Origin of the sequence: Algibacter sp., from assembly GCF_039977455.1 — a bacterium.
Classification (GTDB): domain Bacteria; phylum Bacteroidota; class Bacteroidia; order Flavobacteriales; family Flavobacteriaceae; genus Algibacter_B.
The window spans coordinates 115,343-173,013 of sequence record NZ_JBDWDG010000031.1; the positions used below are offsets into that span (position 1 = coordinate 115,343).

51 protein-coding genes and 1 tRNA gene (2 of these 52 running past the window's edge) are annotated in these 57,671 nt (G+C 33.1%); 26 read left to right on the forward strand and 26 right to left on the reverse strand.

Features of this window, described 5'->3' with window-relative positions; genetic code table 11:
- The 3 genes in view from ABJM36_RS15360 to ABJM36_RS15370 are tightly spaced (at most 43 nt apart) and all read left to right on the forward strand, a layout consistent with a single transcriptional unit that may run on beyond the window.
- Window positions 1-456 carry the 3' portion of a 3-hydroxyanthranilate 3,4-dioxygenase gene (locus ABJM36_RS15360; RefSeq protein ID WP_348452373.1) on the forward strand. Its footprint begins 78 nt before the window's first position, so the window shows 456 of its 534 coding nt (coding positions 79-534); the start codon falls outside the window, past its left edge; it ends in the stop codon at window positions 454-456.
- Window positions 457-499: 43 nt separating this feature from the next.
- Window positions 500-1,582 (forward strand): amidohydrolase family protein, encoded by a 1,083-nt coding sequence (locus ABJM36_RS15365; RefSeq protein WP_348452374.1) that lies wholly within the window; start codon window positions 500-502, stop codon window positions 1,580-1,582.
- Window positions 1,582-2,226, forward strand: coding sequence for an O-methyltransferase (locus ABJM36_RS15370; RefSeq protein ID WP_348452375.1), 645 nt, complete (start codon window positions 1,582-1,584; stop codon window positions 2,224-2,226). Before ABJM36_RS15365 ends, ABJM36_RS15370 begins: the two co-directional genes overlap by 1 nt.
- A 17-nt stretch (window positions 2,227-2,243) precedes the next feature.
- Here ABJM36_RS15370 and ABJM36_RS15375 read toward each other — a convergent pair whose 3' ends face one another.
- From ABJM36_RS15375 to ABJM36_RS15400, 6 genes are all read right to left on the reverse strand, one after another.
- Window positions 2,244-4,538: a response regulator gene (locus ABJM36_RS15375; protein ID WP_348452376.1), complete on the reverse strand. Its 2,295-nt coding sequence runs from the start codon at window positions 4,536-4,538 to the stop codon at window positions 2,244-2,246.
- Window positions 4,539-4,641: 103 nt separating this feature from the next.
- Window positions 4,642-4,929: a twin-arginine translocase TatA/TatE family subunit gene (locus ABJM36_RS15380; protein WP_144116739.1), complete on the reverse strand. Its 288-nt coding sequence runs from the start codon at window positions 4,927-4,929 to the stop codon at window positions 4,642-4,644.
- Window positions 4,930-5,025: 96 nt separating this feature from the next.
- Window positions 5,026-7,290, reverse strand: a complete 2,265-nt coding sequence (locus ABJM36_RS15385; protein ID WP_348452377.1) for a M1 family metallopeptidase — start codon at window positions 7,288-7,290, stop codon at window positions 5,026-5,028.
- A 109-nt stretch (window positions 7,291-7,399) separates the two neighbouring features.
- The gene (locus ABJM36_RS15390; RefSeq protein ID WP_348452378.1) at window positions 7,400-7,903 is read right to left on the reverse strand and encodes a DUF6702 family protein; all 504 of its coding nucleotides are present in this window, start codon (window positions 7,901-7,903) and stop codon (window positions 7,400-7,402) included.
- A gap of 61 nt (window positions 7,904-7,964) precedes the next feature.
- Window positions 7,965-8,759, reverse strand: a complete 795-nt coding sequence (locus ABJM36_RS15395; RefSeq protein ID WP_348452379.1) for a carboxypeptidase-like regulatory domain-containing protein — start codon at window positions 8,757-8,759, stop codon at window positions 7,965-7,967.
- A gap of 91 nt (window positions 8,760-8,850) precedes the next feature.
- Window positions 8,851-9,651, reverse strand: a complete 801-nt coding sequence (locus ABJM36_RS15400) for a carboxypeptidase-like regulatory domain-containing protein (RefSeq protein ID WP_348452380.1) — start codon at window positions 9,649-9,651, stop codon at window positions 8,851-8,853.
- Between the two features lie 110 nt (window positions 9,652-9,761).
- On the opposite strand from ABJM36_RS15400, the gene pepE reads away from it, so the two are divergent.
- Window positions 9,762-10,469 (forward strand): dipeptidase PepE, encoded by a 708-nt coding sequence (gene pepE / locus ABJM36_RS15405; RefSeq protein WP_348452381.1) that lies wholly within the window; start codon window positions 9,762-9,764, stop codon window positions 10,467-10,469.
- 159 nt (window positions 10,470-10,628) lie between these two features.
- Here pepE and ABJM36_RS15410 read toward each other — a convergent pair.
- Window positions 10,629-10,701: transfer RNA gene (locus ABJM36_RS15410), tRNA-Gly, on the reverse strand.
- Between the two features lie 55 nt (window positions 10,702-10,756).
- Window positions 10,757-11,182: a GNAT family N-acetyltransferase gene (locus tag ABJM36_RS15415; protein WP_348452382.1), complete on the reverse strand. Its 426-nt coding sequence runs from the start codon at window positions 11,180-11,182 to the stop codon at window positions 10,757-10,759.
- Between the two features lie 191 nt (window positions 11,183-11,373).
- On the opposite strand from ABJM36_RS15415, the gene ABJM36_RS15420 reads away from it, so the two are divergent.
- The gene (locus tag ABJM36_RS15420) at window positions 11,374-11,706 is read left to right on the forward strand and encodes a GNAT family N-acetyltransferase (RefSeq protein ID WP_348452383.1); all 333 of its coding nucleotides are present in this window, start codon (window positions 11,374-11,376) and stop codon (window positions 11,704-11,706) included.
- Window positions 11,707-11,797: 91 nt separating this feature from the next.
- On the forward strand, window positions 11,798-12,565 hold the full coding sequence (locus tag ABJM36_RS15425; protein ID WP_348452384.1) for a M48 family metalloprotease: 768 nt from the start codon (window positions 11,798-11,800) through the stop codon (window positions 12,563-12,565).
- A 71-nt stretch (window positions 12,566-12,636) separates the two neighbouring features.
- On the opposite strand, the gene ABJM36_RS15430 is transcribed toward ABJM36_RS15425, so the two are convergent.
- A complete protein-coding gene (locus ABJM36_RS15430) occupies window positions 12,637-13,044 on the reverse strand; it encodes an ankyrin repeat domain-containing protein (RefSeq protein ID WP_348452385.1) in 408 nt (135 codons plus the stop codon).
- Window positions 13,045-13,296: 252 nt separating this feature from the next.
- On the opposite strand from ABJM36_RS15430, the gene gpmI reads away from it, so the two are divergent.
- Genes gpmI through ABJM36_RS15455 form a run of 5 tightly spaced genes read left to right on the forward strand, consistent with a single transcriptional unit; the run spans window position 13,297 to window position 17,264 of the window.
- Window positions 13,297-14,811: a 2,3-bisphosphoglycerate-independent phosphoglycerate mutase gene (gene gpmI / locus ABJM36_RS15435; protein WP_348452386.1), complete on the forward strand. Its 1,515-nt coding sequence runs from the start codon at window positions 13,297-13,299 to the stop codon at window positions 14,809-14,811.
- 26 nt (window positions 14,812-14,837) lie between these two features.
- Window positions 14,838-15,242: a hydrolase gene (locus ABJM36_RS15440; protein ID WP_348452387.1), complete on the forward strand. Its 405-nt coding sequence runs from the start codon at window positions 14,838-14,840 to the stop codon at window positions 15,240-15,242.
- A 40-nt stretch (window positions 15,243-15,282) separates the two neighbouring features.
- Window positions 15,283-16,101 carry a type I methionyl aminopeptidase gene (gene map / locus ABJM36_RS15445; RefSeq protein ID WP_348452388.1) on the forward strand — a complete coding sequence of 273 codons (819 nt, stop codon included), beginning with the start codon at window positions 15,283-15,285 and terminating at the stop codon, window positions 16,099-16,101.
- 7 nt (window positions 16,102-16,108) lie between these two features.
- The gene (locus ABJM36_RS15450) at window positions 16,109-16,873 is read left to right on the forward strand and encodes a methyltransferase domain-containing protein (protein ID WP_348452389.1); all 765 of its coding nucleotides are present in this window, start codon (window positions 16,109-16,111) and stop codon (window positions 16,871-16,873) included.
- A 22-nt stretch (window positions 16,874-16,895) separates the two neighbouring features.
- Window positions 16,896-17,264, forward strand: coding sequence for a DUF423 domain-containing protein (locus ABJM36_RS15455; protein ID WP_348452390.1), 369 nt, complete (start codon window positions 16,896-16,898; stop codon window positions 17,262-17,264).
- A 10-nt stretch (window positions 17,265-17,274) separates the two neighbouring features.
- Here ABJM36_RS15455 and ABJM36_RS15460 read toward each other — a convergent pair whose 3' ends face one another.
- Window positions 17,275-18,249: an FAD:protein FMN transferase gene (locus ABJM36_RS15460; RefSeq protein WP_348452391.1), complete on the reverse strand. Its 975-nt coding sequence runs from the start codon at window positions 18,247-18,249 to the stop codon at window positions 17,275-17,277.
- Window positions 18,250-18,267: 18 nt separating this feature from the next.
- Window positions 18,268-18,645, reverse strand: a complete 378-nt coding sequence (locus tag ABJM36_RS15465; RefSeq protein ID WP_348452392.1) for a Na(+)-translocating NADH-quinone reductase subunit F — start codon at window positions 18,643-18,645, stop codon at window positions 18,268-18,270.
- Between the two features lie 677 nt (window positions 18,646-19,322).
- Between ABJM36_RS15465 and ABJM36_RS15470 the strand changes: the two genes are divergently transcribed.
- Together ABJM36_RS15470 and ABJM36_RS15475 are read left to right on the forward strand one after the other, a co-directional pair.
- Window positions 19,323-20,063, forward strand: coding sequence for a hypothetical protein (locus tag ABJM36_RS15470; RefSeq protein WP_348452393.1), 741 nt, complete (start codon window positions 19,323-19,325; stop codon window positions 20,061-20,063).
- 128 nt (window positions 20,064-20,191) lie between these two features.
- Window positions 20,192-20,635 (forward strand): Na(+)-translocating NADH-quinone reductase subunit F, encoded by a 444-nt coding sequence (locus ABJM36_RS15475; RefSeq protein ID WP_348452394.1) that lies wholly within the window; start codon window positions 20,192-20,194, stop codon window positions 20,633-20,635.
- Window positions 20,636-20,765: 130 nt separating this feature from the next.
- Here the strand turns inward: ABJM36_RS15475 and nqrF are convergent, their stop codons facing one another.
- The 6 genes from nqrF to ABJM36_RS15505 are packed head-to-tail and all read right to left on the reverse strand — an operon-like array spanning window position 20,766 to window position 26,823.
- Window positions 20,766-22,073: an NADH:ubiquinone reductase (Na(+)-transporting) subunit F gene (nqrF, locus tag ABJM36_RS15480; protein ID WP_348452395.1), complete on the reverse strand. Its 1,308-nt coding sequence runs from the start codon at window positions 22,071-22,073 to the stop codon at window positions 20,766-20,768.
- A gap of 1 nt (window position 22,074) precedes the next feature.
- Window positions 22,075-22,794 carry an NADH:ubiquinone reductase (Na(+)-transporting) subunit E gene (nqrE, locus tag ABJM36_RS15485; RefSeq protein WP_348452396.1) on the reverse strand — a complete coding sequence of 240 codons (720 nt, stop codon included), beginning with the start codon at window positions 22,792-22,794 and terminating at the stop codon, window positions 22,075-22,077.
- A 52-nt stretch (window positions 22,795-22,846) separates the two neighbouring features.
- Window positions 22,847-23,491 carry an NADH:ubiquinone reductase (Na(+)-transporting) subunit D gene (locus ABJM36_RS15490; protein ID WP_092851428.1) on the reverse strand — a complete coding sequence of 215 codons (645 nt, stop codon included), beginning with the start codon at window positions 23,489-23,491 and terminating at the stop codon, window positions 22,847-22,849.
- A 1-nt stretch (window position 23,492) separates the two neighbouring features.
- Complete coding sequence (locus ABJM36_RS15495; RefSeq protein ID WP_348452397.1) at window positions 23,493-24,239, reverse strand: Na(+)-translocating NADH-quinone reductase subunit C; 747 nt, start codon at window positions 24,237-24,239, stop codon at window positions 23,493-23,495.
- 2 nt (window positions 24,240-24,241) lie between these two features.
- Window positions 24,242-25,468, reverse strand: coding sequence for an NADH:ubiquinone reductase (Na(+)-transporting) subunit B (locus ABJM36_RS15500; RefSeq protein ID WP_348452398.1), 1,227 nt, complete (start codon window positions 25,466-25,468; stop codon window positions 24,242-24,244).
- Window positions 25,468-26,823 carry a Na(+)-translocating NADH-quinone reductase subunit A gene (locus ABJM36_RS15505; RefSeq protein WP_348452399.1) on the reverse strand — a complete coding sequence of 452 codons (1,356 nt, stop codon included), beginning with the start codon at window positions 26,821-26,823 and terminating at the stop codon, window positions 25,468-25,470. The genes ABJM36_RS15500 and ABJM36_RS15505 overlap by 1 nt, the downstream gene beginning before the upstream one ends.
- A 161-nt stretch (window positions 26,824-26,984) precedes the next feature.
- Here ABJM36_RS15505 and ABJM36_RS15510 point away from each other — a divergent pair, with 161 nt between their 5' ends.
- Window positions 26,985-28,235: a DUF5103 domain-containing protein gene (locus ABJM36_RS15510; RefSeq protein ID WP_348452400.1), complete on the forward strand. Its 1,251-nt coding sequence runs from the start codon at window positions 26,985-26,987 to the stop codon at window positions 28,233-28,235.
- Between the two features lie 170 nt (window positions 28,236-28,405).
- On the forward strand, window positions 28,406-28,792 hold the full coding sequence (gene apaG / locus ABJM36_RS15515; RefSeq protein WP_348452401.1) for a Co2+/Mg2+ efflux protein ApaG: 387 nt from the start codon (window positions 28,406-28,408) through the stop codon (window positions 28,790-28,792).
- Window positions 28,793-28,840: 48 nt separating this feature from the next.
- Here apaG and ABJM36_RS15520 read toward each other — a convergent pair whose 3' ends face one another.
- Together ABJM36_RS15520 and ABJM36_RS15525 are read right to left on the reverse strand one after the other, a co-directional pair.
- Window positions 28,841-29,833, reverse strand: coding sequence for a DUF6695 family protein (locus tag ABJM36_RS15520; RefSeq protein WP_348452403.1), 993 nt, complete (start codon window positions 29,831-29,833; stop codon window positions 28,841-28,843).
- Entirely contained in the window at window positions 29,826-30,611 is a 786-nt protein-coding gene (locus tag ABJM36_RS15525; RefSeq protein WP_348452404.1) for an NRDE family protein, read from the reverse strand. Before ABJM36_RS15525 ends, ABJM36_RS15520 begins: the two co-directional genes overlap by 8 nt.
- An 89-nt stretch (window positions 30,612-30,700) precedes the next feature.
- Between ABJM36_RS15525 and pruA the strand changes: the two genes are divergently transcribed.
- Complete coding sequence (pruA, locus tag ABJM36_RS15530) at window positions 30,701-32,329, forward strand: L-glutamate gamma-semialdehyde dehydrogenase (protein ID WP_348452406.1); 1,629 nt, start codon at window positions 30,701-30,703, stop codon at window positions 32,327-32,329.
- Between the two features lie 392 nt (window positions 32,330-32,721).
- Here the strand turns inward: pruA and ABJM36_RS15535 are convergent, their stop codons facing one another.
- Window positions 32,722-37,593 (reverse strand): LamG-like jellyroll fold domain-containing protein, encoded by a 4,872-nt coding sequence (locus tag ABJM36_RS15535; RefSeq protein ID WP_348452407.1) that lies wholly within the window; start codon window positions 37,591-37,593, stop codon window positions 32,722-32,724.
- A gap of 358 nt (window positions 37,594-37,951) precedes the next feature.
- On the opposite strand from ABJM36_RS15535, the gene ABJM36_RS15540 reads away from it, so the two are divergent.
- A complete protein-coding gene (locus ABJM36_RS15540) occupies window positions 37,952-38,839 on the forward strand; it encodes a tetratricopeptide repeat protein (protein WP_348452408.1) in 888 nt (295 codons plus the stop codon).
- 19 nt (window positions 38,840-38,858) lie between these two features.
- On the opposite strand, the gene rsmG is transcribed toward ABJM36_RS15540, so the two are convergent.
- Window positions 38,859-39,488 (reverse strand): 16S rRNA (guanine(527)-N(7))-methyltransferase RsmG, encoded by a 630-nt coding sequence (gene rsmG, locus ABJM36_RS15545; RefSeq protein WP_348452409.1) that lies wholly within the window; start codon window positions 39,486-39,488, stop codon window positions 38,859-38,861.
- Window positions 39,489-39,629: 141 nt separating this feature from the next.
- Here rsmG and ABJM36_RS15550 point away from each other — a divergent pair, with 141 nt between their 5' ends.
- Window positions 39,630-40,727 carry an acyl-CoA desaturase gene (locus ABJM36_RS15550; protein WP_348452410.1) on the forward strand — a complete coding sequence of 366 codons (1,098 nt, stop codon included), beginning with the start codon at window positions 39,630-39,632 and terminating at the stop codon, window positions 40,725-40,727.
- A 34-nt stretch (window positions 40,728-40,761) separates the two neighbouring features.
- Window positions 40,762-41,946 (forward strand): pyridoxal phosphate-dependent aminotransferase, encoded by a 1,185-nt coding sequence (locus tag ABJM36_RS15555; protein WP_348452411.1) that lies wholly within the window; start codon window positions 40,762-40,764, stop codon window positions 41,944-41,946.
- Between the two features lie 564 nt (window positions 41,947-42,510).
- Here ABJM36_RS15555 and ABJM36_RS15560 read toward each other — a convergent pair.
- Both ABJM36_RS15560 and trkA read right to left on the reverse strand, forming a co-directional pair.
- Window positions 42,511-44,004 carry a potassium transporter TrkG gene (locus ABJM36_RS15560; RefSeq protein WP_348452412.1) on the reverse strand — a complete coding sequence of 498 codons (1,494 nt, stop codon included), beginning with the start codon at window positions 44,002-44,004 and terminating at the stop codon, window positions 42,511-42,513.
- Between the two features lie 16 nt (window positions 44,005-44,020).
- Window positions 44,021-45,370: a Trk system potassium transporter TrkA gene (trkA, locus tag ABJM36_RS15565; RefSeq protein ID WP_348452413.1), complete on the reverse strand. Its 1,350-nt coding sequence runs from the start codon at window positions 45,368-45,370 to the stop codon at window positions 44,021-44,023.
- Between the two features lie 217 nt (window positions 45,371-45,587).
- On the opposite strand from trkA, the gene ubiE reads away from it, so the two are divergent.
- Both ubiE and ABJM36_RS15575 read left to right on the forward strand, forming a co-directional pair.
- A complete protein-coding gene (ubiE, locus tag ABJM36_RS15570) occupies window positions 45,588-46,313 on the forward strand; it encodes a bifunctional demethylmenaquinone methyltransferase/2-methoxy-6-polyprenyl-1,4-benzoquinol methylase UbiE (RefSeq protein WP_348452414.1) in 726 nt (241 codons plus the stop codon).
- Between the two features lie 4 nt (window positions 46,314-46,317).
- Window positions 46,318-47,049, forward strand: coding sequence for a porin family protein (locus ABJM36_RS15575; RefSeq protein ID WP_348452415.1), 732 nt, complete (start codon window positions 46,318-46,320; stop codon window positions 47,047-47,049).
- Between the two features lie 252 nt (window positions 47,050-47,301).
- Here the strand turns inward: ABJM36_RS15575 and ABJM36_RS15580 are convergent, their stop codons facing one another.
- The gene (locus ABJM36_RS15580) at window positions 47,302-48,021 is read right to left on the reverse strand and encodes an RNA methyltransferase (RefSeq protein WP_348452417.1); all 720 of its coding nucleotides are present in this window, start codon (window positions 48,019-48,021) and stop codon (window positions 47,302-47,304) included.
- A 173-nt stretch (window positions 48,022-48,194) separates the two neighbouring features.
- Between ABJM36_RS15580 and ABJM36_RS15585 the strand changes: the two genes are divergently transcribed.
- From ABJM36_RS15585 to accD, 3 genes are all read left to right on the forward strand, one after another.
- A complete protein-coding gene (locus ABJM36_RS15585; protein ID WP_348452418.1) occupies window positions 48,195-50,744 on the forward strand; it encodes a BamA/TamA family outer membrane protein in 2,550 nt (849 codons plus the stop codon).
- A 132-nt stretch (window positions 50,745-50,876) separates the two neighbouring features.
- On the forward strand, window positions 50,877-51,944 hold the full coding sequence (gene fbaA, locus ABJM36_RS15590; RefSeq protein ID WP_348452419.1) for a class II fructose-bisphosphate aldolase: 1,068 nt from the start codon (window positions 50,877-50,879) through the stop codon (window positions 51,942-51,944).
- A 332-nt stretch (window positions 51,945-52,276) separates the two neighbouring features.
- Complete coding sequence (gene accD / locus ABJM36_RS15595; RefSeq protein WP_348452420.1) at window positions 52,277-53,134, forward strand: acetyl-CoA carboxylase, carboxyltransferase subunit beta; 858 nt, start codon at window positions 52,277-52,279, stop codon at window positions 53,132-53,134.
- A 75-nt stretch (window positions 53,135-53,209) separates the two neighbouring features.
- Here accD and ABJM36_RS15600 read toward each other — a convergent pair whose 3' ends face one another.
- A complete protein-coding gene (locus ABJM36_RS15600; RefSeq protein WP_348452421.1) occupies window positions 53,210-54,340 on the reverse strand; it encodes a PAS domain S-box protein in 1,131 nt (376 codons plus the stop codon).
- A 185-nt stretch (window positions 54,341-54,525) separates the two neighbouring features.
- Between ABJM36_RS15600 and rpsO the strand changes: the two genes are divergently transcribed.
- Both rpsO and ABJM36_RS15610 read left to right on the forward strand, forming a co-directional pair.
- The gene (gene rpsO / locus ABJM36_RS15605; RefSeq protein ID WP_348452423.1) at window positions 54,526-54,795 is read left to right on the forward strand and encodes a 30S ribosomal protein S15; all 270 of its coding nucleotides are present in this window, start codon (window positions 54,526-54,528) and stop codon (window positions 54,793-54,795) included.
- Window positions 54,796-55,129: 334 nt separating this feature from the next.
- Window positions 55,130-57,388 (forward strand): polyribonucleotide nucleotidyltransferase, encoded by a 2,259-nt coding sequence (locus ABJM36_RS15610; protein ID WP_348452425.1) that lies wholly within the window; start codon window positions 55,130-55,132, stop codon window positions 57,386-57,388.
- Window positions 57,389-57,515: 127 nt separating this feature from the next.
- Here the strand turns inward: ABJM36_RS15610 and ABJM36_RS15615 are convergent, their stop codons facing one another.
- On the reverse strand, window positions 57,516-57,671 hold the 3' portion of the coding sequence (locus ABJM36_RS15615; RefSeq protein WP_348452427.1) for an HlyD family efflux transporter periplasmic adaptor subunit. The gene runs 1,104 nt beyond the window's last position; 156 of the gene's 1,260 nt are visible here — the last part of the coding sequence; the start codon falls outside the window, past its right edge; it ends in the stop codon at window positions 57,516-57,518.

Sequence of the window (57,671 nt, forward strand, 5' to 3'; positions counted from 1 at the left end):
AATAAGGTGGTGTGGAAGGATGGGGAATTTATCGTTATGGTTGTTGGTGGCCCGAATAACAGAAAGGACTATCATTATAATGAAACACCCGAATTTTTCTATCAAGTTGAAGGCGATATTATTTTAAAAATTATTGACAATGGCACGCCTAAGGATGTACATATTAAGGAAGGAGATATTTATTTACTGCCGCCCAAGGTACCACATTCCCCGCAACGCGGCGCCAATACTGTAGGCCTAGTAATTGAATACAAGCGACCTGAAGGCATGCGTGATGCTTTATTATGGTTTTGCGAAAATTGTGTTACCAAACTTTATGAAGAGGATTTTACTGTAGAAAATATTGAAACCGATATGCCTAAAATATTCGATAAATATTATGGCGATAAGGAAAAACGAAGCTGTCCAAATTGTGGTGAGGTTATGCAACCGCCGCAGAAGGTTAAAATTGATTAAAATTATAAACTTTTAAAGATTCCTGACCTCTCAGGACCTGTACATGAAACGTAAATTACGAATAAACGGTCATTCTCATTTACTACCTTACCCGGAGCAAATTCCTGAATTTATGCGCGAAAAGGGCATTTTTTGGGTGGATAAGGACAGAAAATTTATGCTCCAAAAAGATTGGAAACGCCCTGTTACGGACTCTAGCTTTTTTTTAGATGAAAAATTAGAATGGATGGAGCGTAATAAGCTTGACCATGCGGTGGTTTTAAATTTATCGCAATTATATGGGAATGGTTTGCGTGTGGAGGAAATGAAAAAAGCCTTGCGTTTTCAAAATGATTTTAATGCTAAAGTACAACAAGACAACCCAAGTAAATTTACCTGTGGTTTCGTAGTACATCCGGCATTTATAAGAAGCGCTTGTTGGGAAATTGAACGTTGTGTAGAACAACACGGCTTACAATTACTTTGTTTACCAACGCATTACATGGACACTATTGGGACTTGGCGTTGTATTTTTGACGAAGAAAACGAGCCTATTTTTGAGTTGGCAGATAAATATAATTTGGCTGTTGAAATACACCCTTACGATGGCGAAAAGTTTATAAAATTAGAAAACACATCGTGGCGCTTTCATTTAATTTGGATGTTGGCTCAATGTGGTGATGCATATCATTTTTTCACTTTAAATGGTTACCAAGATAAATACCCAAATATGCGTACTTGTTTTGCTCATGGTGGCCAACTAGCGCAAATAAATCTTGGAAGACGCATTCAAGGATTTGATGGCAGACCCGATTTATTTGAGGGCAAACATCACCCTAGAAAAGCGGTAGGACATAAAAACATATTTTTTGATACACTTGTACACGACACAGGAGGATTGGAGTTATTAATTAGAAATCATGGCTCTAAGCAGGTTATTATGGGACTTGACGACCCTTACCCGTTAGGCGAAATGGAAAGTGACAAACAATCGTCTTACCCTGGTAAAATTTTAGATTTAGCTGTGGATAGAGAAATTATTAACAAAACGGAATATGACGATATTTGGGAAAATAATGTCATACAATGGTTATGTGGTGACGATACCCTTGCTAAAGAAAATTTAATAAATAGAATTTTAAGTTAATGCATTTTATACCTGAAGAACTAGATAATTACGTTGTTGCCCATTCGGAAAACGAACCAGAATTACTGCAACAACTAACACGAGAAACTTACCAGAAAATTTTACAACCTAGAATGTTAAGTGGACATTATCAAGGTAGAATTTTAAGTATTATTTCAAAACTTGTAAACCCTAAAAATATTTTGGAAATTGGAACTTACACAGGCTATTCTGCTTTATGTTTGGCTGAAGGTATGCAAAAGAATGGTGAATTACATACTATCGACATTAATGAAGAACTAGTAGATTTCCAGCGGAAATATTTTGATAAATCTAATTACGGATCTCAAATTAAACAGCATTTAGGAAACGCTTTAGATATTATTCCTAAACTTGAGGTAAACTTTGATTTAGTTTTTATTGATGCCGATAAGGTTAACTATTCCAACTATTTTAATGTAATTATAGATAAGTTAAATCCTGGTGGTATTATTTTATCGGATAACGTATTATGGAGCGGTAAAGTACTCGATACTACCTTTAAAAAAGACGATATATCTACTCCTGAATTAATAAAGTATAATGCGCTTTTAAAGGAAGATAGCCGTGTAGAAACCGTTTTATTACCTATTAGAGATGGTTTAACGATAAGCCGCAAAGTTTAAAAGCAATTACTCTTAGATTAAGATGAAAATTTAATTACCCGACTACCGTTATCATTACCTTTTGCCTTACTTAATTCTATTAATTTGTTAATCGTGTTAAAAAACAAATCGTTATCGAATGGTTTGGTAATAATATCATCAAAACCTTTATCTAATTTATTTAACATTAACTCATCTTTACTTGAGGCCGTTAATGCTATTATTGGTATTTGATTATTAAACTCTCTAATTTTTAAAGTAGCCTCATTACCATCCATTAAAGGCATATTAATATCCATTAAAATTAAATCGTAAGTATTCTTTTTAAAAGCTTTTAAAGCCTCTAACCCATTCTCAACGATATCAAACTGAAAGTTTTCTTTTTTAAGTAAATTACTTGTAACAATTTGATTAATTTTATTATCCTCCGCTATTAAAATCCTTAAATTCTCAGGACTATAAGAGGTTAACACATTTTCATTCTGTTCACTTTTAATTTGTTCAATTGCGTTTGTATCTATTTTAAAACTTACAACAAAACTAAATATTGATCCAGTACCCAATTCACTTTGAAGCTCAATTCTACTATTAAATAACTTTACAATTTTACTTGCAATGGAAAGCCCTAATCCAGCTCCTTGATAACCTGTGTTAGAGTTTTCGTTTAGTTGTGTAAAATTATCAAAAATAGAACCTTGTTTTTCTTTTGAAATTCCTGGTCCATCATCTACCACCTCGAAAGCTATTAACACATTTTCAGTATCAATTTGCTTTAAATTGGCTACAACTGAAATATTTCCATTCTGAGTGAACTTTATACTATTCCCAATTAAGTTAAATAAAACTTGAGACAACCTTAATTTATCACATAAAATAAATTCAGGAATACGGTCATCAATTAAAATATGCATTTGGTTATTAGACTCGCCTAAACTATAATCAAAAGAATCTGTTACGTTTTGAATAAGGGACTTTAAATGTACCGTAGTATTATTAATTTCTAGTTTTTTAGACTCAATCTTGCTAACCTGTAAAACATCGTTTATTAAGTTTAACAAGTAATCACCAGAATACTTTAGTGATTTTAAGTATTTAACATTAGCCTCGTCTAGGTTGCTATTCTCTAACATTATTGAGGTTAGCCCCACAACACCATAAAGCGGTGTTCTTAACTCATGAGACACATTAGAAATAAATTTAGATTTTAACTCTGAAGATTTTAAGGCATCATTTTTAGCAACTTTTAATTCTGCATTTTGTTTCTTTAAAACATTTGAAAGTCTTCGTTTAGCTACGTAATAATTGTATAAAATTAATAGAGATGCTAATAATAAAACTAAGGCAATAATTATAATTAAGTTTATATTTTTGACTTTTTCAGCAATTTTAGATTGATACAACTTTTCGCTGTTGGCCAATTGTGCTTCATTTTTATAAGTAGCCAATAAAAATCTAGACTTATAAATAGCGTTTTCCTTAACTTTTTCTATGTTTAAATACTGGTCCTTAAAATCATCATACTTTAACAGTGCCAAATAGGCATGTTCCTCACTTCCTGTGGCAGAATAAGAAAGGGACAAATTTTTATATATTTTACTTAAAAGCAAATAATCATTATCATTGGTAGGATGCTCAATATTTAGAAAATCAATGGCTTTAAGAAACTTTTCGTTAGCATTATTATAAAGTTCCTTTTTGAAAAAATGAACCCCGTATATATAATTAAAATAAGCTATTTGATAATTATTAGAAAAAGTGTCTTTATTAATAATATCTTCGGCACGTAAAAGGTTTACTTGAGCCTCCTCTAAAAATTCATTTTCAATATAAAATTCGGCTAAACCAATTCGTATTTTAACTAATAAGGTCTCATATTGATTTAGGTTATAATTCTCATTTGCTAAATATTGATTTTTGGAGATATGATTTAAAGCACTTTTAAATAAATCAATAGTCTTTTGAGGGGTATTATCATCCTTAGTAAGTGTAGCCAAATTTAAATAAGCGTTGGCTATTAAATAATTATCTTTTATAGCTTTAGCAGCATTTAACATTGATGTATACGAATCTTTGGCATTTGCCTTGTCATGCATCAATCGGTATATATTACCTAAATTAAAATTAGAAATGGCTATACCGTAATTATCGTTTATGGAATCTGCAATTTTTTTTGCACTATTAAAGCCATTAAAAGCTTTAACGATTTTACTATCATTGTAGGATTTTAATGCCGAAGAATTAATACTGTCAATTTGCTTTATAGCCTCCCTTTCGTTTTGACTAAATGCCAAAATAGTAAGCGAACAAAAAAACAATAATAGGCTTTTTTTCATTTTGAAATACATTAGCGATTTGGGACTATCAAGATACCCTTAAATCCACCATATAGTTTATAAAATCGTTAAACCAATCCTAAATCACGACAAACTACAAAGGCTAGAATTTACGTTTCACTGAACCTGTAAAATCTTCTAAATCTTCTTTTACCTTGTCCAATTCCTTCTTAACATCCTTGGTAATACTTGTATCGATACCGCTTTTTTCAGCCGTTTTTGTGATTTCGTGTTTTATATCGTTAGTGGCATCTTTAAGGGTTCGCATACCTTGACCTAAGCCACGAGCAATTTCGGGCAATTTATCTGCCCCAAAAACCATTATAGCGATAAATAGAATAAATGCTATTTCTCCTCCACTAATAAATAAGAATGTTACTTGTAATATCACAGGACAAATATACTAAGTTGTTTTTATTATTCCATTTAAAATTAATGGAATAAAAAAGCCGATTTAAAAAAATCGGCTTTAACAAAAAAAATTCTATTAGTTATTTACTTTATTCTTGAAAGTATCAAATTTATTTTCCTGAGCTTTTTTAGGCCAAGAGTTATTAGAGGTATCTACATCGGCAGTTTCTAAGTCCGGATCAATAGCTAATCCTGTAATGCGTTTATCCGTTTTAAACACCTTACTAACCTCCTTATCATTGAATCTCCATATTTGAGCAGGATACATTTTTTTCTCGGTTGTGCCATCTTCATAAGATATTTCCAAAATAATAGGCATTACCAAACCTCCTGGTTTCTCAAAAACAACTTCATAAAAATACTTAGGCGCTGCGGCTTTTAATTTTGCTTTTTCGGGTTCTGGTAAGCTAGAGATATAATCAGTTAAAAATTTAAAATCAGAAACACTTTTAGCATCCTGAGGTACGTCACCATTTTCAGCTTCTGCATAATATATTAATCGATCATTAAATTCGTCTAAATTCATATTATACTTTTTAGCCGTTTCTTTTGCTGCCTCTGTTGGCTTATCCGTTAAGTAAAATTGCTTAACTTCTTTAACACCTATATCTGTATAATCTGTGGTATAGAACCAACCTCTCCAAAACCAATCTAAATCCATTGCCGAAGCATCTTCCATTGTTCTAAAAAAATCTGCAGGTGTTGGGTGTTTAAACATCCAACGTTGCGAATAGGTTCTAAATGCGTAATCAAACAATTCTGGCCCCATTATAGTTTGTCTTAACATGTATAAACCTGCAGCTGGCTTAGTATAGGCATTAGGACCAAATTGATAAACATAATCGCCATGAGACATTATTGGAGAAATATGACTTTGATCGCCTCCCATATAATCTACAATATCTTTAGGTAAATTTCCTGTTATAAAATTAGGATCATAATCCAACTCTGCAAGGGTTTCAACAAACGAATTTAAACCTTCGTCCATCCAAGTCCATTGACGCTCATCGCTATTTACAATCATAGGGAAAAAGTTGTGTCCTACCTCGTGGGTAATTACACCAATCATTCCTCTTTTTAATCTTTCAGAATAGGTTCCATCTGGATTTGGTCTTCCATAGTTAAAACATATCATTGGGTATTCCATACCTTGTCTTTCTGAATGCACAGATACCGCTTTACTATAAGGATAATCGAAAGTAAGTTTAGAATATTCCTCTAAAGTATTAGCTACAACACGTGTTGAATGCTCTTCCCATAATGGATTTCCTTCTTTAGGATAAAGAGAAATAGCCATTACCGAACGCCCATTAATATTAACTGCCATGGCATCCCAAATATATTTTCTTGAAGAAGCAAATGCATAATCTCTCACTTTTTCAGCTTTAAAATGCCAAGTGTTTTCTTTTGTAGCTCTTGATTTTCCTGCTGCAACAGACTCTTCCTCCGTGACAATAAAAACAGGATCTTTAAATGATTTCGCTGCTAACTTTAAACGTTTTTGCTGTTCTTTAGTTAATACATCCTTTGGATTTTGTAACTCTCCAGTGGCTTCTAAAATATGGTCTGCAGGAACGGTAATTTTCACATCATAATTTCCAAATTCTAAAGCAAATTCACTTCGACCCCAGAATTGCATATTTTGCCATCCCTCAACATTATCATAAACACAAAGCCTTGGGAAAAACTGAGCTATAGTGTAGTTATTATTTCCATCAGGGAAGGTTTCTAAACCAGAACGACCACCATCAACATTAATGTCATTAATATTATAATGCCATTTAATACTGAATTTAAATACAGCACCCGGCGCTAATGGTTTTGGTAAATTAATACGCATCATAGTGCGGTTTATTGAATGTGATAAATCTGAGCCATCGTCATTTTTAACATATTCAATATTAAAACCACCATCAAAACGTTCCTTTAAGTTGTTCTTAGTAAAAATACTTGGACCGTTAAAAGGCGCGTTAAACCTTTCTGATTTAGCATCAGGTGTTTTAGAATCTTTGGCACGCATATTTTGGTCTAACTGTATCCATAAATACTCCAAATGGTCTTTAGAGTTATTGTGATATGTTATTTTCTCATCGCCAAAAATTTGATTTGTATTTTCATCTAAACGGATGTTCATTACATAGTCTACCTGTTGCTGCGTGTAAGCATGACCTGGAGCACCCGAAGCATTTCGTGTATCGGTTGGAGTTGCTAGAAGGTCTTTCATTTGTCTAAACTTGTTTTGGTCTGTATGGCCTTGAGGTTTTTCATTGTTTTGCTCTTGAGCAAAAACTCCTGAAAAAAGGAATACAAAAGATAAGAATAGATAAGCGTGCTTTTTCATATTGGTTTTATGTTTTATTAGAAAAAAATGTGTATTTCGTAATTTTCGTTAGAAGATTGTTACAAAATGTCGTCGAAAGTACTAAATTCTATATTCAATTTAGTTTGTTTTAGTTAAATTTTAACAAAGCGTTAGTATTATTTGAAGTTAAAATGAAACTTTTATTTTGAGAATTAATTTTAGTTTTTACGATATTTTGCTGATTCTCTTGGTAATCAAGTAAAATGGAATTAGTAATTGAAAATACATTAATATACTTAACCTGCTCAACTTCAAGATAACACCTTACAATGTCGCCATCATATGCCTTGCCTATAAAATTAAATAAAACAGGCTTGTTATTAATTTCTAGTTTCAAATTAGATTGAAGATAGGTATTCATTAAAGAGTCAACTGCTTTAGGCTCATCTTTTCCGGCTAATATGATATTTTCATCATAATTTGTCCGCAGAACGTTTTCAAAATCATCAATAAAAATTCTAGAAATTATTTGAAGGGATTCCTTTTCTTGGACATAATCAACTTGTGTAACGCTTATATAATATTTATGCATTGTGGTAAACGCGAAAAGCGGCAGTATAGAAAAAATGAATACAAATTTAAAAACCCTCATGAATATAATTTATAGACGACTAAATTACTTTATTGGAAATCAAAAAGCATACCGAAGTTAATTAATTTTTACTGGCTTCTAAATTAGTTAGGTATTGCTTATACTTCACTCTTAAAAAAGCCAAAATATTAAAATCTGTTTGATTTTTACAACGCTTAACAAAAACAGGGTCGTCTGCGCAAAAGTAAAAAAAATCGATACGCAAACTTTCTTCTAAAGAGTTTGAAGCAAAAAAATCTTTAGACAATCTTCCTTTTATACTTTGCATTAAAGTTTCTTTATCTTCTATTGCTACTCTCTTCTTTAGCATTTTTGTTCTTCCAGATATACCATTTATTATTGGATCTAAAGACCCTCCTCCCAAAACTAAACCTAATAGCATTTCAGGCTTAAACACTCCTGCTGTATAAAGACGTCTTTCACTCTGTGTAGCTGGCTTCCCTGTATAACCAGGAATACCAACATCGTAAAAATTAATAGGTGCATTAGCATCCATGTTTCTAATATCAGATAACAAATCGCCTGTTAATACTTTACCTACTATTACCTCGTCTAGTTCGTTTATGTGTTCGTTTAAGGTAACAAACACAGCCTCATTATCTAAAATAGATTGCGTAATAATTACTTCTTTTAATTTATATTGTATTGACGAAAAGGATAAAGTATCGTTTAATCTTGCCGAAATTTTAAAATGCCCCTCCTTATCTGTTGTGGTAAACACTTGTGCCGTATTGTTTATAACATGAATGTTTTCTATATCGCCATTACTAGCCACTCTACCCAATAACTCAATAGTTTGACTATATGTAGGACGCGCTAATAAAATAAGAAGTACAAAAAGTAAGGATCTACTCAAATTGAAATAATTAGAGCATAAAGAAAAGCCATCAATTCTTAAATAAAATACAAATAGCTTTTAATGTTTTGTTAAAAACTTAAAATTCAGTCTAGTTTTTAGAATCTAGAAACGCTCTACTTTTCTTGTTTAATACTTCAAGAAAATCCATTTCGTTACCATAGTTAAGTAATGAATAATCGAAATTATCACTTTGTACATATTGTATAAACTCTTCAACACGATGCTCCGGAATATTAAAGTTATCAATTAAAAATTCTGATCCAAAATAATACTTTACTGCCTCAATTGGTACATCGGGCACGCCAGCCTTATCCTTATCCTTAACTCCGCTTCGAAATAATGGCAACAATAATTGATCTACAACATTAACAATATTTAAACCATTAATCATGGGTAAATGTTGCCTGTCAATTGCAATATTTTTTACTTCAGTTTTATAATCTTTTTCAAAATTATATTCCCTACTATTTTTAACTCCAAAATATAAAGCATCTAATTGCGGTTTAAAAGGTGTAGTATCTTCCAAATCTTTATTTAAATTACCCGAAAGCCCGTCTTTAATAACAATAACTTCATCTAGTTTGTTAATCTCTTCAATTAAAAAGAGCTTCATTCTTCTAGATTTCATGATATCCTCGTTAACCTTAAAACTTATGTTTTGGTATTGTAAGGCACTAACTTCAATATGGTCATTTAAAGTCACTTGTAAAACAAACTCTCCTTTATCATCAGTAATTGTTCCTAAATTAGACGAAGAATTAAATATAGTAATACCAGACACATCACTACCCTCAACAATTAGTTTTCCAGACACTTCTACTCTATTAGCATTCTGAGCAACTATATTTAATGCACTTAAAAAAGTTAAAAAGAGAATAATTTTTTTCATATTTTTTTACTTTGAAAATACCACTTTTAATTCAATTTTTAAAACAATTTAAATGAAATCTTTACCAAACCCTTTTATTGATTAGCTTTACACAAAACACAAATTACCCCATGCGAAACATTATTATTGCCAGCACATCTACCATTTACGGGAGCGGATATTTAGAATATATTACCAAACCTTTAAATGTCCTTTTTAAAAATGCAAAAACCATCCTTTTTATTCCTTATGCTAGACCTGGAGGTATATCGCACGACCAATACACAGCCATTGCTAAACAAGCATTTACCAAATTAAACAAAAAAGTAAATGGAATACATGAGTTTGAAAACCCTATTGAGGCCATAACCAACGCTGAGGCTATTTTTGTAGGCGGTGGCAACACGTTTGTCCTAGCAAACCAATTACACAAAAACAATATAATCAGCCAACTTAAACGCGTTGTACAAAACGGGACGCCTTATTTAGGTACTAGTGCAGGTAGTAATATTTGTGGTTTAACCATAAAAACTACCAACGATATGCCTATTGTATATCCACCAAATTTTAACGCCCTAGGCTTGGTTCCATTTAATATAAATCCGCATTATTTAGACCCAAATCCTAATAGTAAACATAAAGGCGAAACTAGAGAAACGCGTATAAAAGAATTTCACCATTACAACACCCAACCTGTAATTGGCCTAAGAGAAGGCAGCTGGTTAGAAGTAAAAAATGACTCTATACTATTAAAAGGAAACTTAACAGCTCGAATTTTCGAATACAACAAAACACCTTACGAAATACCCCCTGAAACCGAGTTGAATCAATTAAAATAATTGGGGCACACCCCAAACTCGGGCTAGGAGACCAACTGGAGTAAAATTGAAAGAATACAAGTCTTTGCACTTCTTTAGTAAATTCTACACCTCATGTGAGCAAACCTGCTTAAATTAACGCATAAAAAAAAAGCTCCATCGTTATGATGAAGCTTTTTGAGCGGGAGACCAGGTTCGAACTGGCGACATTCAGCTTGGAAGGCTGACGCTCTACCAACTGAGCTACTCCCGCCTTTTTTTATTTCCGACTGCAAATATATAAACAGTTTTCGCTTCTGCAAGAAAAATTATAGTTTTTTTATAAAATGATAGCCTAAAATTTTAAAACCCTCATTAAAATAAAATTTATGAGACTGATAATTAGAGACATAAGTATTTAATTCCATGGCCTCAAAACCTTTTTCGGATACGTAATTATAAATCCAATCAAAAAACAGTTTCCCAATACCTTGCCCTCTATACACATCATCAATAAAAACATGATCTGGTTCCACACTTCTACCAGAATAATGTCTTGTACAATACCACAATCCGCAAACTCCAATAAGCTTTTCGTCATCATAAATTACAGCACATTCATAGTTCTGATTAATCATTTCTGAAAAACGTTGTTCTAAAACAGTTTCAGAAACTTTAAAGTCATTCAACTTATACACCAGAGGAACCACTAAATTAATTTGATCTTTTTCTAAAATTTTAAATTCAAAAGCCATAAATTACTTTTAAGTAAATATACTACTTTGCAAAAATAGTTTTAAGTTTGAAATGTAAAACTAAATCTTAATTTGCTATTTATACCAATCTAGTCATAAAACAAATTAATGCCGCAGCAACTCATCCTGTTCGTCACCCTGTTTTAAGATCAGGAAAACCAATAGAGTCTTGTGTTTTTATTGGCGACAATTTGGAAACCACACTTCATTTTGGACTTTTTAAAAACCATAATTTAATTGGCGTGTGTTCCTTTTTTAAAAATTCAAACCCTAATATTCCTCCCACTCAACAGTATCAATTACGAGGCATGGCTATTTTAAAAGCATATCAAAATCAAGGTTTTGGCAAACTTATTTTAAACCATGGCGAAAAGTTTCTTAAGAATAAGAACATAAAAATAATTTGGTGCAATGCCAGAGAAGTTGCGGTTCCATTCTACAAAAGCAACAATTATACACGAATAGGAAACTCATTTAACATTAAGGATATTGGTTCACACTTCGTTATGTACAAAACACTTTAAACAAACATCTACAAAAGTGACAAAACTAAAAAACAGGGGTCACAACGGTATATGCTAAAATATTGTGATTTTAGTTACTAAACAATTTAAAATGAGAGGTAAAAACCTTAAATTCAGATTACTAATAGGTGTTGCAATAGCTTTATTTTTTGTATTTAAACGATGTAGCCAAAGAGAAGAAAACCCATATACTGGGCGCATGCAAACCATCTCTATGGGCGCCGACGAAGAAATTGCTATAGGCTTACAAAGTGCCCCGCAAATGGCAAAACAACATGGAGGTTTACATCCAAACGCACAGTATCAAGCTTTAGTCGATAACGTTGGAAACAAATTAGTAAACAATAGTATAGCTAAGCAAACACCTTATAATTACGAATTTCACTTATTGGCAGACCCAAATACAATTAATGCTTTTGCCTTACCTGGAGGTCAGATATTTATAACACATGCGCTTTTTTCCAAACTAGAAAACGAAGATCAGCTCGCTGGTGTTTTAGGTCATGAAATTGGTCATGTTTTAGGCAGGCACAGTGCAGAACGAATTGCAGAAAGCGAATATTGGCAAGGTTTAGCCACTGCAGGTTCTGTGGGTGCAGATATGGGCGGAATAGTAAGTGGTATTGGACAAACCACCTTATTAACTAACGGGAGAGATGATGAGTTGGAAAGTGATGAACTTGGTGTAAAATTTATGCTTAAAGCAGGTTATAACCCAATAGAAATGATAGCCGTTATGGAAATTTTAAAAGCTGCGGCAGGACCAAATCGAGTTCCAGAAATGCAAAGTACGCACCCTGATCCTGATAACCGAATTGAAAATATTGAAGAAGCTATAGAAAAATATAAAAATCAATAAATCAAAAAAGCCCCGTAAACCGAGGCTTTTTTTTGTGAGTGACTAACTCAAATAATTATTTGCTTTCATAATTATTTTCTCTTTTTAACCTTTTTGGCGTCATCTAATGCTTTTATTATTATAACTTCGGCATCCTGTGCGCCATGTAATTTTGCATATTTTAAAGCGGTCATATTCTTATCACACTTTGCTTTTAAATTAGCGCCGTGTATAATAAGAAGCTTCAAAATTTCGGTTCTGTTAAACTTAGCGGCATACATTACTGGAGTCATTCCATTTGATTTCGCATTAACATCGGCACCTCTACTAATTAGTTTTTGAACCGTTGCGATATCGCCTTTAGCAATAGACACACAAAATGAATTCACTTTAAAATAAGCAACCGCTTCGTAATTTACGTTCGTATTTACGGGTGTTGCATTTACCGTAACTAATGAAAAGCATAATGCGATTGCGGAAATAATGATTGATTTTTTCATGATGAAAGATTTTAAATTGATTTTTGATTTATGTCTTTTGATATACTAAAGAGACGACCAAAAACATAAAGTGTTACAGATAAATTAGGAGTAAATTTATTTTTAACGTTTATTTCACACCATTTTAACGAAATCGTTTTCTTAAAAAATATTCGACAAATGCTTAATAAATAAGGCTTTTCAAGAACACTTTAGTTTCATTTAATAGTAAGTTTGTTATCTTTGTCTAGTTTTAAAATTTTAAGAAAAAAGATGAACAAAAAAGTTATATTAATGATTCTTGACGGTTGGGGAAACTCTCCAGACCCAAAAGTTTCAGCTATCGATCATGCCAACACACCATTTATAGATTCTTTATATACTAAGTACCCTTATGCAACCCTTCGTACAGATGGTTTACATGTTGGATTACCCGAAGGACAAATGGGTAATAGTGAAGTTGGACACATGAATTTAGGAGCTGGTAGAATTGTATATCAAGATTTAGCAAAAATTAATTTAGCTATAGAAAAGGATACATTAAAGGATGAAAAGGTTTTAGTTGACGCCTTAAAATATGCCACAGATAACAACAAAAATGTTCACTTTCTAGGTCTGTTAAGTAATGGAGGTGTTCACGCACATACTAATCACTTAAAAGGATTTATAGACGCAGCAAATAAAGCAGGCGTAAATTCATTTGTACATGCCTTTACTGATGGAAGAGATGTAGATCCTAAATCTGGTAAAAGTTATGTTAAAGACTTAGAAAACTATATTGAAGGTACAAATACAAAAATAGCAACTATTACTGGGCGTTATTACGCCATGGATAGAGACAATAGATGGGAACGTGTACAATTAGCCTATGATGCTATAGCAAATGGAGTTGGAACAAAAACATCAAACCCTACACAAGATATCCAAGCTAATTATGATAAAGATATCACCGATGAATTTATAAAACCACTAATCTTTACAGATAGTAATAATGAAGCTGTTGCTAAAGTAGAGAAGGATGATGTAGTAATCTTTTTTAACTTTAGAACGGATAGAGGTCGTGAATTAACCGAAATGCTAAATCAAAAAGATTTTCCGGAATATAATACCAAAAAAATTGACTTATACTATGTAACCATTACAAATTATAGCGATGCTTTTAACGGCATTAAAGTCATTTTTAATAAAGATAATATTACAGAAACACTTGGTGAAGTTCTTTCAAAAGCAGGAAAAAAGCAAATAAGAATTGCTGAGACTGAAAAATATCCGCATGTTACGTTTTTCTTTTCTGGTGGACAAGAAACACCTTTTGAGGGAGAATCTCGTATTCTTAAAAACTCACCAAAAGTAGCGACTTACGATTTAAAACCAGAAATGAGTGCTTACGAATTAAAAGATGCACTTGTTCCTGAACTTAAAAAAGGAGATGTTGATTTTGTTTGCTTAAATTTTGCAAATGGAGACATGGTAGGACATACTGGTGTTATGGAAGCAGCAATAAAAGCTTGTGAGGCAGTCGATGCTTGTGTTAAAGAGGTTGTTACAACTGGTTTAGAAAACGGTTACACCACACTTCTAATCGCAGATCATGGAAATTGTGAAACTATGATAAATCCTGATGGAACTCCTAATACAGCGCACACCACAAATCCAGTTCCTGTTATTTTAATTGATAATGAACTTACCGAGATTAAAGATGGTGTTTTAGGTGATATGGCTCCAACTATATTAAAATTAATGAACGTTGAACAACCTCCTGCAATGACTCAGCATGCGTTGATATAATAAAGCCAATAAATTTACTTGAATAAATGAATTTTAACCAAAAACTTATTATTGCGGTCGACTTTGACGGAACAATAGTTGAAGATGCTTATCCCAAAATTGGCAAGCCCATGCTATTTGCTTTTGCAACTTTAAAAAAATTGCAAGAGGATGGACATCGCTTAATTTTATGGACCTATAGGTCTGGCCATAAACTTGATGAAGCTGTTAAGTTTTGTGAGGATAATGGAATTCGTTTTTATGCTGTAAACAAAAGCTTTGCCGAAGAAGAATATACCGAAGACCTTAGCAGAAAAATTAATGCCGATTTATTTATTGATGATAGAAATATAGGTGGCTTCCCTGGTTGGGGAGAAGTTTATCAAACTTTAACAAACTCTGCCCCTCCTATTCCTGAAAAGAAGAAAGGATTTTTTGGCTTATTTAGGTAATATCATTTTAAGTATCTTTGCACCCTTATAATTAGTATATATGATTATTGTTAAAACCAGAGAAGAAATTGAATTAATGCGCGAAAGTGCTTTAATTGTGTCTAAAACCTTAGGCGAATTAGCTAAAGCTATTAAGCCCGGTGTTACTACACTAGAATTAGATAAACTTGCCGAAACTTGCGTTCGAGACCATGGTGCTATTCCTGGTTTTTTAGGGTTATACGATTTCCCTAACACCCTATGTATGAGTCCCAACCAGCAAGTAGTACATGGTATTCCTAATGCAACGCCATTGGTTGAAGGCGATATCATATCTATTGATTGTGGTGCTCTAAAAAATGACTTTTACGGCGATCATGCGTATACCTTTGCTGTTGGCGAGATTGATGCTGAAACCGAAAAACTACTTCAGGTTACTAAAGAATCTTTGTACGTAGGTATTAAAGAATTTAAAGCAAACAATCGTGTTGGCGATGTTGGATATGCCATTCAAAAATATTGTGAAGATCATGGTTACGGTGTTGTTAGAGAATTAGTTGGGCATGGATTAGGAGCTAAAATGCATGAAGACCCAGAAATGCCAAACTATGGTAAACGTGGTAGAGGTAAAAAATTCGTAGAAGGTATGGTAGTTGCCATTGAACCTATGATAAACATGGGAACACATCGCATAAAACAACATAGAGATGGATGGACCATTACAACTCAAGACAATAAACCTTCTGCTCATTTTGAGCATGATGTTGCTTTGGTTGATGGTAAACCCGAGTTACTTTCAACGTTTGCATATATTTATGATGCACTAGGTGTAACATCTAACGAGGAGGATGAATTTAGACAACAGGCTTTAGTGCTTTAAGTTTCTTATGAAGAAACTCTTCAAATTAATTCTAAATATTATTCCAAGGCCTTTATTAATTAGACTGAGTTATATTATTCGACCTTTACTCGCGTTAATTTTAAAAGGTAGCAAATTTACCGATCCTATTGATGGAAAAAGTTTTAAAACCTTTTTACCTTATGGTTACGGTAATCAACGAAATAATGTTTTATCGCCATCTACCCTAAGTTTAGAACGTCATCGCTTGTTATGGTTATACTTAAAACACGAAACTGATTTTTTTTCCGCTAGAAAAAGGGTACTTCATTTTGCACCGGAACAATGTTTTTTAAAACGTTTTAGATCTCTTAACAATCTAGATTATACCACTACAGATTTACTTTCGCCTATAGCCGATGTAAAAGCAGATATTTGTAATCTTCCTTTTGAAGATAACAGTTATGATATTATATTATGCAATCATGTTTTAGAGCATATTCCAGATGACAACAAAGCAATGCAAGAACTTTTTAGGGTTATGAAACCAGGTGGCTATGGTATTTTTCAAATTCCACAAGACTTAAATCGGACATCTACGTATGAGGATAACTCGATAACCGATAAAAAAGAACGTGCAAAAATATTTGGTCAGTACGACCATGTACGTGTTTACGGCCTTGATTATTTCGATAAGCTGCGTAGCATAGGTTTTAAAGTTGAAGAAGTTGACTATACGGCTTCCCTTTCCGCAGAAGAGATAGAAAAACATTGCTTAGCCAAGGGAGAACTAATTCCTGTAGTTTATAAATAAAACACTGTTTAAATCGGTTTTAATGACACAACATATTATTATTGCAACGGCCGCCATTTTTGGAATGTTATCTGTAGTTTTTGGTGCCTTTGGCGCTCACACCTTAAAGAAAGTTTTATCGAACGAACAATTACAAAGCTTTGAAGTTGGTGTTAAATATCAGATGTATCATGCTTTAGTCTTATTAGTTTTAGGACTAAATCCTGAATATATAACTAATACCATATATGTCTGTTTTACTTTAGGTATATCCCTTTTCTCTTTTAGTATTTACGGCTTAATTTTATCGGACGCTACAGGGAAAAAGCTTAGGTTTTTAGGCCCAATAACACCTATTGGCGGTTTATTGTTAGTAGCTGGTTGGGGTTTAATATTTATTAATTTGATTTAACAATCAAAATTTATTCTGGATATCCATTAAGGGATAATGTTTCTAAGCTATTATTATCATTTTCAAAAATTAAAAACACTTTAAGCTCTGGGTGTTTTTGTAAAAAACTTTTAACTCTATCTATGCCCATAGATTTAAAAGCTGTAGCATAAGCATCTGCAATCATGCAACTTTTAGCAATTACTGATATACTAAGCAAATTGGTTTTACTTGGGTAGCCGGTTTCGGTATCGATAATATGAGCATATCTATTACCTGCTTCATCGACTTTATACTTTCTATATGTACCCGAAGTTGCCATAGCTTCATCTTTTAAGTCAATAGCCCTTAGTATAACTTGTTCACCTTCAAAATTTGGCTCCTCAACCCCTACTTTCCAAGCTTTTTGTTTATCCGTATTTAATCCTTTGGCACGTAATTCTCCTCCTATTTCAACTAAATAATTTTCAATGTTTTTAGATTCAAGAAAATCACTAACTACATCTACTGCATAACCTTTAGCAATAGCATTGAACTCTAAATACACATTCGGATGAAATTTTCTTATCGTATTTTCATACCTATATGTTTTATCGAAACCAACATATTGCATTAAACTATCTATTTTTAAACTATCAATATGTTCTATAATATTTTCCGAACCAAATTTCCATGCATTAACGACATTGCCTATTGTAGGATCAAAGGCGCCTTCTGTTTTACCAAAAATTTCTTTTGAAGCATCATAAACCTTCATAAAATGATTGTCCACTTCAAATGCTTCATTTCTATTTAATTTAGATATATCTGAATCCGTTTGATAGGTTGATAATGATTTATTGATTATTGCAAACAAACTATCTAATTGGCTTTTATAAATTTCGTTTGAATTATAAACAACTGAATAACTGGTTCCAAATACAGATCCAGTTAGTTTAGTATTATAACGCTCATTTTGGCAAGAAAGAAAAAGGCTAATTACTGCTATAACTAGTATTTTATTCATAAAAAATAAAGTGGATTTCTAATTTAAATTGGTTTCTAAAACCTGAATACCATTGTATTCTAATAAATAATCTTGATTTAAATAAATAGGTTGTTTTTCTCCTTCAGGATTACCAATTCCTACGCCAGCATATAACACCTTGGCGTCTTTTTCTCTAGCATGTTTTTTAAACGATTCCATCCAAACTACATCGTAATTATTAGGGTTTTCAGGCAAAATTACAGCACGAACAATTACAAAAAAATACTGTTTGTTTTTATCCATACATACAAATTGCGGATGCTTTTTAAGCTTGCTATTTATTGCTATAAACTCGAAACCACGCTGCTCTAAATCTTTACCAACATGATTCATGGCGAGGTTGTGGAGTTCTTGCTCTGTTAATGGTTTGCTCATGTTACAAAAATAATATAATTGTTTTGAGTGGTTGTATCATTTTTAAATTGTTTCTCGCCAGTTAAAACATAAACCTACGAAAAATCAATAAATAAATTAACCTTATTTCCCGTCTTTTTTAGTGTACACATTTTTCATACTTATTTTCGAATACAAGGGTAACCATTTATAATCCCCTACAGGTTAATTATGACAAAAATCTAGCCTTATACGACATAACAATCTATAAATTAATTATTTAAAACACAATTAATTGATTTAAACCCTTTAAAAAAATAGACCATGAAGTATATAAACGAAATATTAGTCCTTTAATAGTTTAGAATTTGAAATAAAACGAAATAGTTGTATATTTCTTACAAAATCGAATAATGAGAAAATCAATACTCACTAATTATTCAACTGCCAGGTCTTTAAATTATATAATCTATAAGATTTAAATAATCCAAAACAATAGTAATATAGATTTCCAAAGTAATAATCAGAAATTATAGTATTGGCTTCGTCTTAAAACTTAAGATATCCATGAAAAAGATTATTCAGGACCTTACATTTTCAAAAATTTATAATAGGGATGATAGTCTTGTTAGAAATTAAAGAAAACAAATCTAGTATTAACAAACAGCGATAAACAGAAAAAAAATCCACCATAATAAAAGTCATTATATAAATATAATTTGAAAGATAATAGCACCATATCGCAAGAGTTACTAGAAATAATAGAACGTTATATAAATGGATCTTTATCTACTCAAGAATTAAAGGATTTTAACCAACTTATTGAATTAGACCCAGAGTTTAAACAACAAGTTGAGGATTTTAAAACGGTGCTTAAAGGCGATAAAAACCAATCCTTAAAAAAACAGATTGAAGGTATAAATGGAGAACCCCTTAATCCTACCGTTAAAAAACAACCTAAGCCTAAAGTTAGGTTTTTAATTGTTAAAATAATAACTGCAGTAGTAGCAACCATAATAGCCGTAGGTGGTATTTGGTTTTTTAGCACACCTGAAAATGAAAAACTTTATGTTACCCATTTTAAACCTGACCCCGGATTACCAACAACCGCAAGTAATTCTAAAAATCTTAAATTTTATGATGGCATGACAAATTACAATAATGGTGAATATGATTTGGCCATTAAAAAATGGAGTACTTTACAACAGCGAAATCCTGAAAACGACACTTTAAATTATTATATAGGAGTTGCTTATTTAGCGAATAAAAAGATAATTGAAGCCATACCTTATCTAGAACATAGCGTTGAAGCTGATGATAATTTTATTTTTTTAGACGATGCCTACTTATATTTAGGTTTAGCCTATTTAAAAGAAAGCAATCTTGATTTGGCTAAAAAAAACTTAACTATAAGTAATACTGAACCTGCTAAAACCATATTACTAAAGTTAAAACGATAATAAATTTCAATATAAACTCATAATAATCTTACCCAATTAACCATATATTACATTTATAAACACGAAAAACATAAAACACGACGCATATAAATACTTTATTTTTAGTAACTTGAAGTAAAATTCGTGATATGAGAACTACACCGCGTTTAGAATCCGCTTTAAAAAAACTATATAAGGCATTTCATAATAATACTTTAAACCCAGAATGTTGCAAGCAGTGTGCCGTTGGAAATATTCTAAATAATATGGATTTCTGGAAACATTTAAGCGATAATCACGGTGCTTTAAAACTTAACTATATTGGCAACGTACATCAAACCTTAGGCCGCAGATTTAATGGTTATACACCTTTAGAAATACTAAATATAGAACATGTTTTTTTAAGGGCTTGTGGTTATCAATTACCGCTTCATTACAAAAATAAAAAGCCAAAAAACCCAACTGATAAGGAGGTTTTATTTAATGGCCTTTCTGCCGTAATAACTTATTTGTGTAAACTAGATCAAGTCGATAATGTTATGGATTATACTAAACTATTTGAGTTTAAAAATGATAACCTAATTATTCATTAATTTAACATCTTTAATACTAGATTGATATCATAAAAAAAACCAACACATAATGTGTTGGTTTTTTATTTATATTGATATTGGGTTATTATAACAAATTTTGTTTTCCAATTTGCTCAATAATTACTTTAGTCTATCCTCCAAAGTCATCAAATCTGATATGCTCATCAGGAATTCCAAAATCCTCACCCATTTTTTGAACAGCTTTATTCATTAAAGGAGGTCCACAGAAATACAATTCAATATCTTCTGGCGATTCGTGTTTGCTTAAATAGTTATCTATAACACAATTGTGAATAAAACCTACAAAACCATCTCCTGGAGCATCTATATCTTCTTTTACTTTCCAATTATCTTCTTCCATAGGTTCAGATAACGCTAAATAGAATTTAAAATTAGGAAACTCTTTTTCTAATTGTTCAAAATGATCTAAGTAAAATAATTCACGTTTAGAACGACCACCATACCAATACGTCACTTTTCTTCCTGTTTTTAAGGTTTTGAAAAGGTGATATAAGTGCGAACGCATTGGCGCCATACCAGCTCCACCACCAACATAAAGCATTTCGCTATCAGACTCATTAATGAAAAATTCACCATAAGGTCCTGAAATAGTTACTTTATCTCCTGGTTTTTGGTTAAAAATATAAGACGATGCTACACCTGGGTTAACATCCATCCATCCATTTTTAGCACGATCCCACGGCGGACAAGCCACACGTACGTTAAGCATGATTTCACGCCCTTCAGCTGGATAAGAAGCCATTGAGTAAGCTCTTTCAACCGTTTCGGTGTTTTTCATAACTAATGGCCATAAACCAAATTTATCCCATTCTGTTTGAAATTTATCTGGTGTATCATGTTCTTCTGGGTGTGCCGTAATATCCATATCCGAATATTTAACTTCACATGGTGGTATTTCAATTTGAATATATCCACCTGCTTTGTAACCCATATCCTCAGGGATTTCAACTACAAACTCTTTAATAAAAGAAGCTACATTATAATTACGTACTACGGTTGCTTCCCATTTTTTAATACCAAATACTTCTTCAGGGATAGTAATATCCATGTCTTGTTTTACTTTAACCTGACATGATAAACGCGCTCCGTGTTCCAATTCTTTTCTTGAAAAGTGAGGTGTTTCAGTTGGTAAAGCTTCACCTCCACCAGATAACACATGACATTCACATTGAATACATGTTCCACCACCACCACAAGCAGATGGTAAGAATATTTTTTGTGCACCTAAAGTTGATAGTAAACTACCACCAGAAGCCACTTCTATTTCTCTCTCGCCATTAATAGTAATTTTTACTGGTCCTGATGGCGATAACTTTTGTTTTACAAAAAGTAACAAACTAACAAGTATCAACGTAATTACCAAAAACGCTGCAACTGTTACTATAATTGTTCCTGTTGTTCCTGCTGCTAAAATCATATTACTTTACTATTTTAGTATTATCAGCTAATTCCTTAGCTTTTTCAGTTTGTAATTCGTCAATTTGATTAGCTGTTTCTGTTGCTGTCTTTTCTTCTTCATCACCTCCTGTTAACATACCACCAAAACTTAAAAACCCTATACCCATTAAACCTGTAATGATAAAGGTAATTCCTAATCCTCTTAAAGGTGCTGGTACATTACTATATCTAATTTTTTCACGAATAGCAGCAATTGCCAAAATAGCTAAAAACCAACCTATTCCTGAAGAAACTCCATAATTAAATGCTAAACCTAAAGATTCAATTTCGCGAGATTGCATAAATAAAGATCCACCTAAAATAGCACAGTTTACTGCAATAAGGGGTAAAAATATACCTAAAGAGTTATATAATGAAGGAGAAAACTTCTCTACCACAATTTCTACTAATTGTACCATAGTGGCAATAGTGGCAATAAACATGATGAAAGAAAGAAAACTTAAATCGTAATCTACATATTCTTCACCTAACCATTTTAAAGCACCTGGTTGTAATAAATACTGATCTAGCAACCAGTTTAAAGGTACTGTAATTGCCAATACAAAAATAACTGCTGCTCCTAAACCAACGGCAGTTGCAACTTTTTTAGATACTGCTAAGTAAGAGCACATCCCAAGGAATACTGCAAATACCATGTTATCTATAAAAATCGATTTAAAAAATAATTCTATATGTTCCATATTCTTTATTTTGATGACATTCTAAATCAAGTTTAGAATAACAAGTCAATATTTAGTCTTCTATTAATGCTTTGTTTTTACTACGTTGAACCCAGATAATTAACCCTACTACTATTAAAGCCATAGGAGGCATTAACATAAATCCGTTGTTTTCGTAACCAATAGCGTATACTCCTGTTTTCTCGATTGGATCACCAAGTACAGGAATACCAAATAAGGTTCCTGAACCTAATAACTCTCTAAAGAAACCAACAATTATAAGAATAACTGCATATCCTAAAGCGTTTCCAATACCATCTAAAAAGGATTTCCAAGGACCATTAGCTAAAGCAAACGCCTCAAAACGTCCCATAATAATACAGTTCGTAATAATTAATCCAACAAATACGGATAACGTTTTACTCAATTCGTAAGCAAACGCTTTTAGTACCTGATCTACTACAATTACTAAAGCCGCTACTACGATAAGTTGAACAATAATTCTAATTTTTGATGGAATGATATTTCTCATTAAAGAAATTACAACATTACCTACACTTAATACAAATAACACAGCAATTCCCATTACAAGAGATGCTTTAAGCTCTGCCGTAATTGCTAATGCAGAACAAATACCTAATACTTGAATAGTAATTGGGTTGTTATCTGCTAACGGGTCTGTAATTAACTTCGCATCTTTTTTTGAAAGTAGTCCCATATTATTTTAAAGTTTTAAAGTAAGGTAAATACAATTTTAAATCTTTCTTGATCATGGCAGAAACACCATCACCCGTAATAGTTGCACCAGCTAAGGCATCAACTTCATAATCGTCTTTTATTTCATTTTTAGGATCGTTATTACCCTTTGCAACAGCGATTCCTTTAAATACCCCTGCATCGGTTAATAAATGTTCTCCATTAAAATCGTCCATAAAATAACGTTGCTTAATGTTTGCGCCTAAACCAGGAGTTTCACCTGCGTGGTCGAAAAAAGCACCTAGAACAACCATATTTTTATCGAGAGCTACATACCCCCAAATAGCATCCCAAAGTCCTTTACCTCGTATTGGTGCTATGTAAAATGTTTTACCATCCTTTTCACCAACAAATAAAGGTAAACGTCTTGTGCCGCCATTTTTTCCTTTTGCTTGTTCCTTTTTAATATCAATTAAATACGCTTTATCATCTTCTGTAGCAACACCATTTTCAATTACTAATTGTTTTTTGATGTATTTAGCAAATTCGTCTGCTACTTTATCTGTTCCAACAAAAGCGATATCGCCAGTGCCTTCATTTTCATTTACGCCCATAGCATACAGAATATTCTGTTGCTTTTCCATTCTTTTATTCTCGTCAATATTAGGTCTTAACGATGATGCCGTAAACGCTAATAATGAACCTACAACTAACACCATTGCCACAGCAAAGATTATAGTATATGAGTTTTTATCTGTATTAACTGCCATAATTATGCTGTTTTAACTTTTACACGTTTCATTCTTTTCTTCACGTTACCTTGTACCACATAGTGATCGATAGTAGGTGCAAATACATTCATTAATAGAATGGCTAACATAACACCTTCTGGGTACGCCGGATTGAATACACGAATCATAATAGAAATAAATCCTACCAAGAAACCGTAAATCCATTTTCCTTTGTTAGTTTGCGAAGCCGTTACGGGATCAGTAGCCATAAAAACGGTACCAAAAGCAAAACCACCAATTAGTAAGTGTTCCCAAAAAGGAGCACTCATTAACCCGTAGAAATTACTACTTTCTGTTATCCATCCTGAAGCTACAACTTGATTGAAGATTAATCCCATTACAATAGCACCAATAACAGATGATAACATAATTCTCCAGCTTCCTATTTTAGAAAACACTAAAAACAAACCACCAAGTATAATAAGTAATGTAGATGTTTCACCTACCGAACCAGGAATAAACCCTAAGAACATATCAGCAGCGGAATAAGCAACTTCTTTACCTTGAGCTAAAACCCCCAAAATAGTTTCTCCAGAAATGGCATCTAAATTTTGGCCAGCGGCAATAGCTTGATCTCTTTCAACAGCACCATGAACCCAAACTTTATCACCACTCATCCAAGTTGGATAAGCAAAGAATAAAAAGGCTCTAATAGTTAAAGCTGGGTTTAGAATATTCATTCCTGTTCCTCCAAATACTTCTTTTCCTATAACCACACCAAATACAACTGCAACAGCTAACATCCATAATGGAATATCTATTGGTACAATAAGAGGCACTAACATCCCTGTTACTAAATACCCTTCTTCTACTTCGTGTTTATTAATAATAGCGAAAATGAACTCAATTAACAATCCAACACCATATGATACAATTACTAATGGAATAATTTTCCAGAAGCCAACCATAAAATTATCTAGTGTCCAAAACTCCGCACTAAAAAACCCTCCTGTTACAGATTGAATTTCGCCCAAAGCTAAGTGATGTTGATACCCTGCATTAAACATACCAAATAATAAACATGGCACCATAGCCATAATTACCGTATTCATGGTACGTTTTAAATCGTCGGCTGCCTTAATATGAGTACCATTATGTGTGGTCTCGTTTGGCAAGTATAGAAACGTATGAAGTGCATTAAAGGCAGGAGCCATTTTTTTACTTCTATACTTTCTTTTTAATATGTGTAATTTATTTTTTAAACTCATTACCCTATCTCTTTAATCATTAAGTCTAAACCTTCTCGTATTATTTTTTGATGTGGTTGTTTAGACACACATACAAACTCAGTTAAAGCAAAATCCTCAGGCGCAACTTCGTACATCCCTAAGGCTTCCATTTCATCTAAATCTTTGTACATACAAGCCTTTAAGATTTGCATAGGAAAGATATCCAATGGAAAAACCTCTTCATAAGTCCCTGTAGTTACAAAAGCTCTATGCTCACCATTTGTATTGGTATTTAAGTCGTACTTTTTCTTAGGGTTTAACCAAGAAAAAGTTAACGCTCTAGAGGTAGACACTTTATTGAATACTGGTTTATTCCATCCGAACAACTCATAGTCATCACCTTCAGGAATTACGGAAACCACATTGCTGTAATAATCTAAACTTCCATCAGGTCTAATTTGTTTTCCAGATAATACATTACCAGAAATAATACGATCGTTACCACCTTTAGCTACACCTTTATCGTAAACTAAAGTTGCTATTTCGCTACCTGCTAGTGTTTTAAAATACCTTGGCTTTTCAACCGAAGATCCTACTAAAGCAACTATACGCTCGGCATTAAATTTTCCCGTTAAAAGTAACTCACCTATAATAACTAAATCTTGCGGAGTAACCGTCCAAACGACTTCACCTTTATTAACAGGATCAATTTTATTAATTTGAGTACCAACATTACCCGATGGGTGTGGTCCAGAAACCTTATGTATTGTAACCCCGCTTAAACCAGCTAGTGGAGAATTTCCATTCTTACCAACAGAAACGTGTACTTTACCTTCGGTTAATTTCCCTAAAGCAGAAACAGCAGCTTGCAATTCAGCTTCTTTACCTTGTAAAGTAAAGTCTAAATCGGCAGCCAATGGTGCACTTGCATACCCAGAAATAAATATCGCTTTTGGCGATTTTTCAGGATTAGCAATAACATCATACGGTCGTTGCTTTACAAATGGCCAACATCCAGCAGCAAGTAAATGAGCTTTAACAGCTTCTGGTTTTGCGGCATCTACGTTAAACACTCCAAAGTCTTCAAAAGCTTGCGCTTTATCGGCTTGAATTTTAATGGCATCGATACGCCTTTTTGGTCCACGAACCACCTCAACCACTTTACCTGAAACTGGCGATAAAAATTTTATTGCTTCTTCAGATTTATCGAAAAACAAGACACCTCCAGCCTTAACTGTAGTCCCTTCTTTTGCAACAAGTTTTGGTATTACGCCGTGAAAATCTTCTGGCCTTATGGTGCAATAGTTACTAATAACCGCTTGTTCAACAGTTTTCTCAGCTTCACCAACAAGTTTAATGTCCAGACCTTTTTTGATACGAATGTCGTTTGACATATTTATTTTATTGAAATTAGTTGTCTAAAAATCGGTGCAAAAATACGAATAAATAGCGAATTTGATAAGCAAATTAAGCTACGAATGTTATTTATATTTATTCTAAATAAAAGATTAATCTTAGGCATAAAATTTGCTTATATTTACAAAAAACACGAAGAATGCCTTTCAAAATCCCTTTACTATTTCTATGTTTTATAATTACCGGATTTTTACACAGTCAAGTAGAAGAAGTCAATCCGCCAGAGCACATAAAATCCATAACTTTTAAAAGCAGCAGCAGCGATTTGGGCGAGCTACCAATAATAGAAATTGGAAACACTTTTTATTTAGAATTTGATGCCTTAGTGGACGACGAACCTGACTTTTACTATAAAATTGAACATTTCGATTACAACTGGAAACCCTCTGTTCTCATAAAATCGGAGTTTATGCTTGGGTTTGATAATTTTAGAATTCAGGACTATACCAACTCGTTTAACACCTTTCAAATGTACTCCCATTACAAGTTATCTATTCCTAACGAGCAAACAAAGCAACTAAAAGTTTCTGGTAATTACATGATTTCAATTTATGATTCTTACGGCGACTTGGTATTTTCAAGAAAATTCATGATTTACGAAAACATGGTTACACCTGGAATAGCCATTAAAAGGTCTAGAGATATTAGCACTATAGAATCGACCCAAACTGTAGATATTGAAATTGCCGCAGGCACTCAAGTTAACAATCCGCAGCAAACAGTAAAAGCCCTAATTATTCAAAACAGTAATTTAAACACAGCTATTTCAAACCTAAAACCCCAATACACTCTTGGTAACACCTTAATATATCGCTACACTAAAGAAACTGCATTTCCTGCAGGCAACGAATATTTATTTGTAGAAACAAAAGATGTTAGAGCTGCCACAAACCGCATACAATCCATTGCCTTAGAAGAACTTTATCAATCTTATTTATTTACGGATGTTTCACGAGCAGATTTACCATATACTTACAACCCAGACATTAACGGTAAATTTAAAATTGTAGCTCTGGATAAAGATGATGTCTCCATTGAGGCCGATTACCTGCAGTTGCATTTTTCATTAAAGTATCCTGAATTATATAATGGTGAACAGATTTATATTTATGGCAATTACAATAATTATGCGCTAAATGAATCCAATAAAATGAGCTTTGATGTTAATAAAGAAATTTATAAAAAAACCATGACACTTAAACAGGGATTTTACAACTACAAATATGTTGTTGTAAATAAAGACGGTACTTTAAACGAAGGTGCTATAAGCGGTAACTTTTGGCAAACCGAAAACAGCTATAAGGTATTAGTGTATTACAGAGATTTAGGCGCTAGATATGATCGTATTATTGGTTATAACGAGGTTTCATCAACCAATATCACCAACTAAACTGCATAAAACAAGTAAAAAGCTGTTACTATTTTTGAAAGTAATTAGCTTATTATTAAATTATGATGTTAAAAATTGCATTTCATCTAATTTTTACATCAAACTCGTTAAAATTTACTTTAAACGCTTAATATTTATTATTTTAGCACCCGCTAATACTTTGCATAACAATGGTTCAACAAGTAACAAAAGGCATAAAAATTTCGGTAGAAACAAATTTTGAAGGTTCATTTTATAGAAATTATAAAATACAATACGCCTTTGGATATACTATTACCATAGAAAACCAGAGTAAGGACTCCGTGCAACTTTATGCGCGCCATTGGGAAATTCTAGATGCTTTAAACAACGTTGAAATTGTTTCTGGCGAAGGCGTTATCGGAAAAAAACCTGTCTTAAAACCAGGGGAATCGCATACTTATTCTTCAGGCTGCTTACTAACATCCCCATTTGGCGCTATGCAAGGACATTACAACATGGTTAATTTCACAACTACTCAAAAATTTAAGGTTACCATCCCTACATTTAAGTTAAGTGCTCCGTTTGCTATAAACTAATTAGCAATCATTTTACATATATTAACCGTTATGTTTTCTTAAAAAAGCTTACACTTTCCTATTAAATCTATAAACGGTCTCTCTCTGTCTAATATGAAAAAAATTACAATTTGAATAATGCACAAATTCAAATTCTAGATCATAATTAAAGGCTTCATCATTAACAACAAAAACATCATGCACATCAATATTTCCGTAAGGTGAAATCCGTTTAAAATAATACTCCAAGTTATTATCTGCTTTATGCAACTCGAACCAAGCACCTGCGGCAATCCCAGAAAGCCATTGAGCATTATCACTCAAACCAGCAACAGGTTTTGGTTTTTGCGTACCCACTAAATTAACTTCATGGCCTTTCAACCTATCTAAAAAACAACGTATATTTTCACTTCTTTGAGAACCCCCAAACCTTTTAATTAGTCCTGTTTCAGATACTTCGTAACTATAGTTTTCTGTATCGGCCAACAACACATTACCAACCGTACTTGGGGTAAACCATTTCGAGTTTTCAAGATTCTTTTTAATATTAGAATCTATTACTGAAGCTATTAAAGCATCGGTAACAAAACGGGCACAATTACAAGCATTTTTAATAAATGCCGCATACCTTATAAAATGCTTGTCTTGCATTTTAGAAATATGTTTTCGCGCTTCCTTATAATTTACAGCACTACAAACCGAAGCTACTAATTTACCTTCACCATGGGTCAGTTTTGGGTTCGTCCCTAAAAACCTTAAAATAGCTTCTAAATTCGTTATTTTATTGTTTTCTATAACAGCTTTAATAGGAAAGTGCAATTCATGATCTGTATCTCGACCTCTTACTCTTCCGTTTGGCTCAGAAGTAATATAGCGTCCAAAATCATGATATTCTAAAACCCCAGTATCTCTATTAATTAAAACCAATGCGGCATGACCAGCGCGTAAATAATCTTTTTTACCAACACCTAAAAATCTTAAAAAGGGCGAAAACCATTCTTCAGACACCATAACAATAGTATCCGGATAAGCTAATGTTAAAATAATACCCGTATTATCCATTAACGATTTCTGGTAAATTGAACATTTTTAAGGTAACCGTAGCATCTTCAATACTCTCATAACGCATAACCACGTTATCTCCTTGTTTTTTTATTTGAGTAATACTTGTTGTTTTTACATTACCACGATCCATAACCAAGCCATAATCTAAATTTTTTTCATCCCTAATTTTATGAAACTTTAATAAGGACTCTGCATTCAAATCATTAACAGCTTCAAAATTCTCGAACCACTGCTGGCGTTCTCTTTGCATGCCTTCATTATATAAAGTTGAAGAGGACCAAATTCTAGAATCTAAAGGCAGCTTAACAAAATGCTTGTGTTTACCATCCCAAACCAATTCGTAAAAAGTTAAACTAGAATTCCAATCTGCAATAACAACTGTAAAAGGCTCAATATTATTAAGGTTGTAATTCTCCACAGTTGAAACAATGGACTCTGTAACCATAAAATCATTTACCACAATACCGCGGCTTTTTCGGTAATTAGTTTTGCGTTCGTGCTTTATAAATCCACCATTAAGTAGGCAAACCACACGATTTTTTTCACTAACACCAACCCATGTACCTCCCTTTTTATCTTTTGGGAACAACAATTTGGTATCATTAATAGTATATAAATCAGGAATTAAGGAAACTCTGTTGGGCGCCTCGTCCCTATTTGTGGTTAACACAAAATCATTTTTCCCTTTGGGTATTATTGTAACTGTACACATATAAAAAGGTAGTCTTAAAACACCTTGGCAACTTACAAAAAATAAATAAAATTTAACTTGCATTTAAGAAGGCTTACTTTTAATTTATCATTTAATTATTCTTAAATTTGTAGCAGATTTACTGAAAATTCAATAACAAAAAATCAAATATTATGGGAAAAGGCTTTTTTAATGTGCCGGTTGCGGTTAACGAACCTGTTAAATCTTATGCTCCAGGGTCACCAGAGCGTGATGCAGTTCTTAAAACTTACCAGGCCATGTTTAATAGTAAAATTGACGTGCCTTTATATATTAATGGTGAAAACATAGAATCTGGAAACACCAGAACCATGTCGCCACCTCACGACCACAAACATATTGTAGGCACATACCATTTAGCGGAGCAAAAGCATATTGACGATGCAATTTCAACAGCTTTAGAAGCTAGAAAATCTTGGTCGCAATTGCCTTGGGAGCAACGTGCAGGTATCTTTTTAAAGGCTGCAGAGTTAATTGCTGGACCATACCGCGCTAAAATAAACGCTGCAACTATGATTGCACAGTCGAAAACCATACATCAAGCTGAAATTGATGCGGCCTGCGAGCTTATCGATTTCTTACGTTTTAATGTTCAGTTTATGACGGACATATATATGGAGCAGCCAGAAAGCACAAGCGATGCATGGAACAGAATTGAATACCGCCCATTAGAAGGTTTCACTTATGCTGTTACGCCATTTAACTTTACTGCTATTGCCGGAAATTTACCAGCATGTATGGCTTTAATGGGGAATGTTGTAGTTTGGAAACCTAGTGATAGCCAAGTATATTCGGCAAAAGTAATCATGGATGTTTTTGAAGAAGCTGGTGTACCTCCTGGGGTTATAAACGTTGTTTTTGGTGATCCGGTTATGATAACAAATACCGTTATGGCGAGTCCTGATTTTTCAGGATTACACTTTACAGGATCTACCTTTATATTTAAAGAACTTTGGAAACAAATAGGCAACAACATACACAACTACAAAACTTACCCTCGTATTGTTGGAGAAACTGGAGGAAAAGATTTTATTGTGGCGCATAAATCGGCTAATGCAAAACATGTAGCAACTGCTATTGTTCGTGGCGCTTTCGAGTTTCAAGGACAAAAATGTAGTGCAGCCTCAAGAGCGTATATTCCAAAAAGTTTATGGAAGGCTGTTAAAGACTTCGTTATTGAAGATTTAAAATCTTTAACAATGGGATCGCCAGAAGATATGAGCAACTTTATTACAGCTGTTATTCACGAAGGTTCTTTCGATAAATTAGCAAAATACATTGATGGTGCAAAAGCGGATGCCGATGCCGAAATTATTGCAGGTGGTAATTACGACAAAAGTAAAGGGTACTTTATTGAACCTACGGTTATTCTTGCCAAAGACCCAAAATACACTACCATGTGTACCGAACTTTTTGGACCTGTAATTACTATTTATGTTTATGAAGATGATGCTTACGCTGAAACCTTAAAACTTGTTGATGAAACTAGCGAATATGCCTTAACAGGAGCTATTATATCAAAAGACAGATATGCGGTTACACAAGCCACAGAAGCTTTACAAAACGCTGCAGGAAACTTTTATATTAACGATAAACCAACGGGCGCTGTTGTAGGGCAACAACCTTTTGGTGGTGCTAGAGCATCTGGAACCAACGATAAAGCAGGAAGTGCACAAAACTTATTACGTTGGGTATCACCAAGAATGATAAAAGAAACCTTTGTAACACCAACAGATTATAGATATCCGTTTTTGGGAGAGTAACAACTGTTTTTTTTTAACAGGGTTCTCTTAATTGAGTAACAATAAATTATTTTATTAAAAAGAGAACATCTTAAAATTAAGATGTTCTCTTTTTTTGTTTTTCTCAACTCAAAACCTTTCATATTCTCGTAAATACAAACTAACATCGTTTCATATAGTAAATAAACTATTAAAACACCGAAACAGTTGCTTTCTCTGCGTTAAAGATTGCAGTAGAAAACCCAAAGTGAGACACGAACTAAATCTTGAGGTCCTTTGACTGCACCTAGGCTAAACTTTAAGCCTGCCCCTTTTTAGGGTAACGCCTAACTTTTAAAAATTAATAACCCGGTGAAACATTTTATTGCTCCATCGGGTTATTATAATCGGTTTTTGGAATTTTATTCCTTATGTTAATTTGTTATTATCTTCATGCTGATTTGTCCAACTTCAGTTCTTATATCAATAATATAAACACCAGTTTCTAAATCTATTTTAATGGATGTACTGTCATTACTATTTAGTTCAAACTTTTTAACGTCCTGCCCTAAAACATTGTAAATAACAAGGCCTTTAATATTAAGTTGTTGTTTATTAATTATTTTAAGTTCAGCTTGATTATTTATATAACTTACTTCAATGTTGTTACTATCAGCGCTTACTTCATTTACACCTAAAAGGGTACTACTAAACACAAGCTTAAACCTTTCGGTATATTCGCCAGACTCTAAAAACAACTCAAAAGGGCCATTATTAATGGCATAGGTCTCGTTTGTAACCGTATCTTTAATATACACTGGTAAATTAACATCTAAATTTTCTAACGTTTCAAGTTCAATTTTAATAATTCCATCTTGCTTTACCTTAAGCCCTAAATCAAACTCTTGAGTTTCATTAAAATCACCTACACCTTGAATAACTAATTTACCGCCACTTAAAACCCAATACATATCCTCCTCATTAACATCAATCATAAAGGCATCATACCCAAGGTCGAAGTTTTTTGAAGCATTTTTATTAGCACCTAAAACAAGTTGTCGGTTATAACCCAATGGAGAATGGTACCTAAGTTTTATTCTTGGTGTTTCAATTTCATTTGCATTAGTTCTGCTCGTTTTCTTATTTGTTGATTTAAAAAATAATGAGGTTGAAGCGTCTTCTGAAACGAAAACGCGTTGACTATTTTTAAATACAATATCGCCACCATCTACAGTAGCCACAGGTACACCGTTATCATTATCAAACCCGTCTAATACAGTGGTAACAAAAAAGCCTTGATTTACAGAAATGTATTGCCCTGGTACTTTTGTTCCCACTCCTCCTGTTGCATTAATTCTAGCATCATTAGCAATGGCTGCCGCTCCTCCTGTTAAATTCCTGATAGCATAACCACCAACATAATCTGATAAGACATGACTATTCTCTTCACCAAAGTGATCCCAAAAATATAATGCCCCATTAAAGACTGTTCCCGTAGTATTGTTACCCCCATCTGCGATACTTAAATTATCTAAAATAAATGCTTCAGCATCAATTGCTGATGGGTATGGATTTCCAATTAATCGGTCCACCTCTTCAGATGAATTATCTAATGTTAGATTGATATCTCCATTATTAGGTAACCCAGTAAAAACATAATTTTGTAATGTTGAAATGGGTACATTTCCAGATGTTCCCTTCATGGTAAATCCTTCGCCCGCTGCTAAAGAGGTTAATTCACTAATCTTTTCCCAGGCATAATAATTATCGTTAGTACCATAAAACTTATAAAACCAAAACGAACTTACAGTTTTTGCCATTCCTGGAGGTGGTACGGATCCGCTTCCATTAGGGTTCGAATTAAATACTAAGCTTTGATAAAAAGCAGATAGCGTCCCGTCATTTAATACACTACCTATAGAATGATTATTATTAGTAGAGGCTATTCCCGTACCTCTAGTAGCTACATCTCCTGTTACAGGACCTACAGAAGAAGACCAATAATTGTAATTAAAGCCATTGGCTGTACCTTGTTGATCTCTTTCAATAAAACCACCACTATCAGCATCAATAATACTACCTTCTGATTGTACTAGTTGAGATTCGCCTACTAAATCTATTACCCCATCTAATTCTAAATAGTGAGAAATAGTTAAACCTTGGCCTGAATTGTTCTCGTCTAAAGTCTCTAATGGATCTGCAATAGTAATTACTCCTCCTGTTTGTATAAGTCCTAAAAGGGAAATATCTCTATCACCTGAAGATATATCATGTGATGTTTCAACAATATTCCAATCAATAGTTGTAACACCATCTAAACTTAATGAATTAGGAACAACTGTACTAGCGTTATTAACCCAAGTTGCCGGCGTATCCCATGCACCATCAGCCTGACTTACATAAGGTAACGGTGTGGTTTGGTCGCCAATTAAAGACTTATCTTTATCTAAATATTTTAGCCTTAAAAAATAGCGATCATCTGTTAAACCTTCAACACAGGAACCATAAAAGGAATTAAAATCATAATACACTCTTAAGTTACTCCATGGTATAGAGGCTATTTCGTTACTTGCTGCGGCTTGAGGTATTATTTCTCCATTCACATAATCCGTACCCGAAATATCAAATCGCTCAACCTCTTGATTCATTAAATAACGTATTTGATCTTGAGTCAGTGCTAAATCCCATATATAAACCTCATCAATTTCACCTAAAAGAGGGTTTATAATATTGTCTTTATCAATGTATAGGGCTCCAACACAATAATTATTATAGTTTGGTGAAGGATGTACAACATCTTGAACAGATTTATCAAGCACACCATCAACATACAATAATATTGTTCCGCTATCATATATAAATGCAATATGATGCCATTTTCCATCATCCACATCCATTATAGACGTATATTTTGGGATAACTGCATCGTCAATATATAATTCCACCTTACCAGTAGCATTTAAACGTATTTGAATCTTCTCACCTTTTGACATTACGGTTCTATCACTAGCATTGGCTGCACATTTTATCCATGCTGAAATAGTGATATTATCTACACCTAAGTTAAGATCTGACTCGCCCAACAAATAATCGCCAGAAGCAATATTAACAGCAAGATTATCTACTAAGTTTGCAACTTTACCAAAGGTGAAGTATTTGGTATCATGAAAATCATACCAGGTTTGAAGATTAACCCCTCCATCTGATTTTAAAGGAATAACATCAATAATATCGCCATCGGCAAAATTAGGATTATCGGCAACAATAAGGGCATACTCTTCTGAAGCTAGTTTTGAAAAACCACTAAATGCTGCTGTTGGAATTGAAACATATACCGTTTCGATATCTGCACCAACAACTTCAATAGTTTCGACGATTTTCCATGTTCTATCTATTCTTGTTAGAGATGTTGTAATTCCTGTAGCTAGGGTTACATTATTTGTACTCGCTCCTGAAAAAGCTGCATTGTTATTTCCCCATACTAAAAAATCACCATCATCTTCAAATTCATTTGGGTTAGCACTATTTGTGGCAAACACCCCTCCTAGGCCAATACTTACATCATTAACTGTGTTAATCGTTTTGGATTGTTTTTGATTTAAATCTGAAATAGAATCTCTCCCAATCCCCGCTACATGATAATTATAACCTGAGTTTGCCGAAAAATCCCATATAGCGGTGTCAAAAGAATTAATATAATCCTTTTCCGCCTCAGTGGAAGATCCTAATGTGATACCGTATTTTATCCCCAAATAGGATTCTATTTTTTGTCTATCAGCATCAGAAACACGCTCAGCAAATGTGAAAATTTCAGCTATTTTGCCATTTAAACTGCCTTGTTGATCAAAATTTCTACCAATCCAATATTCTGTCCCTATTACCGGAGGACCAGCAGAACCGGCATTTTCAAAGGAAATATCTGATACTGTAGTTGTTGTTAACAAATTAGAATTGTACAAAACATCTTGCCCCGTAGGAGACGCAAAATCATTATTGCGTATATTAATTATTCCAGCCTTGGAATATGATGAATTTAATTCTGCTTCACCATTAAAACTTCCACCACCAGCAACACCCTGATTATAAGATAAAACCTCATTTGTAAATTCAGACGAATAATCGCCAAAACCAACTCCAGATATATCATTAGAAAGCCCATTAACTTTTCCCGCAAAAATTGTATTTCTAGGTGATGCACTAGTAATCGTATTTTCCGGAATTATAACAATAAACATATCTTGACTATAAAAACCATTAGTAGCGTTATACAAATATTGCTCTACTGTCGCTCCATCATTTTCAAACTTAATAACTGGATTATAATTAATATTATCTGTTTCAGTATCTAAATACGTTGGTTGGTTAGCAGATATTGCCTGCGTAGCATCTTTACCATTTGTTCCTAAATCTTTCCATTCGGATACTTTTGCTGAAGATTCAACAATACCTCTAGTCGATTTTAACCATAATCTAAAATCTGCTGTAATACCTCCAGGTCCGGGAATATTATAATCAAACATCTCTGCTGTAACGGTAAAGTTAAATGATGTATTATCTGTATTTCCTATACTAATAACAGATGTTTGCGTTCCTACGCCACCTACAGGCCCTGTAAAGGTAACATCAAATACAATGGAGTTTAAAGGAAGTATATTACCATAAGGAATTGGAAAAAGTGACGAAGTAGCAAAATCACTATTGGAGCTTGATAATGATGAAATATCTAAATTACAACTACCAATATTAGAAATTACGTAAGTTCTAGTAACTGAAGCTCCTTCATCTACGACTCCAAAATAAGTACCATTAAAATCTGAAGATGTTGTATCTCCATGATAAATATCAGCGTAAGGATTACCGCCTAATACAAATATTTCGGGTGCTGAATTTACAAGAAGTGTGAAAGTAAAATCGGATTGATTTTTTATTTCAATAGTTACTAAAGTACTTGCGGGGTTACACGCACCACTAATATTTTCTATTTCAAAATCCAGATATTTGTCCCCTCCTTTACAGCTAGTAGGTTTAATCTTTTCTTTTGGGTTGTTAGGAGTGATTTCAAAATCAGTCGTATTAGCAATATCAACATCCTTAATTTCTAAATTCCCACAATTACCAGTTTCAATATTTGTTATCCTAAAGCCAAGACTTGAACCTGCATTAATTGTAACGGTTGATCCTTGTGTTATAACAGAACCACCGATTACTTCGGCTTGCATCACCTGAGCCCTACTAATAAAACCTAATAATAAGGTGAAAACAAAAAATGTAATTTGATAAAGATTGAAAGATGGGGATCTTCTCATTTTTTTAACAATTTAGGTGATTATAAAATCTTGAGAGACCAACAATCTAATTATAGAACCTTTAACAAATCTAATAAGTTTTATCGATATAAAATGCTTTTAATCGATAAAAAATAAAAAAACAACTTGCATTGTAGCTTAAAACATACGACAAAATGCATAATGTAGCCTAATTACTACTTCCGCATCATTGTGTTGAAAACAAATTAAAAGATAATAATATGTATTATAAATATTACTAACTTTATTTTTTCAAAATGGCATATTATTTGTTGCTTAAATTTTACTGATGAAAAAACAAATACTCCTTTTAATAGTCGTTCTACCTTTGCTTAATTTTGGGCAAACAAAAAAGGTAATGAGAAAAGCATTGAGAACTACAGATCTTAATGAAAAAATAAAATTACTTAATCAAGTTATTAACGAAGAGCCAAAAAACTTAGACGCTTATTTTTATAGGGCTGGTGCTAAAAATGACTTAGGCGATTATAGTGGTGCTATAGTAGATTATTCTAAAATTATAGTTGAGGAACCTGATGCGGACACCTATTATAATCGTGGCAATTCAAAATACAGCTTAAAGGATTTTACAGGTGCTAAAGTGGATTATGCCAAAGCCTATATGCTAGACGAAAATTTTATTGATGCCTTGTATAGTTTGGCTTGTGTGAAATTAGACTTGGGTGAATATGATAGAGCTATCGAAGATTTTTCTAGTATTATAAAACAAGTTCCGGACAATCCTAATATTTATGCTTTACGCGCCATAGCTTACAAAGCTACCGAGCAAAATACTGCTGCTATAGACGATTATTCCATGGCTATTGTTTTAAACCCAAGTGCCGACAACTATTATAACCGAGGTGCTTTTTTAATGGATATTAAATATTTTGAAGAAGCGCAAAGTGATTTAACACGATCATTAAGATTGAATAGAAATAACGCTTATGGTTATTTTTATAGAGGTGGATCGAACTTGTTTTTAGGAGAGTTTGATAAATCTATTTCAGATTTTACAAAAGCTATTTCTTTCGACACCATGGATTTTGATGCTTATTTAGGTTTAGCCATGGCCTATTATAAAAATAATGATTTGGCTAAGGCTAAAACAGCCTACGATCGAGCTAATGCCATCCTGTCATTAAATAATGTTAATAGTATTAAGCAATACGAGAACACGTATTGGTTTCAAAACCAATATTACTACTTTAATAATTTACTTAATGAATTAGCGAAACTTGAGTAACAAGCTCGTTTTAACACAATTAGCCTCTAAACTTTAAAGGCAAATGCACAACTTTTTTGGTTTCGTAGAAATCTTCCTTAAAATAATCACTTAAATTATAAATGGTTGTAGTTCTATAATCTTTGAGTTCTTCTGATAAATCACCACCTTTTAAATATAAAATTCCGTTTTTAAGCTCATGGTTTTGTTCTTTAGCTATTTTACCTTTTACCCAATGCACAAATGTTGGCATTGCAGCTACGGCTCTACTTATTATAAAATCGTAATTTCCTTTTATTTCCTCTACTCTACTGTGTGTTGTTTTTACATTTGTTAAGGCTAAGCCCGCCACAACCTCATCGACAACCTTAAGCTTTTTTGCTATACTATCTACCAAATGAAATGAACATTCTGGAAATAAAATAGCCAATGGGATACCTGGAAAACCGCCACCAGTACCAACGTCTAACAATTTACTGCCAGGTTTAAAATCTATTATCTTGGCTATACCTAAACTATGTAAAACGTGGCGCATGTATAACTCATCAATATCTTTACGAGATACCACGTTAATTTTTAAATTCCAATCTTGATACAAGTCTTCAAGCTTTGTAAATTTTTCTATTTGGTCTTCTGTAAGGTTAGGAAAATACTTTAAAATGAGCTCCATGAATGTTAAATTTTCAACAAAAGTATACTTTTTACACACATTTTTTTACAAAAAAACGTTATAACTTCAATTGGTTTATGCCTATCTTTGCCCTAGGTATGACAAGTAATTTATATTTTTATCATATTTTAAAATAATACAATGAATAAACAAGCTCTTTCTTTTTCAAGAAAAGACCCTGCAAAGTTTTTTAAAACGCTTAACAAAAGGGTAAACAACTACTTTAAGGAAAACGAAATAAAACGTACTGGAAATTGGAAATTATATATAAAAGCCATAGTAATGTTCTCATTACTTATAGTGCCTGTAGTTTTAATTTTAACTATTGAAAACTTACCTGGTTGGGCACAATTATTAGGTATGGTAATTGTTGGAATTGGTATGGCTGGTGTTGGCATGAATGTTATGCACGATGCTAACCACGGCTCTTTTTCAAGTAAAAAATGGGTTAACAAATTAATGGGAAGTAGTATTTACATCCTAGCCGGAAATGATTACAACTGGAAAGTACAACATAATGTACTACACCATACCTACACTAACATTCAAGGACATGATGAGGATATCGATGCCGGTAGAATTATACGTTTTTCTAAACATGCAAAATGGTTTAGGTTTCATAAATACCAAAAGTATTATGCCTTCTTTTTGTATGGTCTATTAACAGCAAATTGGGCTGTTACTACAGATTTTATACAAACTTACAACTACCTAAAAAGAAAATTAGCATACGGTAAATTACCACATCCTGCAACACAATGGACAAAGCTAATTATAGGTAAAATAGTTTACTATAGTATTTGGGTTGTATTACCTATTTCACTAGGTTTTGCTTGGTGGGAAGTTTTAATAGGCTTTATTGTTATGCATTACACTGCAGGCATAATTTTAAGTGTTATTTTTCAATTAGCACACGTTATGCCTAATACAGAAATGCCTTTACCAGATGCACAAGGAAACATGAAAAACACATGGGCTATTCACCAACTATTTACTACGTCTAACTTTTCACCTAAAAGTTGGATAGTTGAATTTTACACAGGCGGATTAAACAGACAAGTAGAGCATCACTTATTTGCTAACATCAGTCATATCCATTACAGTAAAATTGCTAAAATAGTTAAGGAAACCGCACAAGAATTCAGTTTACCTTACAATGAATACAATACGTTTATGCAAGCTGTTGCAGAACACTACAATCAATTAAAAACGCTAGGTCAAAAACCAAGTTTAGCTTAATTATACACTTACCGATTAAACAAAAAAACTAACAATGCAATTACTATCTGATAGAATTTTAAACATGGCTACGTCTGCTACTTTAGCAATGGCAGCCAAAGCAAGAGAGCTTAGAGGCGAAGGGAAAGATATTATTGGTTTAAGTTTAGGAGAACCTGACTTTAACACTCCCGATTTTATTAAAGACGCTGCTATACAGGCTATTAATGACAACTACAACTCGTACACTCCTGTTGATGGTTACGGTGAATTAAAAGATGCCATAATTACCAAGTTTAAGCGAGATAACAATTTAACATATACACCGGCTCAAATTGTTGTTTCTACGGGAGCAAAACAATGTTTAGCAAATATTGCTGGGGTTATACTTAATGAAGGCGACGAGGTGCTTTTGCCATGTCCTTACTGGGTAAGTTACGCTGATATTGTAAAACTTTACGATGGCGTACCTGTAGAAGTAAAAACATCTATAGACACCGATTTTAAAATTACACCAGAACAACTAGAAGCGGCTATTACGCCAAAAACAAAAATGCTTTGGTTTAGCTCACCTTGTAATCCAAGTGGATCGGTTTATAGTAAAGCAGAATTAAGAGCTTTATCTGATGTACTTGTAAAATACCCAAATATTTATGTGGTTTCAGATGAAATTTACGAGCACATTAACTACGGTGAAGGTCATGCAAGTATAGCTGAATTTGATGATATGTACAACAATACGATTACAGTAAACGGTGTATCAAAAGCATTTGCAATGACTGGATGGCGTATTGGTTACATTGGTGCTCCTGAAAAAATTGCTAGAGCATGTAACAAATTGCAAGGACAAATGACAAGTGGTGCTAACTGTATTGCACAACGTGCTGTAATTACGGCTTTAAACGAACCGCCTTCTCGTGTACAATTCATGATTGATGAGTTTAAAGAACGTCGCGATTTAATTTTAGGATTAGTAAACGATATTGAAGGCTTTAAGGCTAACACGCCAGATGGTGCATTTTACATTTTCCCTGATGTTACTCATTTTTTCGGAAAAACATTACGTGGAAAAACTATAAATAACGCCACCGATTTTTCATTATACTTACTAGAAGAAGCACTTGTTGCAACAGTAACTGGTGAAGCTTTTGGAAATCCTGATTGTATTAGAATTTCGTATGCTGCTTCGCAAGAACAAATTATTGAAGCAATTAAACGTATTAAAGAGGTTGTAAGCTAGTAAGCAAATAACTAAACACTTATTTAAAAGCTCCTAATTATTAGGAGCTTTTTTTTATTTAATTAATTACATCAAAAAGCAAATAGGCCTGCGATTACCAAGGTAAATAATACTGTATTACCACTCCTATCTTAATTAATCCTTTGTGTAATTTCTAATAATTACTCAAACGAAACTTTTATAAACCCCTTCAGTTCAATATTAGCACAAACTTCTTCAAAACTACCTCTTCTATTCTTTTTAAACAAGACTCCTGTTATTCTGTAACGAATTGTTAGCAACCATTATTGATCCTTTTCCTCCCAGAATTTCCAAAATTTATAATTGAATCTCAATTGAAAAATTCAAGTACCGTGATTACTATTTTGAGCTTGACTAAAACTAATATTTAAGGAAGCTAGTTACACTATAAGTATACCATTTTGATAAAACATTACAACTATAAAAATTTACAAGAATTGCGTTAGGGATTGAACGGCATGTTTGAGCTCGCGGACCTTGGGAGGAAGCAAGTAGAGAAAGCCCGACCCTTGTGGTAACGCCCCAATAATTGGAGATAGGTTATTATCTATTACGCCAGAAAAATGGAGTTAACAGAATAAGTACCGTAAACAGCTCTAAACGCCCAATAAGCATTAAAAATGATGCCCACCACTTACCTAATGCTGGTAAAGCGGCATAATTATTTACAGGTCCGAAATCTCCCAAAGCAGGACCAACGTTTCCTAGAGTTGAGGCCGCCAAACCTACGGAAGATTTAAAATCGATTCCCATCATAGAAAACACCAACGAGCCTATAATAAAGGACAACATATACAAAATAAAAAAACCTAGAATATTGAAAACGATATCCCCAGAAATTGCGCGTTTATTATAACGCACCGGAATAATAGCGCTTGGATGTAATGTGCGCTTAAACTCTAAAAAACCGTTTTTAATAAGAATTAAATGGCGGACTACTTTTACACCTCCCGAGGTACTACCTGCCGAACCTCCTAAAAACATAAGTCCGAAAAAGAAAACCACTAAAAAGGGTGTCCATAAGGTATAATCGGCCGTAACAAAACCGGTTGTTGTAATTACAGATATGACTTGAAACAGCGCATGCCTAAAAGCACTTTCGGCGCGTCCCCAAACCATGGGGTGAACTATACTAGATTGCGAAATATCTGCCCTAAAATAAATTATAACTGCAGCTATTAGTGTAAAAATGGCAACAAACTTAAAATAGAGTTTAAACTCCTCGTCTTGTATGGCTTTTTGTACTTTTCCTTTAAAAGCAAAATAACTAAGCACAAAGTTTGTACCTGCTAAAAACATAAAAAGAATGATAATGTATTGAATTACGGGATCGCCATTCCAGTAGGCGACACTAGCGTTTTTAGTAGAAAACCCTCCTGTTGACAATGTACACAAAGCATGGTTTATAGCATCGAAAAAAGACATGCCAGCAAGCTTTAACAATAACGTTTCGGCAGCTGTATACCCAAAATATATAAGCCATAATCGTTTGGCAGTATCTGTAATTCGAGGGTGTAATTTATCTGCACTTGGTCCTGGAGCTTCGGCTGCAAAAAGCTGCATACCTCCAATACCTAATAGTGGTAATATGGCAATGGCTAAAACGATAATTCCCATACCACCTATCCAATGCGTCATACTTCGCCAAAACAATACGCCTTTAGGCACCGCTTCGATATCGTTTAAAATGGAAGCTCCCGTAGTTGTAAAACCAGACATAGTCTCGAAAAAGGCATCCGTAAAACTTGGAATGCTTCCTGTGAAAATATAGGGTAATGCACCAGATAAAGACATTATAATCCACCCAAAACTAACCACTATATACCCTTCGCGTTTATTCATTTCTTTACTATGATCTCTAGTAAAAAACATAGTTATAATACCAACAATTAATGTGGCTAAACCTGAAAGAAATAATTGAAACGTTACACCATCCTTATAAATTAAACTTATTAACGCCGACAACAACATGAAGCCACCATTAAACAACAAGAGTAACCCTAAAAAATGGAAAATGATTTTATAATTAAGCTTCATGGACCTTCTCACTATTTTAACGGAATAATTTCTCGACGCCTTTAATAGATTGTAATAAACTACAAACTACAACCCTATCACCTTCTTGGATTTTAAAATCACCCAAAGCAATTTCGCCTTTTCCGTTTCTAACCACACCGCCAATAATTGCAGAACGCGGAAAATCGACTTTTTTAATATACTTATTACAAATGGCTGAAGTAGCTTTAACTTCAAACTCTAATAATTCGGCATTCATGTTACTAAGTTTGGTCATGGCAACCACTTGTCCTTTTCTTATATACCTGAATATATTATTAGCGGCTAAAAGCTTTTTATTAATTAGTGTTTCTATACCAACAGAATGAGACAACTCGAAATAATCCATATTCTCAACTAGCGCCACCGTTTTCTTTACGCCTTTTGATTTAGCTACCAAACAAGACATAATGTTTGTTTCAGAATTAGCACCTACAGCTATAAAAGCATCCATATTGCTAATATTTTCTTCTTCTAATAAATCTACATTCCTACCATCACTTTGAATCACTAATACATTTGGTAAATCGTCTGCAATGTCAAACGCTCGTTCTTTATTAGCTTCTAAAAGCTTTACATTAAACCCTTTATTACTTAAATCTCTAGCCGTTTTGTAGCCAATTTTACTTCCGCCTAAAATCATAACGTCTTTTATTTCGTTATTAGATTTACCGGTAAGCTTACAAAGTTCTTCTCCACCACCTTCCGAAGTAATAAAAACCACATTATCGCCTCTTTTAAATTTAGTATCACCTCTAGGAATAATGGTGTACTGGGTACCAAAACGCTGTAAGGCTATGGGAACAAAATGGATTTCTGGAAATATTTTTGCTGCTTCTTTAACCGTTTTACCAACAAAAGCAGCAGATCTCGATAAGTTTAAACCTATCATGGTTAATGCTCCACCCTCAAATTCGTAGCTATCATTAAATGACGATTGTTTTAAAGACAACTCAATTTCGGCAGCAGCCAAAGATTCAGGAGAAATTAACTCATCAATACCAAATTTGGTAAAACCAACCTCATCTTTATGATGAATAAACTCGGTATTTGTAATTCTTGCAATAGTTTTTGAAGCACCTAATTGCTTTGCTAAAACACAAATAGTAATATTAGTGGTTTCGCTTGCCGTAACGGCAATAAACAACTCGCAATTTTCTACACGTGCTTCTTTTAAAATAGCAATTGAGGTAGAATCGCCTCGAATAACTTTAATATCTAAATGCGTGTCTGCGTAAGCTAAACTTTCTTTGTCGGTATCAATTAAAGTAATCTCTTGAGACTCATAAGACAATAATTTTGCTAAATGAAATCCAACTTCACCAGCACCAGCAATAATTATTTTCACTCGTTTTAATTTTTATTATGGTATGATTACAAATAAAAAACTGAGACTTTATGTGATAAACTAAAGCGCTTATTTTATTTTTTCTTATTCATAAAAAGGTACCACAAATATACTATAAAATAGAACTTCGATCATAAAGTTGTATTAATTTAATTATTTATAATCCTGTTATGTTTTACTTTTCGAATAGTTTATCTTTGCTCAAAATTTTTAAGATTTGACAAAAGTAAAGCCATACAAGGACAGCGACTTAGGTAAAAAAGAACAGGTAACAAAAATGTTTGATACCATCTCAGGAGATTACGATGGTTTAAATCGTGTTATTTCTTTCGGCATTGATATTAAATGGCGAAAAAAAGTGGTTAAAATAGTTAAAGAAGCAACCCCTGATACTATTTTAGATATTGCTACAGGAACAGGAGATTTAGCCATTAACCTTGCCGAAACAAATGCCACTAAAATTGTAGGTTTCGATATTAGTAGTGGCATGCTTGAAATAGGTAAGCAAAAAGTAAAAAAGAAAGGGTTGGATTCTAAAATAGAAATGATTTTAGGAGATTCTGAAAACATGCCTTTTGAAGATAATTCTTTTGATGCTATAACCGTAGCTTTTGGTGTTAGAAATTTTGAAACACTAGAAAATGGTTTGAAAGAAATATACAGGGTCCTTAAACCAAACGGTACCTTTGTTATTTTAGAAACGTCCATGCCAACAAAAACACCTTATAAACAAGGCTATAATTTTTACACAAAAAATATACTACCGTTAATAGGGAAAGCATTTTCTAAAGACAGAAGTGCATATAAATATTTATGTGAATCGGCATCGGTTTTTCCTTTTGGCGAAGCATTAAACAATATTTTACGTAATATTGGGTTTATAAATGTTGAAGATTTTCCACAAACCTTAGGTGTGGCAACCATTTATAAATCATCGAAGTAATTTTATGAAATACCTTTTTGCATTAATATCATTTTTATTTATCGTTGAAACCTCTAATGCTCAACTATTTAAAAAAGAAAAAGTTAGCTATGATGCTAATCAAGGTCGAGGATCTACAGACAACAACTTACTGCGTTGGGGCTATTTTTTAGGTATTAATAGCTACGATTTCAATTTTGATTACAACAACGACTTAAGAGACATTTATGTAAAAAAGAGTCCCGGTTTTAGTGTGGGCTTAATTGGAAACCTAAGAATTAACAAATTTATTGATGTCCGCTTAGAACCAGGTTTATTAATTTCCACGCGAGAGCTGCATTATAGTTCAGAATGGTTTCAAGGTGTGCCTGATGTTAAAGAATCTGATTTTATTAGAGAAGTAAAATCAACTTACATACACCTTCCGCTATTACTAAAACTATCTACAAAACGTATAAACAACTTTAAGCCTTTTATTGTTGGTGGTTTTTCTACGGCATTAAACTTATCTAGTAATGAGGATAACCCAGAGGACAATAAAAACGGACAATTTAGAACCACTAAAAACTCGTTGTTTTACGAGCTAGGTTTCGGTATAGACTTCTATTTGTATAATTTTAAATTTACACCATCTATACGTGGACTTTTTGGAATTAATGACGAATTAGTAAGAGACGAAGATCCTAACAGCCCATGGACCTCTAATGTTGCAAGTATGCAAACGCGAGGTGTTTTTGTTAATTTCACTTTCCAATAAATAAAGAGGTTTAAGTCTCAGATTTAACTATAAGCAATTTCAAATAAGAGTTTTGATTTAATATAATTTCATTTATTCGGAATAAATGACTCTACTCTTATTCTCCAGCTTAAAATATTTTTCTCACAGAAACGCTAAGTCTTAAAATTGTAACGAATGAAAATCAAGACTGAAAATAATTTCACAATAAGGTAAAAAATTGCAATACCACATATCAAACTGCAAATGGCGACTATAGACAGCCACTTATTTTTACCCTCTTCTAAACTCGCTAAGCAAAATAGCAGTTGCTGTAGCAACATTTAAACTTTCTGTGGCTTGTAATTCTCCAAATCTAGGAATGGATATTTTTTCGGTAATTACAGCTTCAACTTCTTTGGATACGCCATTGGCTTCATTACCCATAACCAATATTCCGTTTTTAGGTAATTCAGTTTTATAGACATTTTCACCTTCCATAAAAGCACCGTAAACCGGTAAATTACTCGTTTTTAAAAACGGAACCAAATCCACATAATTTATATTAACACGTGTTATAGACCCCATGGTAGCCTGTACAACCTTTGGATTAAAACGATCTACAGTTTCTTTACTACAAACCAATTCTGTAATTCCGAACCAATCACACAATCTAATAATAGTGCCTAAATTACCAGGATCTCTAACCGCATCTAGCACCACAATTAAACCAGTACCTTCAATAGGTTTTGCCTTCGGAATTTTAAAGATTGCCAATGCCGTATTTGGTGTCTTTAAAAAACTAATGCGTTTTAATTCTTGCTCGGACACAATGACTTCCTCTTTGGCATTAAAATTGAAAGACCTTGTAGTATATAAATTGTAAAGCTCTAAATTAGATTGTAAAAGTTCAGTTATCGTTTTAAGGCCTTCAACAACAAAAAAACCATGTTGTTGTCTATATTTTTTTTGCTTTAAACTCGTTATTAATTTTATTTGACTTTTAGAAAGCATGTAAGTATTATAATTTTTTTATAAAGAAAAGAAATTATTGATAAGATACCTCAATAGACTACTTATTTAAATACTTTTTAAGATTAAAATAATGTATTTTTGATGCTTGAACTAAGTTAGTTTATTGAATCTAATCGTTTTAACATATCACTTTTAATTTAATTATTACCCATTTGAAAAAACAACTCTCAAATATTTTACGCCTTACGCTAGCCTTGGGTTTCCTTTACTCCTGCGATGCTACAAAAAGAGTTGCTGAAGATGAACATTTACTTACTGAAACCACGGTAATTGTAAATGACAAAAAAAATAATACCGAAGAGATAAACAACCTGTTATACCAAAGGCCGAATAGAAAAATATTAGACACTCCTTTAAGATTACACATTTATAACACAGCTAGACCAAATAGAGATTCCCTTTTTGAAGCTTGGTTAGATAAAAAACCTAATCGCAGAGCGCGACTAGAAAAAAGGTATTCTAAAAAGCAAATTGATAAACTTAAAGAATCTGCCATTGGTTTTAATAATTGGTTAAAAAAAACAGGGGAAGCACCAACAGTTCTAAGCGAAGAAAAAACAAAACGTTCTGCAAAACGACTTGAAGATTACTACTTTAATAATGGTTGGTTTAATGTTAAGACTGGCTATAACATTGAAAAAAAAGACAATAAACGGGCAAAAGTTGACTATACAGTAAAAACAGGACCTGCATTTTTAATTGATTCTATAGCAAAAACAGTTAAGTCTCCTATTGTTGATTCCCTTTATAAAAAAATTCAGGGTAAAGCACTTATAGTTCAAGGCGAACAATACCGAACCAGTAGTTTTGAGCAAGAACGCGAAAGAATTTCTAATAGATTACGAAACTTAGGTGTTTACCATTTTAATCAAGATTACGTCACCTTCGAAATGGATACTATTGGTACGAACAAAAAGGTTAATGTTGGTATTAAAATTCAAGATAGAGCGATAAGAACTGCCGATTCTATTAGAAGAGAACACTTTAAAGTATATCACATTAGTGATGTCAATATTATAACCGATTATACCTTTGAGAATAGAAACAAGCCGTTTCAAGATTCCATTTCTTATGGGGGTTTTAAATTATTTAGTTATGGTAAAATGCGTTATCGTCCAAAAGCTTTAACCGACGCCGTATTTATTTCACCTGGTAAAGTTTTTAGAGATTTAGACAGGACACGAACATATAGCTACATTAATCAGCTTCGCACCTTCAAATACCCTAATATTGAATACTATGAAAATCCCGATAACACACTAAAAAGTACCATTAGGCTTACCCCTTTAAAAAAGTTTAATTTAGATTTTAGTGCCGATGTTTCGCAAAGCGACATTCAAACCGTTGGTTTTTCATTAAACCCAAGTTTACAAATTAGAAATATTTTTGGAGGAGCAGAAACCTTAGCTATTTCGGGAATCGCATCAATTGGAGCTTCAAAAGACCTAAGAGAAGATGGCGATCCGTTTTTTGATATTAATGAGTTTGGAGCCGATTTAAAATTAACCATACCAAGAATATTTTCACCTTTTTATACTGAAAACATTATACCTAAATATATGTCGCCTAGCACTAGCATTGGTCTAGCAACCACTAGTCAGACTAATATTGGATTAGATAAGCAAACCTTTAGTGGGAATTTTAGTTACAACTGGTACCCAAACAAACAAGTTACTAACCGATTAGACCTTTTTAACATTCAATATGTACGAAACCTAAGGACGGAAAACTATTTTAGTATTTATACCAGTTCCTTTAATAGCTTAGAAAATATAGCTCTTGAAAGTTACAATACCCCTTCAGAGTATATAGAATTGGACGGTAATGAAAACGAACAGTTAATAGAAGAAAAAGCCAATGAGTTTATCGACTTGGTATTAAGCGATAGCAACTATGAATCAACTAATCCTAGCGACTATTTAACAGTTAGTAATATTGATGAACGTAAAAAACGGTTAACCGAAAACAACCTTATTTTATCTTCTGCCTTTAGTTTTACACAAGATAATCGTACAAACATAGTGGATAACGATTTTTCCATTTTCCGATTTAAATTAGAGTTAGCTGGTAATTTATTAGCAAGCACCTCAAAACTTCTAGGGCTTAGTAAAGATAGTGATGATAGATATGAGTTGTTTAATGTAGCCTATTCGCAATACGTTAAAACAGAATTAGACTATATAAAACACTGGAATTTAGGAAAGAAAAACACCTTAGCAACACGAGCTTTTTTTGGTATCGCTATACCTTACGGTAATTCGAATAGTATTCCGTTTTCAAAGAGTTTTTTTGGTGGTGGCCCTAATGATAACCGTGCATGGGCAGCTTATAGCTTAGGTCCAGGTAGTTCCGAAAGCACTAACGAGTTTAATGAAGCCAACTTAAAATTGGCTTTAAGTGCAGAACAACGCTTTAATTTATTCGGCAATTTAAATGGTGCATTATTTGTAGATGCTGGTAATATTTGGAATGTGTTAGACAACGTAGTAGACGACAACGCAACCTTTACCAGCATAAGTTCTCTAAAAGATATTGCTGTGGGTTCAGGTTTTGGCTTACGCTACGATTTTAGTTTTTTCGTATTCCGGTTTGACATTGGTTTTAAAACCTATGACCCGTCTTTTACAGATCAAAATCGATGGTTTAATGATTACAACTTTGCTAATGCTGTATACAACATTGGTATAAACTATCCATTTTAAGTAAATTACAGTCTTTTACACTATAACGTTTTAGTATTATTTTTGTCGTTTCAAACCAAAAAACAGCCATAAATCATTTAAAAATTGATTACTTTTGATACTTAGTAAATTCAAATTATAATTAATAAAGAAATGGGACACAACATAAAACCAGGAGTAGCAACGGGCAAAGAAGTTCAAGAAATTTTTAACCATGCTAAAGCAAACAATTACGCTTTACCAGCTGTAAATGTTATAGGATCGGATACCATAAATGGTGTTTTAGAAACGGCAAGAGATTTAAACGCTCCAGTTATCATACAATTTTCAAATGGTGGCGCACAATTTAACGCAGGTAAAGGTTTAAGTAACGATGGCCAAAAAGCAGCCATTGCAGGTGCTGTTGCAGGCGCTAAACATGTACACATTTTAGCCGAAGCTTATGGCGTTCCAGTAATATTACATACCGATCACTGTGCAAAAAAATTATTACCATGGATAGATGGTTTATTAGATGCAAGTGAAATTCATTATAAAGAAACTGGAAAATCTTTATTCAGTTCTCATATGATTGATCTTTCAGAAGAACCAATTGAAGAAAACATTGAAATCTGTAAAACATATCTTGAAAGAATGTCTAAAATGGGCATGACTTTAGAAATAGAATTAGGTATTACAGGAGGTGAAGAAGATGGTGTAGATAATTCTGATGTTGATGACTCTAAATTATATACACAACCAGAAGAGGTAGCCTATGCTTATGAAGAATTAAGTAAAGTAAGTCCTCAATTTACAATTGCAGCAGCTTTTGGAAATGTACACGGTGTATACAAGCCAGGTAACGTAAAACTAACTCCGAAAATCTTAAAGAATTCTCAAGAATTTATAACAAAAAAATATGGTGTTGAAGAAAACCATATTGACTTTGTATTCCACGGTGGGTCAGGATCTACGGTTGAAGAAATTCGTGAAGGAATTAGCTACGGTGTAATTAAAATGAATATTGATACAGATTTACAATATGCATTTATGGAAGGTATTCGAGATTACATGGGAGGTAAATCGGAATATTTAAAAGCTCAAATTGGAAACCCTGACGGAGACGATGTTCCTAATAAAAAATATTACGATCCAAGAGTTTGGTTACGTGAAGGAGAAAAGACTTTTGTAGCTAGATTGAAGAAAGCTTTCGAAGATTTAAATAATGTAAATACCTTATAATTTAAGGTAAATTTACTAGAAGTATAAAAAAAGGTTCTGTATATTACAGAACCTTTTTCTAATTACACCCCTAAAAAACAAACCCTTACAGGAGTTAGGCTAATAAAATCATTGGGGTATTACCCGAAATTTAAAAAAAGGTTTAATTTTGTAATCTGGCTTAGTTGTGGGCTTAAGTTTTAAAGCTCCCACAATGGCCGCGAATGCTCCGCATGAGCGATGGTAATTGTTACCAATCAAAATGCAAGAGTAACCCTTAACGCAGTTTTTAGATTCTTCAGATAATTTTATTCTGAAAATGATAAATAAGAACTTTAAAACAACAATACAATATGTCTTGGTTTAAAAGAAAAACAAAAGGAATTACAACAACAACTGAAGAGAAAAAAGACACGCCAAAAGGGCTGTGGTATAAATCTCCAACTGGAAAAATTGTAGATACCGAAGAGTTAGAAAAAAACTTTTATGTTAGTCCGGAAGATGGTTACCACGTTAGAATTGGTAGTAGAGAATATTTTCAAATCCTTTTTGACGATAACAAGTTTAAAGAATTAGATCCGGATTTAGAATCTAAAGATCCACTAAAATTCGAGGATACTAAAAAATACCCAGACCGTTTAAAAGCCGCTCAAAAGAAAACCAACTTAAAAGACGCCGTTCGCTGTGCTGTTGGAAAGTCTAAAGGTAAAGACCTTGTAATTGCCTGTATGGATTTTGCATTTATTGGAGGCTCTATGGGTAGTGTTGTTGGCGAAAAAATAGCAAGAGCAGCAGATTATGCTTTAAAAAACAAATTACCTTTAATGGTTATCTCTAAATCTGGAGGAGCACGAATGATGGAAGCTGCATTATCATTAATGCAATTAGCTAAAACATCGGTAAAACTAGCCCAACTAGCTGATGCAGGGCTACCTTACATCTCGTTATGTACCGACCCTACAACAGGGGGTACTACGGCATCATTTGCAATGCTAGGAGATATAAATATTAGTGAACCAGGTGCATTAATTGGATTTGCAGGGCCTCGTATTGTAAGAGATACAACAGGTAAAGAATTACCTGAAGGTTTTCAAACCTCAGAATTTTTACTAGAACATGGTTTCTTAGATTTTATAACCCTACGAAAAGACTTAAAAGACAAGGTAAATCAATATATAGATTTAATTTTAAACCAGCCTTTAAGAGCGTAGGTTAATAACATTTAAAAGGACGCCCTATTAATAATGGTTTAATAGGGCGTCTTTTATTTTACGAAAATTAAATCCTTAAACATTCTTTTTACTTTCTAAAATAAAGGCTATAGGCTTTTTAAAATACACCGAAAATACGGTACCAACGCCAACCTCACTTTTTACCTTTACATACCCACCTAAGGATTCGATATGAGCTTTTGTTATAAAAAGTCCAATCCCCAAAGCATCATCATTGTAATGAAATGTTTTATACATTTGAAATAAAGACCCTCCAAATTTTTCTAAATCAATACCAAGACCATTATCTTCTATATGAAAAACGATATACTCATTTTGAACTTCACTCGATAATTTTATAATGGTATCCCGATTTTTATCGCGGTATTTTATAGCATTGGATAAAAAGTTAAGGATAATACTATCAAGATAAGCAGGTATGGCATTTATTATATGATCTTTATCTACATAATTTTCTATAACACAATTTTTGTTTTTTGCTATTCCACTTATATTATAAATAGCTTGTTTTACGAAGTTATATAAGTTTAGTGCTTCTATTTTATTTTCATCAATAGATTTAATTTTTGCTATTTCGGTAAGATGAGAAACCGTTTGCGATAAGTTAATAACAGAACCTTTTAATAACTCGAAATTTTCATCTTTCACCAAATCATGCGATTCCTCTTCTAAAAAAGAAACTAAGGTACCTAAGTTCGATGCATGAGTTTTCAAATTATGAGTTACTATTTCAGCAAAATTAACCAATCTATTATTTTGTTCTTGTGCCAATTCAAGCAGTATTTTTAACTGAGATTTATTATCCTTACTACTTGTTATATCAAGAATTTGAGCAATAAAGTATAAAGGCTCCTCTTTTTCGTCTCTCACTAATGAAACCGATAACAAGGCCCAAATAATGTTTCCGTTTTTATGAAAATATCTTTTTTCTATTTGATATTTATCAATTTCTCCTTTTAGTAAGCGTTGCATATTTTCAAGGTCGATATTTAAATCCTCTTTATGCGTAATTTGTTGAAAGGACAACTTATACAGCTCCTCTTTTGAGTAACCTAAATATTTAACGATACTATTATTAACTTTAACCCATTCGCCCTTTAAACCTACAATAGCTATTCCGCCATTAGCAAAATCAAATATGTTTTTGAAGAGTTGATCTTTTACAAGCTTAATATTATCAGGCATATAGTGTAGTTTAGTCTTACTAAAAATAGCCTTTTTTTTTCTATTTTTAAAACTCTTACATTATTAATTACACTAGATGAGAAAAGATTTTTCACATAATATTCTAAACATTAAATTATTCACTATATTTGCCGCTCGAAAGAAAAACTTTCGTGTACATAAAAATCATTTACAATAATATTAGCATGTATTTATCAAAAGAAGCAAAAGAAGAGTTATTCGCAAAACACGGTAAAGGAAAAAACGATACTGGTAGTGCAGAAGGACAAATTGCGTTATTTACGCAAAGAATTAACCACTTAACAGAACACTTAAAACAAAATCGTAAAGATTATAACACTGAGCGTTCTTTAGTAAAATTAGTAGGTAAAAGAAGAAGCTTACTTGATTACTTAACTAAAAAGGATATTTTAAGATATCGTGCAATAGTTAAAGAATTAGGTTTAAGAAAATAAACTTAAATATAAAAAACCACGTTTTTACAACGTGGTTTTTTGTTTTTGCGTTAGGGATTGTAGTGGAAAGCCCACAGCCCGACGTAGGAGGAGCCAGGACTTGAAACGTAAAGCCCGACCCCTTGTGGGTAACGCCCAAATTATATAACTCGAGCGTAAGAGTTTAAATAACGCATTTAGAAGAAGCTAGATCCTGAAACGAGTTCGGGACTAAAGGTTTTTCATTGGTCAAGAGACATTTAATTGTCGCACACAACAACTACACACAACAACACAACGACCATTGTTTAACATGATTTAGGCATGCATATGCTTGAATTACAAGAAAAAATTTATGATTCCAAAAGTTTTTAAAGAGGTTATTGACCTAGGAGACGGTAGAGAAATTTCTATCGAAACCGGAAAATTAGCAAAACAGGCACATGGCTCTGTTGTTGTTCAATCTGGAAAATGTATGCTTTTGTGTACAGTTGTTTCCAATTACAAACAAGCAGATGTTGACTTTTTACCTTTAACGGTAGATTACAGAGAAAAATTTGCTGCTGCAGGACGTTACCCAGGAGGTTTCTTTAAAAGAGAAGCAAGACCTAGTGACGGAGAAGTTTTAACTATGCGTTTAGTGGATCGTGTTTTACGTCCATTATTCCCAAAAGATTACCATTCTGAAACTCAGGTGATGATCCAATTAATGTCTCATGATGATGATGTTATGCCAGATGCTATGGCAGGTTTAGCAGCTTCGGCGGCTATTCAATTATCAGATTTCCCTTTTGAATGTCCAATTTCTGAAGCAAGAGTTGGTCGTGTAAATGGTGAATTTGTAATTAACCCAACACGTGCTCAATTAGCAGAATCTGACATCGATATGATGATTGGTGCTTCTGCCGATTCTGTTATGATGGTTGAGGGTGAAATGGATGAGATTTCTGAAGAGGAAATGACTGAAGCCATTAAGTTTGCGCACGAAGCTATTAAAGTACAATGTGCTGCTCAAGTTGCATTAGCCGAGGCTTTTGGTAAAAAAGAAGTACGTGAGTATGAAGGTGAAAGAGAAGAAGCTGATTTAGCTGCTAAGATTCACGATATGGCTTATGATAAAGTATACGCTATTGCTAAAGCAGGTTCTGCTAAGCATGAGCGTAGTGCTGCATTTGCTGAGATTAAAGAAGAAATTAAAGCTAGTTTTACTGAAGAAGAACAAGCTGATTTTGGTGGATTAATTTCTAAGTATTATAGTAAAGCTGAAAAAGCTGCTGTTAGAGATTTAACATTAAATGAAGGTTTACGTTTAGATGGCCGTAAAACAGATGAAATTAGACCAATATGGTGTGAGGTTGATTATTTACCTTCTACACACGGATCGTCTATATTTACACGTGGGGAAACTCAAGCTTTAGCTACAGTTACTTTAGGTACAAGTAGAGAAGCAAACCAAATAGATATGCCATCTTTTGAAGGTGAAGAGCGTTTCTATTTACACTATAACTTCCCTCCTTTTTGTACTGGTGAAGCTAGACCTATTCGTGGTACTTCTCGTCGTGAGGTAGGACATGGTAATTTAGCGCAACGTGCTTTAAAAGGTATGGTTCCTGAAGATTGCCCGTATACTGTACGTGTAGTATCTGAGGTATTAGAATCGAACGGATCGTCTTCTATGGCAACTGTTTGTGCTGGTACTATGGCTATGATGGATGCCGGTGTGCAAATGAAAAAACCAGTTTCTGGTATTGCTATGGGATTAATCTCGGATGCTGATTCTGGAAAATATGCTGTTTTATCTGATATTTTAGGTGATGAAGATCACTTAGGAGATATGGATTTTAAAGTAACAGGAACAGCTGATGGTATTACGGCTTGCCAAATGGATATTAAAGTTAAAGGATTATCTTACGAAATTCTTGTAAATGCTTTAAAACAAGCCCGCGATGGTCGTTTACATATTTTGGGTAAAATTACCGAAACTATTGAAACACCAAATGCAGATGTTAAAGATCACGCACCTACAATGGTTTCTAGACGTGTTCCTAATGAATTTATTGGTGCGTTAATTGGACCAGGAGGAAAAGTGATTCAAGAAATGCAAAAGGAAACAGATACAACTATCGTTATTAACGAAGATCCTGTTACCGAAGAAGGGATTGTTGAAATTTTAGGTGTTGGAAGAAAAGGTATTGATGCTGTTTTAGCAAAAATAGATTCTATCTTATTTAAGCCTGAAGTGGGTAGCGTTTACGAAGTAAAGGTTATTAAAATGTTAGATTTTGGTGCTGTTGTAGAATACATAGATGCTCCAGGAAACGAAGTTTTATTACACGTAAGCGAATTAGCTTGGGAACGTACTGAAAACGTTACCGATGTAGTTAATATGGGCGATGTATTTGATGTTAAATACTTTGGAATAGATAAACGTACTCGTAAAGAGAAAGTGTCTAGAAAAGCGCTTTTACCGAAACCAGAAGGTTATGTTGAAAGACCACCAAGAGACAACTCTAGAGATAGTCGTGGTGGACGCGATAACAGAGGTAGAGATAATCGAGGACGCGATAACCGTCGTGATGATAGAAAACCAAGAGAAGATAAAAAGGAAAATTAAACCCTTTTAAATTCAATAAATTAAAAAACCGTTTCAAATTATTTGAAACGGTTTTTTTTTATAAACTTTTTTATCTTTTAATTAAGAACATTTCTATCATGCTAGCTAATAGAAACTCTTAATTCTATTAAATACCAATATCCTCTGTTTTTTTCGAAGGTATTGCTTCCACACTCATTTTAGTATCGTATTTTTCAAATACTTTCTTTAAAATGTATTTTCCTAACTTCATTTTTTCTAAAATAACATCCCCATTAAAGGAGTACCCAGATCTTAAATTTAA

Coding starts and splice junctions, on each gene's coding strand:
- ABJM36_RS15415 (WP_348452382.1), bottom strand. CDS start 11,182: ATGGCTTTTGAATTTAAAATTTTAGAAAAAGATCAAATTAATTTAGTG.
- ABJM36_RS15535 (WP_348452407.1), bottom strand. CDS start 37,593: ATGAGAAGATCCCCATCTTTCAATCTTTATCAAATTACATTTTTTGTT.
- ABJM36_RS15400 (WP_348452380.1), bottom strand. CDS start 9,651: ATGAAAAAAATTATTCTCTTTTTAACTTTTTTAAGTGCATTAAATATA.
- accD (WP_348452420.1), top strand. CDS start 52,277: ATGTCTTGGTTTAAAAGAAAAACAAAAGGAATTACAACAACAACTGAA.
- ABJM36_RS15430 (WP_348452385.1), bottom strand. CDS start 13,044: ATGAAAAAATCAATCATTATTTCCGCAATCGCATTATGCTTTTCATTA.
- apaG (WP_348452401.1), top strand. CDS start 28,406: ATGGTTCAACAAGTAACAAAAGGCATAAAAATTTCGGTAGAAACAAAT.
- ABJM36_RS15370 (WP_348452375.1), top strand. CDS start 1,582: ATGCATTTTATACCTGAAGAACTAGATAATTACGTTGTTGCCCATTCG.
- ABJM36_RS15390 (WP_348452378.1), bottom strand. CDS start 7,903: ATGAGGGTTTTTAAATTTGTATTCATTTTTTCTATACTGCCGCTTTTC.
- fbaA (WP_348452419.1), top strand. CDS start 50,877: ATGGGACACAACATAAAACCAGGAGTAGCAACGGGCAAAGAAGTTCAA.
- ABJM36_RS15560 (WP_348452412.1), bottom strand. CDS start 44,004: ATGAAGCTTAATTATAAAATCATTTTCCATTTTTTAGGGTTACTCTTG.
- ABJM36_RS15375 (WP_348452376.1), bottom strand. CDS start 4,538: ATGAAAAAAAGCCTATTATTGTTTTTTTGTTCGCTTACTATTTTGGCA.
- ABJM36_RS15425 (WP_348452384.1), top strand. CDS start 11,798: ATGAGAGGTAAAAACCTTAAATTCAGATTACTAATAGGTGTTGCAATA.
- nqrE (WP_348452396.1), bottom strand. CDS start 22,794: ATGGAACATATAGAATTATTTTTTAAATCGATTTTTATAGATAACATG.
- ABJM36_RS15495 (WP_348452397.1), bottom strand. CDS start 24,239: ATGGCAGTTAATACAGATAAAAACTCATATACTATAATCTTTGCTGTG.
- map (WP_348452388.1), top strand. CDS start 15,283: ATGATTATTGTTAAAACCAGAGAAGAAATTGAATTAATGCGCGAAAGT.
- ABJM36_RS15520 (WP_348452403.1), bottom strand. CDS start 29,833: ATGGATAATACGGGTATTATTTTAACATTAGCTTATCCGGATACTATT.
- ABJM36_RS15465 (WP_348452392.1), bottom strand. CDS start 18,645: ATGAGCAAACCATTAACAGAGCAAGAACTCCACAACCTCGCCATGAAT.
- ABJM36_RS15600 (WP_348452421.1), bottom strand. CDS start 54,340: ATGCCTGATAATATTAAGCTTGTAAAAGATCAACTCTTCAAAAACATA.
- ABJM36_RS15540 (WP_348452408.1), top strand. CDS start 37,952: ATGAGAAAAGCATTGAGAACTACAGATCTTAATGAAAAAATAAAATTA.
- nqrF (WP_348452395.1), bottom strand. CDS start 22,073: ATGATTTTAGCAGCAGGAACAACAGGAACAATTATAGTAACAGTTGCA.
- ABJM36_RS15365 (WP_348452374.1), top strand. CDS start 500: ATGAAACGTAAATTACGAATAAACGGTCATTCTCATTTACTACCTTAC.
- ABJM36_RS15555 (WP_348452411.1), top strand. CDS start 40,762: ATGCAATTACTATCTGATAGAATTTTAAACATGGCTACGTCTGCTACT.
- pruA (WP_348452406.1), top strand. CDS start 30,701: ATGGGAAAAGGCTTTTTTAATGTGCCGGTTGCGGTTAACGAACCTGTT.
- ABJM36_RS15610 (WP_348452425.1), top strand. CDS start 55,130: ATGATTCCAAAAGTTTTTAAAGAGGTTATTGACCTAGGAGACGGTAGA.
- rsmG (WP_348452409.1), bottom strand. CDS start 39,488: ATGGAGCTCATTTTAAAGTATTTTCCTAACCTTACAGAAGACCAAATA.
- ABJM36_RS15490 (WP_092851428.1), bottom strand. CDS start 23,491: ATGGGACTACTTTCAAAAAAAGATGCGAAGTTAATTACAGACCCGTTA.
- ABJM36_RS15580 (WP_348452417.1), bottom strand. CDS start 48,021: ATGCTTTCTAAAAGTCAAATAAAATTAATAACGAGTTTAAAGCAAAAA.
- ABJM36_RS15550 (WP_348452410.1), top strand. CDS start 39,630: ATGAATAAACAAGCTCTTTCTTTTTCAAGAAAAGACCCTGCAAAGTTT.
- ABJM36_RS15455 (WP_348452390.1), top strand. CDS start 16,896: ATGACACAACATATTATTATTGCAACGGCCGCCATTTTTGGAATGTTA.
- ABJM36_RS15575 (WP_348452415.1), top strand. CDS start 46,318: ATGAAATACCTTTTTGCATTAATATCATTTTTATTTATCGTTGAAACC.
- ABJM36_RS15500 (WP_348452398.1), bottom strand. CDS start 25,468: ATGAGTTTAAAAAATAAATTACACATATTAAAAAGAAAGTATAGAAGT.
- pepE (WP_348452381.1), top strand. CDS start 9,762: ATGCGAAACATTATTATTGCCAGCACATCTACCATTTACGGGAGCGGA.
- ABJM36_RS15450 (WP_348452389.1), top strand. CDS start 16,109: ATGAAGAAACTCTTCAAATTAATTCTAAATATTATTCCAAGGCCTTTA.
- ABJM36_RS15505 (WP_348452399.1), bottom strand. CDS start 26,823: ATGTCAAACGACATTCGTATCAAAAAAGGTCTGGACATTAAACTTGTT.
- ABJM36_RS15440 (WP_348452387.1), top strand. CDS start 14,838: ATGAATTTTAACCAAAAACTTATTATTGCGGTCGACTTTGACGGAACA.
- ABJM36_RS15475 (WP_348452394.1), top strand. CDS start 20,192: ATGAGAACTACACCGCGTTTAGAATCCGCTTTAAAAAAACTATATAAG.
- ABJM36_RS15385 (WP_348452377.1), bottom strand. CDS start 7,290: ATGAAAAAGCACGCTTATCTATTCTTATCTTTTGTATTCCTTTTTTCA.
- ABJM36_RS15460 (WP_348452391.1), bottom strand. CDS start 18,249: ATGAATAAAATACTAGTTATAGCAGTAATTAGCCTTTTTCTTTCTTGC.
- ABJM36_RS15510 (WP_348452400.1), top strand. CDS start 26,985: ATGCCTTTCAAAATCCCTTTACTATTTCTATGTTTTATAATTACCGGA.
- rpsO (WP_348452423.1), top strand. CDS start 54,526: ATGTATTTATCAAAAGAAGCAAAAGAAGAGTTATTCGCAAAACACGGT.
- ABJM36_RS15525 (WP_348452404.1), bottom strand. CDS start 30,611: ATGCAAGTTAAATTTTATTTATTTTTTGTAAGTTGCCAAGGTGTTTTA.
- gpmI (WP_348452386.1), top strand. CDS start 13,297: ATGAACAAAAAAGTTATATTAATGATTCTTGACGGTTGGGGAAACTCT.